Source organism: Glutamicibacter sp. JL.03c, from assembly GCF_025854375.1.
Lineage (GTDB): Bacteria > Actinomycetota > Actinomycetes > Actinomycetales > Micrococcaceae > Glutamicibacter.
The window spans coordinates 3,438,382-3,495,424 of the sequence record NZ_CP107575.1 but is presented as its reverse complement, the minus strand read 5'-3'; the positions used below and the strand labels follow the sequence as shown (position 1 = coordinate 3,495,424).

The 57,043-nt window shown below is 61.4% G+C and carries 51 protein-coding genes (2 of these 51 running past the window's edge); 33 read left to right on the top strand and 18 right to left on the bottom strand.

The features are described from left to right. On the top strand, nt 1-796 hold the 3' portion of the coding sequence (locus tag OF385_RS16160) for a Gfo/Idh/MocA family oxidoreductase (RefSeq protein WP_264276323.1). It extends 296 nt beyond the left edge of the window; 796 of the gene's 1,092 nt are visible here — the last part of the coding sequence; its start codon lies beyond the left edge, outside the window; it ends in the stop codon at nt 794-796. Further along, a complete protein-coding gene (locus OF385_RS16155) occupies nt 793-1,584 on the top strand; it encodes a TIM barrel protein (RefSeq protein ID WP_264276322.1) in 792 nt (263 codons plus the stop codon). The genes OF385_RS16160 and OF385_RS16155 overlap by 4 nt, the downstream gene beginning before the upstream one ends. A gap of 66 nt (nt 1,585-1,650) precedes the next feature. Here the strand turns inward: OF385_RS16155 and iolB are convergent, their stop codons facing one another. Both iolB and OF385_RS16145 read right to left on the bottom strand, forming a co-directional pair. Then, nucleotides 1,651-2,553: a 5-deoxy-glucuronate isomerase gene (iolB, locus tag OF385_RS16150; RefSeq protein ID WP_264276321.1), complete on the bottom strand. Its 903-nt coding sequence runs from the start codon at nt 2,551-2,553 to the stop codon at nt 1,651-1,653. 41 nt (nt 2,554-2,594) lie between these two features. Continuing rightward, nucleotides 2,595-3,335: a GntR family transcriptional regulator gene (locus OF385_RS16145; RefSeq protein ID WP_264276320.1), complete on the bottom strand. Its 741-nt coding sequence runs from the start codon at nt 3,333-3,335 to the stop codon at nt 2,595-2,597. Nucleotides 3,336-3,693: 358 nt separating this feature from the next. Between OF385_RS16145 and OF385_RS16140 the strand changes: the two genes are divergently transcribed. The 6 genes from OF385_RS16140 to OF385_RS16115 all read left to right on the top strand — a co-directional run bounded on the left by OF385_RS16140 (nt 3,694) and on the right by OF385_RS16115 (nt 10,588). Continuing rightward, nucleotides 3,694-4,887: a Gfo/Idh/MocA family protein gene (locus tag OF385_RS16140; protein ID WP_264276319.1), complete on the top strand. Its 1,194-nt coding sequence runs from the start codon at nt 3,694-3,696 to the stop codon at nt 4,885-4,887. A gap of 20 nt (nt 4,888-4,907) precedes the next feature. Next, the gene (locus OF385_RS16135) at nt 4,908-5,963 is read left to right on the top strand and encodes a LacI family DNA-binding transcriptional regulator (RefSeq protein ID WP_264276318.1); all 1,056 of its coding nucleotides are present in this window, start codon (nt 4,908-4,910) and stop codon (nt 5,961-5,963) included. Between the two features lie 167 nt (nt 5,964-6,130). Further along, nucleotides 6,131-7,126, top strand: a complete 996-nt coding sequence (locus tag OF385_RS16130) for a sugar ABC transporter substrate-binding protein (protein ID WP_264276317.1) — start codon at nt 6,131-6,133, stop codon at nt 7,124-7,126. Nucleotides 7,127-7,198: 72 nt separating this feature from the next. Next, nucleotides 7,199-8,263: an ABC transporter permease gene (locus OF385_RS16125; RefSeq protein WP_264276316.1), complete on the top strand. Its 1,065-nt coding sequence runs from the start codon at nt 7,199-7,201 to the stop codon at nt 8,261-8,263. An 18-nt stretch (nt 8,264-8,281) separates the two neighbouring features. Then, nucleotides 8,282-9,166 (top strand): ATP-binding cassette domain-containing protein, encoded by an 885-nt coding sequence (locus tag OF385_RS16120; RefSeq protein ID WP_264276315.1) that lies wholly within the window; start codon nt 8,282-8,284, stop codon nt 9,164-9,166. A gap of 423 nt (nt 9,167-9,589) precedes the next feature. Beyond that, on the top strand, nt 9,590-10,588 hold the full coding sequence (locus OF385_RS16115; protein WP_264277956.1) for a substrate-binding domain-containing protein: 999 nt from the start codon (nt 9,590-9,592) through the stop codon (nt 10,586-10,588). An 83-nt stretch (nt 10,589-10,671) separates the two neighbouring features. Here the strand turns inward: OF385_RS16115 and OF385_RS16110 are convergent, their stop codons facing one another. Together OF385_RS16110 and OF385_RS16105 are read right to left on the bottom strand one after the other, a co-directional pair. Next, a complete protein-coding gene (locus tag OF385_RS16110; protein WP_264276314.1) occupies nt 10,672-11,673 on the bottom strand; it encodes a Gfo/Idh/MocA family oxidoreductase in 1,002 nt (333 codons plus the stop codon). 32 nt (nt 11,674-11,705) lie between these two features. Beyond that, nucleotides 11,706-12,590, bottom strand: a complete 885-nt coding sequence (locus OF385_RS16105; RefSeq protein ID WP_264276313.1) for a sugar phosphate isomerase/epimerase family protein — start codon at nt 12,588-12,590, stop codon at nt 11,706-11,708. Between the two features lie 456 nt (nt 12,591-13,046). Here OF385_RS16105 and OF385_RS16100 point away from each other — a divergent pair, with 456 nt between their 5' ends. From OF385_RS16100 to galK, 11 genes are all read left to right on the top strand, one after another. Then, nucleotides 13,047-14,522 carry a sugar porter family MFS transporter gene (locus tag OF385_RS16100; protein WP_264276312.1) on the top strand — a complete coding sequence of 492 codons (1,476 nt, stop codon included), beginning with the start codon at nt 13,047-13,049 and terminating at the stop codon, nt 14,520-14,522. Between the two features lie 224 nt (nt 14,523-14,746). Then, nucleotides 14,747-15,808: a LacI family DNA-binding transcriptional regulator gene (locus tag OF385_RS16095; RefSeq protein ID WP_264276311.1), complete on the top strand. Its 1,062-nt coding sequence runs from the start codon at nt 14,747-14,749 to the stop codon at nt 15,806-15,808. Between the two features lie 164 nt (nt 15,809-15,972). Then, the gene (locus tag OF385_RS16090; RefSeq protein ID WP_264276310.1) at nt 15,973-17,586 is read left to right on the top strand and encodes an FGGY-family carbohydrate kinase; all 1,614 of its coding nucleotides are present in this window, start codon (nt 15,973-15,975) and stop codon (nt 17,584-17,586) included. Nucleotides 17,587-17,621: 35 nt separating this feature from the next. Further along, a complete protein-coding gene (locus tag OF385_RS16085; RefSeq protein ID WP_264276309.1) occupies nt 17,622-18,338 on the top strand; it encodes an L-ribulose-5-phosphate 4-epimerase in 717 nt (238 codons plus the stop codon). A 7-nt stretch (nt 18,339-18,345) separates the two neighbouring features. Next, entirely contained in the window at nt 18,346-19,857 is a 1,512-nt protein-coding gene (gene araA, locus OF385_RS16080) for an L-arabinose isomerase (RefSeq protein WP_264276308.1), read from the top strand. A gap of 184 nt (nt 19,858-20,041) precedes the next feature. Next, nucleotides 20,042-21,211 carry a multiple monosaccharide ABC transporter substrate-binding protein gene (gene chvE, locus OF385_RS16075; RefSeq protein WP_264276307.1) on the top strand — a complete coding sequence of 390 codons (1,170 nt, stop codon included), beginning with the start codon at nt 20,042-20,044 and terminating at the stop codon, nt 21,209-21,211. Nucleotides 21,212-21,302: 91 nt separating this feature from the next. Then, on the top strand, nt 21,303-22,841 hold the full coding sequence (gene mmsA / locus OF385_RS16070; RefSeq protein ID WP_264276306.1) for a multiple monosaccharide ABC transporter ATP-binding protein: 1,539 nt from the start codon (nt 21,303-21,305) through the stop codon (nt 22,839-22,841). Then, entirely contained in the window at nt 22,838-24,019 is a 1,182-nt protein-coding gene (gene mmsB, locus OF385_RS16065; protein ID WP_264276305.1) for a multiple monosaccharide ABC transporter permease, read from the top strand. The genes mmsA and mmsB overlap by 4 nt, the downstream gene beginning before the upstream one ends. A 104-nt stretch (nt 24,020-24,123) precedes the next feature. Continuing rightward, nucleotides 24,124-25,047 (top strand): aldose 1-epimerase family protein, encoded by a 924-nt coding sequence (locus tag OF385_RS16060; RefSeq protein ID WP_264276304.1) that lies wholly within the window; start codon nt 24,124-24,126, stop codon nt 25,045-25,047. A 54-nt stretch (nt 25,048-25,101) separates the two neighbouring features. Next, the gene (gene galT, locus OF385_RS16055; protein ID WP_264276303.1) at nt 25,102-26,211 is read left to right on the top strand and encodes a galactose-1-phosphate uridylyltransferase; all 1,110 of its coding nucleotides are present in this window, start codon (nt 25,102-25,104) and stop codon (nt 26,209-26,211) included. Then, on the top strand, nt 26,208-27,404 hold the full coding sequence (gene galK / locus OF385_RS16050; RefSeq protein WP_264276302.1) for a galactokinase: 1,197 nt from the start codon (nt 26,208-26,210) through the stop codon (nt 27,402-27,404). The genes galT and galK overlap by 4 nt, the downstream gene beginning before the upstream one ends. A gap of 48 nt (nt 27,405-27,452) precedes the next feature. Here galK and OF385_RS16045 read toward each other — a convergent pair whose 3' ends face one another. The 3 genes from OF385_RS16045 to OF385_RS16035 form a co-directional block, all read right to left on the bottom strand. Next, nucleotides 27,453-27,575 (bottom strand): hypothetical protein, encoded by a 123-nt coding sequence (locus OF385_RS16045; RefSeq protein WP_264276301.1) that lies wholly within the window; start codon nt 27,573-27,575, stop codon nt 27,453-27,455. 63 nt (nt 27,576-27,638) lie between these two features. Next, a complete protein-coding gene (locus tag OF385_RS16040) occupies nt 27,639-28,097 on the bottom strand; it encodes a hypothetical protein (protein WP_264276300.1) in 459 nt (152 codons plus the stop codon). 208 nt (nt 28,098-28,305) lie between these two features. Further along, nucleotides 28,306-29,580, bottom strand: a complete 1,275-nt coding sequence (locus OF385_RS16035; protein ID WP_264276299.1) for a diaminobutyrate--2-oxoglutarate transaminase — start codon at nt 29,578-29,580, stop codon at nt 28,306-28,308. Nucleotides 29,581-30,002: 422 nt separating this feature from the next. Here OF385_RS16035 and OF385_RS16030 point away from each other — a divergent pair, with 422 nt between their 5' ends. Next, entirely contained in the window at nt 30,003-30,536 is a 534-nt protein-coding gene (locus tag OF385_RS16030; RefSeq protein ID WP_264276298.1) for a CGNR zinc finger domain-containing protein, read from the top strand. A gap of 339 nt (nt 30,537-30,875) precedes the next feature. On the opposite strand, the gene OF385_RS16025 is transcribed toward OF385_RS16030, so the two are convergent. Further along, nucleotides 30,876-31,268, bottom strand: coding sequence for a GNAT family N-acetyltransferase (locus OF385_RS16025; RefSeq protein WP_319019159.1), 393 nt, complete (start codon nt 31,266-31,268; stop codon nt 30,876-30,878). After that, nucleotides 31,258-32,643: a peptide synthetase gene (locus OF385_RS16020; protein ID WP_264276297.1), complete on the bottom strand. Its 1,386-nt coding sequence runs from the start codon at nt 32,641-32,643 to the stop codon at nt 31,258-31,260. Before OF385_RS16020 ends, OF385_RS16025 begins: the two co-directional genes overlap by 11 nt. A gap of 50 nt (nt 32,644-32,693) precedes the next feature. On the opposite strand from OF385_RS16020, the gene OF385_RS16015 reads away from it, so the two are divergent. After that, nucleotides 32,694-33,500 carry an alpha/beta fold hydrolase gene (locus OF385_RS16015; RefSeq protein ID WP_264276296.1) on the top strand — a complete coding sequence of 269 codons (807 nt, stop codon included), beginning with the start codon at nt 32,694-32,696 and terminating at the stop codon, nt 33,498-33,500. Here OF385_RS16015 and OF385_RS16010 read toward each other — a convergent pair. After that, complete coding sequence (locus OF385_RS16010; protein ID WP_264276295.1) at nt 33,497-34,525, bottom strand: Gfo/Idh/MocA family protein; 1,029 nt, start codon at nt 34,523-34,525, stop codon at nt 33,497-33,499. The two genes, OF385_RS16015 and OF385_RS16010, sit on opposite strands and share 4 nt — an antisense overlap. A gap of 183 nt (nt 34,526-34,708) precedes the next feature. Here OF385_RS16010 and OF385_RS16005 point away from each other — a divergent pair, with 183 nt between their 5' ends. Then, nucleotides 34,709-35,728: an intradiol ring-cleavage dioxygenase gene (locus OF385_RS16005; protein ID WP_264276294.1), complete on the top strand. Its 1,020-nt coding sequence runs from the start codon at nt 34,709-34,711 to the stop codon at nt 35,726-35,728. A gap of 79 nt (nt 35,729-35,807) precedes the next feature. Here the strand turns inward: OF385_RS16005 and OF385_RS16000 are convergent, their stop codons facing one another. Beyond that, nucleotides 35,808-36,362, bottom strand: a complete 555-nt coding sequence (locus OF385_RS16000; RefSeq protein ID WP_264276293.1) for an XRE family transcriptional regulator — start codon at nt 36,360-36,362, stop codon at nt 35,808-35,810. Nucleotides 36,363-36,394: 32 nt separating this feature from the next. Between OF385_RS16000 and OF385_RS15995 the strand changes: the two genes are divergently transcribed. After that, nucleotides 36,395-37,318, top strand: coding sequence for a DMT family transporter (locus OF385_RS15995; protein ID WP_264276292.1), 924 nt, complete (start codon nt 36,395-36,397; stop codon nt 37,316-37,318). Between the two features lie 44 nt (nt 37,319-37,362). Here OF385_RS15995 and OF385_RS15990 read toward each other — a convergent pair whose 3' ends face one another. After that, complete coding sequence (locus tag OF385_RS15990; protein ID WP_264276291.1) at nt 37,363-38,988, bottom strand: amidohydrolase; 1,626 nt, start codon at nt 38,986-38,988, stop codon at nt 37,363-37,365. Between the two features lie 114 nt (nt 38,989-39,102). On the opposite strand from OF385_RS15990, the gene OF385_RS15985 reads away from it, so the two are divergent. Together OF385_RS15985 and OF385_RS15980 are read left to right on the top strand one after the other, a co-directional pair. Further along, complete coding sequence (locus OF385_RS15985; RefSeq protein WP_264276290.1) at nt 39,103-39,768, top strand: TetR/AcrR family transcriptional regulator C-terminal domain-containing protein; 666 nt, start codon at nt 39,103-39,105, stop codon at nt 39,766-39,768. Nucleotides 39,769-40,108: 340 nt separating this feature from the next. Beyond that, complete coding sequence (locus tag OF385_RS15980) at nt 40,109-41,470, top strand: APC family permease (protein ID WP_264276289.1); 1,362 nt, start codon at nt 40,109-40,111, stop codon at nt 41,468-41,470. Between the two features lie 268 nt (nt 41,471-41,738). Here the strand turns inward: OF385_RS15980 and OF385_RS15975 are convergent, their stop codons facing one another. After that, nucleotides 41,739-42,533 carry a carbon-nitrogen hydrolase family protein gene (locus tag OF385_RS15975; RefSeq protein ID WP_264276288.1) on the bottom strand — a complete coding sequence of 265 codons (795 nt, stop codon included), beginning with the start codon at nt 42,531-42,533 and terminating at the stop codon, nt 41,739-41,741. Continuing rightward, entirely contained in the window at nt 42,530-43,573 is a 1,044-nt protein-coding gene (locus tag OF385_RS15970) for an aldo/keto reductase (protein WP_264276287.1), read from the bottom strand. The genes OF385_RS15975 and OF385_RS15970 overlap by 4 nt, the downstream gene beginning before the upstream one ends. A gap of 193 nt (nt 43,574-43,766) precedes the next feature. Here OF385_RS15970 and OF385_RS15965 point away from each other — a divergent pair, with 193 nt between their 5' ends. After that, on the top strand, nt 43,767-44,366 hold the full coding sequence (locus tag OF385_RS15965; RefSeq protein ID WP_264276286.1) for a TetR family transcriptional regulator: 600 nt from the start codon (nt 43,767-43,769) through the stop codon (nt 44,364-44,366). Nucleotides 44,367-44,377: 11 nt separating this feature from the next. On the opposite strand, the gene OF385_RS15960 is transcribed toward OF385_RS15965, so the two are convergent. Next, complete coding sequence (locus OF385_RS15960) at nt 44,378-44,965, bottom strand: TetR/AcrR family transcriptional regulator (protein ID WP_264276285.1); 588 nt, start codon at nt 44,963-44,965, stop codon at nt 44,378-44,380. A gap of 83 nt (nt 44,966-45,048) precedes the next feature. Here OF385_RS15960 and OF385_RS15955 point away from each other — a divergent pair, with 83 nt between their 5' ends. Beyond that, on the top strand, nt 45,049-45,825 hold the full coding sequence (locus OF385_RS15955; RefSeq protein WP_264276284.1) for an SDR family NAD(P)-dependent oxidoreductase: 777 nt from the start codon (nt 45,049-45,051) through the stop codon (nt 45,823-45,825). A gap of 106 nt (nt 45,826-45,931) precedes the next feature. Here the strand turns inward: OF385_RS15955 and OF385_RS15950 are convergent, their stop codons facing one another. Next, a complete protein-coding gene (locus OF385_RS15950) occupies nt 45,932-47,371 on the bottom strand; it encodes a cation:dicarboxylate symporter family transporter (protein ID WP_264276283.1) in 1,440 nt (479 codons plus the stop codon). Between the two features lie 494 nt (nt 47,372-47,865). Here OF385_RS15950 and OF385_RS15945 point away from each other — a divergent pair, with 494 nt between their 5' ends. From OF385_RS15945 to OF385_RS15935, 3 genes are all read left to right on the top strand, one after another. Beyond that, nucleotides 47,866-49,722: an ABC transporter ATP-binding protein gene (locus OF385_RS15945; RefSeq protein ID WP_264276282.1), complete on the top strand. Its 1,857-nt coding sequence runs from the start codon at nt 47,866-47,868 to the stop codon at nt 49,720-49,722. A 90-nt stretch (nt 49,723-49,812) separates the two neighbouring features. Continuing rightward, complete coding sequence (locus OF385_RS15940; protein ID WP_264276281.1) at nt 49,813-50,448, top strand: GntR family transcriptional regulator; 636 nt, start codon at nt 49,813-49,815, stop codon at nt 50,446-50,448. Nucleotides 50,449-50,604: 156 nt separating this feature from the next. Further along, on the top strand, nt 50,605-51,831 hold the full coding sequence (locus tag OF385_RS15935; protein WP_264276280.1) for an MFS transporter: 1,227 nt from the start codon (nt 50,605-50,607) through the stop codon (nt 51,829-51,831). Here the strand turns inward: OF385_RS15935 and OF385_RS15930 are convergent. Beyond that, complete coding sequence (locus OF385_RS15930) at nt 51,828-52,601, bottom strand: IclR family transcriptional regulator (RefSeq protein ID WP_264276279.1); 774 nt, start codon at nt 52,599-52,601, stop codon at nt 51,828-51,830. The two genes, OF385_RS15935 and OF385_RS15930, sit on opposite strands and share 4 nt — an antisense overlap. A 343-nt stretch (nt 52,602-52,944) precedes the next feature. On the opposite strand from OF385_RS15930, the gene aceB reads away from it, so the two are divergent. The 3 genes from aceB to OF385_RS15915 are packed head-to-tail and all read left to right on the top strand — an operon-like array spanning nt 52,945 to nt 56,673. Beyond that, nucleotides 52,945-54,576 (top strand): malate synthase A, encoded by a 1,632-nt coding sequence (gene aceB, locus OF385_RS15925; RefSeq protein WP_264276278.1) that lies wholly within the window; start codon nt 52,945-52,947, stop codon nt 54,574-54,576. Then, complete coding sequence (locus OF385_RS15920; RefSeq protein WP_264276277.1) at nt 54,573-55,826, top strand: HpcH/HpaI aldolase/citrate lyase family protein; 1,254 nt, start codon at nt 54,573-54,575, stop codon at nt 55,824-55,826. The genes aceB and OF385_RS15920 overlap by 4 nt, the downstream gene beginning before the upstream one ends. A 10-nt stretch (nt 55,827-55,836) precedes the next feature. Next, nucleotides 55,837-56,673: a bifunctional allantoicase/(S)-ureidoglycine aminohydrolase gene (locus tag OF385_RS15915; protein ID WP_264276276.1), complete on the top strand. Its 837-nt coding sequence runs from the start codon at nt 55,837-55,839 to the stop codon at nt 56,671-56,673. An 87-nt stretch (nt 56,674-56,760) separates the two neighbouring features. On the opposite strand, the gene OF385_RS15910 is transcribed toward OF385_RS15915, so the two are convergent. Then, nucleotides 56,761-57,043: the 3' portion of a DeoR/GlpR family DNA-binding transcription regulator gene (locus tag OF385_RS15910; protein ID WP_264276275.1), read on the bottom strand. 422 nt of this gene lie beyond the right edge of the window; only the last 283 of its 705 coding nucleotides appear in the window; the start codon falls outside the window, past its right edge; it ends in the stop codon at nt 56,761-56,763.

Here is a 57,043-nt window from a genome sequence, read left to right as displayed (position 1 = left end):
CGGCAAGCACATCTTCTGCGAAAAGCCCGCGGCCCACGCGCTGGGCGATCTTGACAACGCATTGCAGGCGGTCGAGGACGCAGGCGTACTCTTGCAGATCGGCTTCAACCGGCGTTTTTCCCAGGACTTCGCCGCCGTGGCCGAGCAGGTGAATTCCGGAGCTATCGGCACCCCGCAGCTGCTGCGTTCGCTGACCCGCGACCCGGAAGTTGCCGGTGGCTTGCCCAATGCTGCGAAGATCCGCTCCCACGTGATCTTCACCGAAACGCTGATTCATGACTTCGATACCCTGAACTGGCTGAACCCGGGAGCCGAGGTGCAAGAGGTCCACGTCATGGCAGATGCCCTGGTGGCTCCGGAGCACCGTGAGAACGGGCTGCTGGATACCGCGGTAGTCACCATGCGCTACTCCAATGGGGCCATCGCCGTGGCCGAGGCCAACTTCTCTGCCAGCTACGGCTACGACGTGCGCGGAGAAGTCTTCGGCTCCAAGGGCATGGTCCAGGCGGGCAACCCGGTCCAGGTGGCGGCCGCCAGCTATGACGCGCAAGGGGCCCATGCTCCCACAGAACGCCTGAATATCGAGCTGTTCGCCCAGGCCTACCGCGATCAGCTCGCGGTCTTCACCCGCAAGATCCGCGGCGTGCGCGAAGGCACCGCCGACGCGGCCCTCGCCGTGCCCACCGGCAAGGACGCGCGCGCCGCATTGCGCGTGGCACTGGCCGCGCTGGAGTCCTCCGAAACCGGCCTTCCGGTCAAGCTGGAATCGGCCACCCGGCTCGCGGTGAGCGCATGAGCACGCAGCTGGCGGTCTGCGCGGAAATGGTCTTCCTGGACCTTCCGCTCATCGACCGGGTCAGGAAACTCGACGAAGCGGGCTTCGAAATCGAACTCTGGGATATCCGGGACAAGGACCTGGCGGCCCTCGCGGCCACCGGTGCCCGCTTCGGCTCCATGACAGGCTACAGCCACGGCAGCCTGTGCGATGCGGACAGCGCGCACGAGGTCGTGCGCACCGCACGGGAATTGATCCCGGCCGCCAGGGAACTGGGCATCACCCGCTTGGTGGTGCACCCGGCGCAGCTCATCGACGGCCAGGCCGCCACCCCGCGCTTCCGCGCCACCGGAGACATGTGGCTGACCGCGGCCAAGACCCTCGAAGAACTGGGGCGCCTGGGCGAAGAGCATGGCGTGACCTTCATGCTGGAGAACCTGAATACGATTCTTGATCACCCGGGCATTCCGCTGGGGCGTGCCAAGGATACGTTGTCGCTGGTCAAAGCCGTGGACCACCCGAATATCAAGATGATGCTCGATCTCTACCACGCGCAGATTGGCGAAGGGAACCTCATCGAACTGGTCCGTGCGGCCGGCCCGTGCATCGGCGAGATCCAGGTCGCGGATGTGCCGGGGCGCTGCGAGCCGGGTACCGGGGAAATCAACTATCGTGCGGTCGCCGCAGCCCTGGCCCAGCTGGGATACTCGGGTCCCGTGGGCATGGAAGCCTATGCCAGCGCGGATTCGGATGCGGCTATCGCGGCCTTCGCCCAGGCCTTCGAGCCGCTGCTGCAACCGGCGGGCTAGGAGAAACAACGAAGCGGTGGCCACAGGAGATCCTGTGGCCACCGCTTCGTTGTGGGCCTTGGAGGGCTAAGCGCCGGGGCCGAAAGGCAGGCGCGGATCCATGTCCTGGGCATCCCAGGTCTGGCGAATCCAGCCGTGGTGCGGGTCATCGCTGATCAGCCAGTCGCGCACCCGACCCGGCCCGGCCATCACATTCAGGTAGTAGAGGTCGTAGCCCGGGGCTGCCATGGCCGGCCCGTGCCAGCCGTAGGGGACCAGGACCACGTCGCCGGTGCGGACCTCGGCATTGACGTCGATGGGACGCTCGTCCGAGGCATAAACCCGGGCATAGCCGATCGGATCGGTGTCCTGCGGGGCTGGCATATCGCGGGCCAGCTGGGTCTCGAAGTAGTAGATCTCCTCGAGGCTGGTCTCGCCCTCCTTCTCCTCGTCATGCTTGTGCGGCGGATAGGAGGACCAGTTGCCGGCCGGGGTGATGACTTCGCAGACGATGAAGCGGTCGGCTTCCAGCGCGGCCGGGGTGCCGAAGTTGTGGACTTGGCGGGAGCAGTTGCCCGCTCCGCGCAGCTCTACCGGCGTCTCTTCGGCCTTGATCAGGCGCGTCGGGTACTCCTGCTTGGCTGGAGCCAGGGTGATGGCGACACGGCCACCGTGCTCGGTGCTGACGGAGATGGCCTTGTTGATGCCGGTGTACAGGACATCTGCCGGGCCGTTGAATACCGATGCGCGACCGGCGAGCAGATACTCCTCGCCGTCCACGCTGACCGAGAAGGAGGAACCGGAGAGCGGAACCACAATTCGTTCCTCGGCTGCGGCATCCAGCTGGATCGATTGCCCGGGAGCCAATTCGGCCACCTTGAGCCCGGTATGGGCCCAGCCGTCCACCTCGAGGGCGGAGTCATGGGCACCGAGCGAGATGCTCCAATCTCCGTCGGTGGCGGAACCTGCAGGGTAGATCCAGTCGGTCATGTGTCATTCCTTTCGACGGCGGTGTCCGGTGCTTCGCGAGGCTAGCGCTGCACCAAGGTCATTTCAAAGCTGTACGCGTCAGCGCGGTAGACGTGAGACCCAGTCTCAACGTTGCGACCGGTGTCATCGACAGCGGTGCGCTGCATGGTGACTAGGGCGGATCCAGCCTCGGTATCGAGCACGTCAGCCTGGGCGCTGTCGGCAACGGTGGCGCCGATGCGTTGCTGGGCGAGGCGGAAATTCACGCCCGCCTCGCGGAGCAATTCATACAGGCCGTGGGCCCGCAAGGACTTTTCATCCAGCTCGACGATGTCGTCGCGAACCCAATTCTCCATCAAGGCCAGCGGGCTGCCGCCGGCTGAACGCAGACGGGTGAAGTGGTAGACGGAGACGTCCTTGGGCAGCGACAGCAAATCCTGGACGTGTTCCGGGGCGGGAATATGCTCAAAACTCAGCAGTGTGGTGGTGGGCTTTTTTCCTGCGCGCTCGAGGTCATCGTTCAAGCTCGAGAGCTCCAGATGACGGCGGATCTGGCTGGAGACCACCTGGGTGCCCACGCCGCGCTTGCGCACCAGCAGGCCGGACTGGACCAGGTCGTCCATGGCCTTGCGGATGGTCGGCCGGGAGAGGCGCAAGCGCTGGGCCAGCTCGATCTCGTTTTCCAGCCGGGTGCCGGACGCCAGCGATCCGTCGCGGATGGCGCCTTCGATGCCCTGCACTACCTGGTGGTAGAGGGGGATCGGCGAAGAACGGTCGATCTTGATGCTCAGTGGTGTGCTCACGGTTGCTCCTTGCCAGCGACCTTCAGGTTATATGTCGCTTTGACAGGACAAACTATATCGGAAAATCGGCACTTTGGGCATACCCTGTGGAAATCCGTGCGATCCGTGGCCTTCCCGCTGGCTGCTCGCGCAGATCGCCTCCCGAATCATTCGCTGGACTGTGGTCCAGAATCAGCCTTCGACTAGGAAATTTGGACAAGATTCGCTATTTGTCCAATTGTCCTGACAAAAAACCCTCTCAAATCCGTTGCCGATTGATCATGGTGAAACATAGGGTTTTTTGGAACGGTCCAAGAAAAGGAGCCCATCGAGGCTGCTGGAGATGACGGCGTGCCGCGCCGCAGATGAGGAGAAGGTCATGAACGAACAGCGCACCATCGGTGTTGGGCTGATTTCGGTCGGTTGGATGGGCAAGCTGCATGCTCGGGCGTACAGTTCCGTGCCCTACGTCTACCCGGAACTGGGCCTCAAGCCGCGACTGGTTGTGGCTGCGGACACCGAGCAGTCGCGGGTGGACTATGCAGTGCAGACGCTGGGCTTCGAGCGTGGAACCCTGGATTACCACGAGGTGCTGGCGGACCCTGAGGTGGACGTGGTCTCGATTTGCGCGCCGAACTTCCTGCACGCCGAGATAGCGATCGCTGCGGCGAACGCTGGAAAGCACTTCTGGATCGAAAAGCCAGCTGGACGCAGCTTGGCCGAGACGCAGTCCATTGAACAAGCTGTGGCGCGCAATGGGGTGGAGACGTCCGTGGGCTTCAATTACCGCCACGCCCCAGCCATCGAGCGAGCACGCCAGCTGGTGTGCGAGGGCCGGTTAGGGGACATCACCAACGTCCGCGCCAGCTTCCTTGCCGGGTACGCCGCCGATCCGCGGGCCGCCCTGTCGTGGCGCTTCAATCGGGAGCTGGCGGGCAGCGGCGTGCTTGCGGACCTCCTCAGCCACGCTGCGGATCTGTGCCGCCATGTAGTTGGATCCATCCAGGGAATTTCCGCGTCAACGAATGTCATGATTCCCTCCCGCCCTAAATTGTCGATGGGCCAGGGCACGCACTTCGATCTGATCGAAGGCGGTGAAATGGGGGAGGTTGAAAATGAGGACTATGCCGCGGCGCTGGTGCGTTTCAGCCCCGAGGGCCTGGCCCGCCGGGCGATCGGGACGATCGAGGCCTCCCGCGTTGCCGTCGGGCCGCAGTGCGGCTACCGATTGGAGATCTTCGGCACCGAAGGATCGGTCAAGTGGGATTTCGAGCGCATGAATGAGCTGGAGGTGGTTCTGGGCCGCAACAACGAGGAGCAGGGGTTCACTACCGTCATCGGCTCGCCAAGGCATGGCGAATATTCCCGCTTCCAGCCCGGACCTGGCAACGCCATGGGCTTTGACGACTTGAAAACCATTGAAGCGAAGAAGTTCCTGGTGGCCGTGTGCGGCGGGGAGAAGTCCAACTCCACCATTGCCGACGCCGTGGCTGCCGCCGCCCTGGTTGAGGCGGCGGAGATATCGGCGGCCACCGGCGGCTGGCAGTCTGTGGGCCAGCCCGTCCAGAGCTGAAAAGTGCGATACTGGCAGCCATGTCGCAGATGCCAAGCCGCCGCCCCACGATCCGTGATGTCGCCAAGCATGCGGGGGTCTCCAAGTCCCTGGTGTCCCTGGTCCTCTCGGACCCGAGCAAGGTCAGCTCACTGAGGCGTTCACGGGTTGAGGACTCGATCCGTGAACTCGGCTACCAGCCCAATTTGGCGGCGCGATCCCTGGTCGCCGAGAATCGCCACGCCATTGGCGTGGTTTTGGGGGAACTGCACAATCCCTGGGTGCTCGAGGTTGCCGAGGTGGCGCGTGAGGCGCTGCAGGCGGCCGGTTTTGATGTGCTGTTCAGCGCCGCCGCCATTCACGATGGCCGGGGCATCGGACCGGCCGAGCCGCAGGCACTGCGGGACCTGCGGGTGAGCGGGTTGCTGGTGCTGGGTTCGGCCGACGATACCGCCAGCTTCGAAACCGCATTCGGCGAGACCCCGGCCGTGTTCGTGGGCAGCGGGCGCGAGCTCCAGGCGAACACGGCTGTGGTATCCGTAGACGATGAGCAGGGCTTTGGCTTGGTCATGGACCATCTGGTTGCTGGCGGGAACCAGCGGATAGCCCACGTTTCAGGGGGCCCGGGGCCGGTATCCGCCCAGCGTGAAGCTGCCTATCACCGGGCCATGCAGCGGCACGGGCTGCGCCAGCACGTGCGGGTCGTGGAGGCCGGTCCGAGCCTTAACGCTGGCTACGACGCCGTGGCGCAACTGCTGGCATCCGGTGCGCGCCCCGACGCGCTGGCCTGTTTCAACGACTTGTGCGCCTTTGGCGCAATCCAGGCACTGGATGAGGCTGGGGCGAGCGCCGCGGTGACAGGCTACGACAATATTTCCTTGTCATCTTTAAAACGGATTTCCCTCACCAGCGTTGATTCCGATTTCCAGGATCTCGGCCGCAGCAGTGCGCGCCTGCTGCTTCAGCTGATGCGCAACCCGGAGGGTAAATATGCACGTCAACTAACAATTTCGCCGCGACTGGTAGTGCGCTCTTCATCCGCGGGGAATGCGCACTTTCCAGACGAGCCAGCCATTGGTGCCCCTCTAGTGGAATGACATTCTTTTGGTCTTCACATCCTTATGTCTTTACAAACTGTTGACGGATCGCCATTCGTGTCGCACACTTTAGACAACTTGTGATTCACATCACGGGATTTTGATTAGACGGCCCGCTCCCGGGGATTATTGGGGTGAGCCGGCGGATTCCTGAAGGGGAAACAACAATGGGAAAGCCATCTTGGCGCAAACTCGCAGTAACACTCGCTATCGTTCCCGCTTTGGGGTTGGCAGCCTGTTCCTCCGGCGGAGGGCGTGCCCCGGAACCCGAGGGCAACGCGGGAGGCGGGGCAGTGGCGAGCACGGACCGAATCAATATCGCCGTCATCACCCACGCCGCACCGGGCGATACTTTCTGGGACATTCTCCGCAAGGGGGCCGAGGAAGCTGCGGCCAAGGATAATGTGGAGCTTCAGTACCTCAGCGACCCGGATGGCGGACGTCAATCCCAGCTGATCGAGCAGGCGATCGACCAAGGAGTCGATGGCATCGCCGTGACCCTGGCCAAGCCCGATGCCATGAAAGGCGCACTGAAAAAAGCCACCGATGCGGGGATTCCCATCGTGAGCCTGAATGCCGGCGAAGAGCGCTTCAAGGATCTCGGGGTGTTTGCACACTTTGGTTCCAATGAGCAGCTGGCGGGAGAAGCCGCAGGCGAAAAGCTGAAGGAAGCCGGGCTCAAGAAGCCGATCTGCGTCATCCAGGAACAAGGGCATGTGGGCCTTGAAGCACGCTGCGCCGGTGTCAAGAAAGTGATCCCGGGAACCGAAGTGCTCTACGTTCAGGGCACCGACATGACGCAGGTGGAATCCACCGCTACCGCTAAGCTCCAGGCTGACAAGCAGGCCGATGCCATTATCGGCCTGGGTGCACCATTCACCATGACCCTGCTCAAAGCGAAGGAAACCGCCAATTCGAAGGTCGAAGTTGCTTCCTTCGACATGAACTCGCAGCTGGTCCAGGAAATCACCGATGGCAACGTGCTGTTCACCGTCGACCAGCAGCCCTGGTTGCAGGGATATATGGCAGTGGATGCGTTGTGGCAGAACCATCGTGGCGGCTTCACCATCGGTGGCGGACAGGCAACCTTGACCGGTCCTGCTATCGTCGACAAAGCCGTAGCAGAGAAAATCACCAGTTTCGCAGAAGAAGGCGTCCGCTAGCCACGTCCCTCGGCGCGCGCCCTGCAGGCATTGACGGGCTGCGGGGCGCAGCCAGGACACGGAGGAAAACTCATGTCATCATTAACAGCTTCACCCTCGCATAAGAAAACCGCCACAGTGCACGATGAGCGCGTCGGGAAGAAAAGCACGCTGTCCGTTCTGCTCGGACGACCGGAAATCGGTGCCCTTGTTGGCGCAGTGGCACTGTTCATTTTCTTTGCCATCGTCGCTCCGGTCTTCTTGGCTCCGGCTTCGCTGGCCACCGTCCTCTACGGCGCTTCGACCATCGGGATCATGGCGGTCGGCGTCTCACTGCTCATGATCGGCGGGGAATTCGACCTGTCCACCGGCGTCGCGGTGATCTCCTCGGCGCTGAGCGCATCGTTGATCTCCTGGTACTTCGGACTGAACGTCTGGGTCGGCGTCGTGCTGGCGCTCGTCGTTTCCCTGCTCATCGGCTTCATCAACGGCATCATCCTGATCAAGACCAAGCTGCCCTCCTTCATCGTGACGCTGGCCAGCTTCCTGATGCTCACCGGCCTGAACCTGGGCTTGACCCGTGCCATCGGCGGTTCGGTGTCTTCGCCGTCCATCGCCAACATGGACGGATTCCAAAGCGCCAAAGCGGTGTTCGCATCGTCGGTGAACATCGGGGGCATCGATGTGAAGGTCACCGTCTTCATCTGGCTCGCCATGGTGGTCATCGCCTCGTGGGTCCTGCTGCGCACCAAGATCGGCAACTGGATCTTCGCCATCGGCGGCGATGAAAAAGCAGCCCGTGCGGTGGGCGTTCCGGTGGTCCGCACGAAGATCGGCCTGTTCATGGCAGTCGGATTGTGCGGGTGGGTGCTGGGAATGCACAACCTGTTCGCCTTTGATTCGGTGCAGTCCGGCGAAGGCATCGGCAATGAGTTCCTCTACATCATCGCTGCCGTGATCGGTGGCTGCCTGCTCACCGGCGGCTACGGTTCCGCCATTGGCGGTGCCATCGGCGCCTTCATCTTCGGCATGGCCAACAAGGGCATTGTGTACGCCGAATGGAACCCGGACTGGTTCAAGTTCTTCCTGGGCCTGATGCTGCTCTTGGCGACGGTGGTCAACATCGTGGTGAAAAAGCGCGCGGAATCCAGCAAATAGGAAGCCAAGGACAAGATCATGAATACTCGTAAGAACAAGAAGGCCGCAGAGCTGCTGGACCAGCTCGAGCCGAAGACCAGCGATAACCTGCTCACCCTCAAGGGCGTTGGCAAGCACTACGGAAGCATCATCGCGCTGCGCGGAGTGGATATGGTGGTCGATCCGGGCAAGGTGACCTGCGTGCTCGGAGACAATGGTGCCGGCAAGTCCACGCTCATCAAGATCATCGCCGGCCTGCACCAGCATGATGAAGGGGAATTCACGCTGCATGGCTCCGCGATCAAGCTCAAGAGCCCCCGCGTCGCCCTGGATGCCGGCATCGCCGCCGTCTACCAGGACTTGGCGGTTGTGCCGCTGATGCCGATCTGGCGCAACTTCTTCCTCGGCTCGGAACTGACCACCGGTGTGGGGCCGTTCAAGAAGCTCGACGTGCAGAAGATGAAGGACATCACCAAGCAGGAGCTCTCCGACATGGGGATCGACCTTCGCGACGTGGAGCAGCCCATCGGCCAGCTCTCCGGTGGCGAACGCCAGTGCGTGGCCATCGCCCGTGCCGTGTACTTCGGCGCCAAGGTCCTGATCCTCGATGAGCCCACGGCGGCCTTGGGCGTCAAGCAGTCCGGCGTGGTGCTGCGCTACATCCTGCAGGCGCGCGACCGCGGGCTGGGCGTCATCTTCATTACGCACAACCCGCACCATGCCTATCCGGTGGGCGACTCGTTCCTGCTGCTCAAACGGGGCCGTTCCATCGGGTATTACTCCAAGGCGGAAATCACCGTAGAAGAGCTGACCGCGCAGATGGCCGGTGGTGCCGAATTGGCCGAGCTGGCCCACGAGCTGGAGCAGCTCGGCGGCCACGCCGAGGAACTGGCAGAAGCCGAGGCGGGCGCGGCAGCGAAGTAGCCTGCGCACCGGCTTGCCGGCTTGATCCCCCGGGACACGATGCATCACTGCCGTGTCCCGGGGGACTCTTGCGTAGCGGCCAGCCCTTCGGGCCACTTGCGCCATGAACGGGCCCAGCTCCCGACGGCAGCCAAGGGTGATGCGGCCCGGCCGGGCCGCCCATGTGGTATCGAAGCCATAGGGTGTGGCGTTGCCCGGTGATTCTGGCGGCATCACTGTCGATTCAATTCGGGCGGGCTACATATCGTTGGTGATAACCCTGCTGGCATCTTCAATCGACGACGCACTTTCCACCCGAACGGCACTGCCGCTGAGCGGACGATGAACGTGATGGATGCCGTAGGGCAATGGCATCGGTGCCAGGCTCGGCAGGTGCACAGGACTTGGTAGCGTTAGATGGCTGGTACTGAATTGATGGAGGACATGTTGCGTTGGATTGAATCGAAAGGTTCGCATATTGCTGGATTGGTGCTCGCCGGGGCGCTGCTCCTGGCCGGATGCTCAGCACACGGCGGCCGCCAGGTGGCAGAAGACGATGCGCCAATGGGACAAGTTGCCACCACGGATCGCATCAAGCTAGCCATGATCACCCATGGGGCGCCGGGGAACACATTCTGGGATACCATCCGGCGAGGTGCCCAAGAAGCCGCAACCAAGGACAACGTCGAGTTGATCTACAGTTCGGATCCGGAGGGCGGGAGGCAGGCCCAGCTTATTGAGCAGTACGTGGTTCAGGGCGTTGACGGGATTATTGTGACCCTGGCGAAACCCGGCGCGCTGAAGGATGTCCTGGCGAAGGCCGAGGAAGCTGGCATCCCTATTGTGTCGATCAATTCGGGAGGCGAAGTATCTGCGGCGATGGGAGCCTTTGCCCATTTCGGCAGTGACGAGAAACTGGCGGGAGAGGCCGTCGGTGAGCGGCTCAAGGCGGAAGGCAAAGCCTCGCCGATCTGCGTGATCCACGAGCAAGGAAACGTGGGCCTGGAAGCCAGATGTGAAGGCGTGAAAAAGGTGATTCCCGCGACGGAGAACCTCTATGTCCAGGGCTCGGACATGACCCAAGTCGCCTCCACCATCACGGCCAAGCTGCAAACTTCGCAGCAAGCCGACGCAGTGGTGGCACTCGACGCACCCATAGCGCTGACCGCTGCCGCATCGACGTCGGAGACGGGCAGCGGCGCCGTTATCGCGTCCTTCGATCTGAATGCCGAACTTGCCCAGGCGATCGTGGATCGCAAGATCCTGTTCAGCGTGGACCAGCAGCCGTGGCTGCAAGGCTACATGGCTGTGGACGCCCTCTGGCAGAACCACCGTGGCGGATTCGAGATCGGCGGTGGAAAGGACATCCTGACCGGCCCGGCCATTGTCGACTCGGCAAATGGCGAGGCCGTCCTGGAATTCGCTCAAGAAGGGATCCGCTAAGCCGCGCAGGGCGCAACCTGGAAAGGGCCCCGCCGGGGTCAAGCTCGCGATCGAGCTCGACCCGGCGGGACCGGCTCCTGGGGCTACAGGGAGTAGTCGATAGCCTCGCTGTGGCCCGAGGAGAGCGAGCGCACCGCGGCCTGGGCAATGGCCTGGGACTTCAGGCCCTCGCGCAGCGTGATGGGGGAGTCCAGGTCCTCCTCCAGGGCCTTGACGAAGGCGCTGAGGCTCGCGGCGTAGGTCGGCTTGACCCGGTCGAACCAGTTTCCGTGCAGGCCGTGGGACCGGGCATGCTCCTTGCGCACGAGCGTGACATGGCCCGAGCGCTGGCGCTCTGATTCCGCCAGTCCCTCCGAGCCCAAGGCTTCGATGCGTTCGTCATAGCCGTAGCCGGTGTGCCGCACGCAGTCGATCTGCGCCAGGGCCCCATCGGGAAAGAGCAAGGAGCTGATCGAGGTATCGACATCGCCGAATTCTGCGATTTCCGGGGCCGCGAGGGCTGAGCCGAAGGCATGGATCTGGACCGGATCCACTCCGGCGATCCAGGTTGCCAAATCGTAGAAATGCACGGCCTGGTCGCGGAACTGGCCGCCGGAGCTCTTGAGGTAGTCCACCGGGGGCAGGGCGGGCCCGCGGGAGGTCAATTGCAGCAGCGCCAGGGAACCGATCGAGCCTTGGCGAACCAGGTCCCTGAGCTCGGCGTGGGCCGAATCGAACCGGCGATTGAAATTCACCATGGCCTTGATGCCGGAGCGTTCCACGTAGGCCACCGTCGATTTGGCGGTCTCGAGGTCGAGGTCGATGGGTTTTTCAACCAGGGCCGCCAACCCGGCGTCGGCCGCGAGCCGAAGGTTCTGGGCGTGTGAATCTGTGGATGAGGCGATGAAGACCGCGTCGAGCTGATCGTTGTTGAAGATGTCGTCGAGCGAAGCTGCGGCCTTGGCGCCGTGCTGGGCAGCCAGGGCCGAAGCCCGCTGGACATCGATGTCGTAGACCAGGCGGAAATCCACATCGGGGTGGGATGCCAGGTTCTGCGCGTGGACGGAGCCGATGAAGCCTGCGCCAATCAGGGCGAATCGTTGCATGGTATGTGGTCCTTATGAGAAGTAGGTGCCGATTAGGAGATCATGATGTCGAGCAGGTTGCGCATGGTGCTCGCGACCTTGTGGAAGTCGTGTTCATTGGCCCGGTCGGAGAACATCTCGGAAACCCACCAGCCGTCGTAGCCGGTGGACTTGATGGCATCCACCCACTGCTGCAATGGAATGGCGCCACCCCCAATCACGACATTGCGATGCTCGTCCTGGGCCGGAACATCCCGGTCGCGGTCCAGGTCGAGGCCGTCCGAGATGTGCGCGGCCTTGATGAGCTCCTTGGGCAAGGCGGCAACTTCTTCCAGCGTGTCGCCCACCGTCCAGAAATGCCAGGTGTCCAGCGCGATGCCGACATTCTCCCGCCCGCTGCGCTCGATGATTTCCAACGCGTGGCGGCAGCGATTGATGTTGGACCAGGCCAGTGGCTCCAGATAGATTTCCAGGCCGTGGTCCGCGGCGATGTCGGCCGCGGCCGCGACATTGCTGGCCGCAATCGCCAATGCCTCCGGCTCAGGCAGGCCGAGCGTGCCGCGATAGCGGGGGTCGGAATCGGGCAGCTGGCCGCTCTTGAAATCCTTGACGACATTCCAGTCCACCGGACCGGTGCACATTTGCAGAATCGGAGCCCCGACCACGGTAGCGATTTCGGCCATGCGCCTGACTTCTTGGAGCATGTCATCGCGCGCGGCGCCCTGGCGTTCAAGATCAAGGACCGCGCCGATGCCCGTTACTTCCAGGCCTGCGAGCATGTCAGGAAGCGTGTTGACCGAGTACCCGGCATCGAGGTACCGATACAGCTTTGGGCTCTGCAATTCGATGCCGCCGAATCCGGCCGACTTGGCGGTGGCGATATCGGTGGCGACGTTTCCATAAAAACTGGTCGTGACATTCATGGAGAGTTTTGCCATGGGTCCTCCTTGACTACGGCGGTGGATATGTAAGTTTCATATGTACAGTTGTCAGTACAAATGCTTATTAGATTCTAGAGCAGGATCCCAATAGAAGGAAAGACTCCGACGGCCAATCTTTTGCGCAAATTGAGTTGATGCATGGAATGCCAGATGGATCCCTCGAATGAGGATCTGCTGGGCCGGGGTGTGCCCGGTGCCCAGCACGGCTAGATCCCCACTCCGGTGCCCCTGAAGCGCAAACCGCATAACAGCACCCTCCAGCAATCATCGACAGAGCGCTGGGTTTGGACGGGCCTGCGTTCGATGAAACTATTAGGGTTGGGCGAGGCCGGGAAAGCCGGCCGTCGATCAAGGTCAAGGCCAATCCTTCTCGCCCTTGTTGCACCGAGTGAAAATGACTGGACCGCTGAGGATCCGGCCAACACCTTCGCCCGGGCCATCCGAAGGAGTTGTATGTCCAGCGCGCAAAATCTTGCGTCCGCATCGAGTTTGCCCTCACTGACTTCAGGTCCGCATTCCAAACGCCTGGGTTTGATCTCGATTGTCGCCTGCTTCGGCGGACTGCTCTTTGGATATGACACCGGGGTTGCCAATGGCGCCGAAGGACCGATGGCCGCGGAGCTTGGCCTGGACCTCCTGCAGGTGGGCGTGGTGATCAGCTCGCTGGTCTTCGCCGCCGCGGTCGGGGCGCTCGTGTCCGGGAAGATCGCCGATTCATGGGGCCGGCGCAAAACCATCGTCGCCCTGGCGGTCCTGTTCTTCGGGGGAACGCTATTCGTGGTTTTCTCGCCCGATGGTCCAGAGCCGGGAACCTTCTCCCCGATGGGGTTCGGCGTACTGGTTGCCGGCCGCATCATGCTTGGTGTGGCGGTGGGAGGGGCCTCCACCGTCGTGCCGGTGTACCTCGCCGAACTGGCTCCCCATGAGATTCGCGGTTCCATTACCGGCCGCAACGAAATGGCCATCGTGGCCGGCCAGTTGGCGGCCTTCGTCCTGAACGCGATCCTGGGCGCCTGGCTTGGCGGAAGCATGGACGGCGTCTGGCGCATCATGTTCTCCATCTGCGCCTTGCCAGCCCTGGTTCTGTTCTTCGGGATGCTTCGCATGCCCGAATCTCCGCGTTGGCTGGTGGAGAAGGGGCATTACCAGAAGGCGCTTGGAGTTCTCGAAACCGTTCGTTCTGCTGATCGTGCGCTCGCCGAAGTGCGCGAAATCCAAGCCATGGCCGAAAAAGAACAGCTGAAGAACAAGCCCGTCGGCGTCAAGGCGGTACTGAAGAACAAATGGCTCTTGCGCATTGTTTTCGTGGGCATCGGTGTGGCGACCATGCAGCAGCTGACCGGGATCAACTCGATCATGTACTACGGAACGCGGGTGCTGGAAGAGGCAGGCATGACCGCGCAGCAGGCGGTCCTGGCCAATATCGCTTTCGGCGTTGTTGCCGTCATTGGCGGCATCATCGGCCTGCGCAATATGGCCCGCCTTGATCGCCGGACGACCTTCATGATCGGGCTGTCGCTGACCACTATTTGCCATTTGCTGGTGGCTTTTGCCAGCATGCTGGTGCCGGCAGGAAGTGCGCTGCGCCCGGTCATCATCCTGATCCTCGTGGTGGCCTTCGTTGCCTCGATGCAGACTTTCCTGAGCGTGGCGGTCTGGGTTTGGCTTGCTGAGATCTTCCCTCTGCATATGCGTGGCCTGTGCATCGGCATCTCGGTCTTCTTCGGCTGGGGGACCAATGGCGTGCTGACGCTCATCTTCCCGACGTTGGTCACAGGCGTGGGAATCACCGGTTCCTTCTTCATCTTTGCCGGCGTTGGCGCGGTGGCGCTGTATTTCGTCGCTACCCAGGTTCCAGAAACCAGCGGGCGGACCCTTGAGGCATTGGAAGAGGATGTCACGAGCGGATCGATTTACCGTGCGCGATGAGCAGTGGGCGTGTCCGAGCCTGCCAATATCGTCTTTTGGCCACGATTTGAGAGCCAAGATTTTCTGAAGCCCTGGCGTTCGGCAAGCTCGGGGGAAACCCCGCCATCTGGCGGGGAATCTCGCCTAAATAAACATATGCATTAAATTGCATATGCGATCACTGCGGGCGTTTGGACGCCGCTGCATCCTACCTGACAGTAGTCAAAACGCGGGTCTTTGCAATAATGACCGTTGTGAACATTGCTCAGCCCGGAGAAGGGCGCCCAGGAAACCGACCCCCGTCGATGGCGGATGTGGCGGCCATGGCAGGGGTGTCTCATCAGACGGTCTCCCGTGTGCTGAATGATCATCCGAATGTCCGGGCCGGAACCCGCGACCAGGTGATGGAAGCGATCCGTCAGCTTGGCTACCGCCGCAATCGAGCAGCCCGTACGCTGGCCACCTCGCACTCCAGCACCATCGGCATCTTGACCGTCGGCAGCGAATTCTTCGGACCGCAATCCACCGTGCTCGCCATCGAGGCTGCGGCCCGCGCTCAAGGATATTTCGTGACTGTCACCGCCCTGGATCGCTACGACGCGCACAGCGCGAGCGAGGCGCTGAGCCACCTCGTGGATCAGGGGGTCGACGGATTGGTGATGGTGGCCCCTTTCGAGAAGGTCATCGATGCCCTGGATGACGCGGCGCTCGCGATTCCGGTGGTCGTGGTGGCCGCGCGCACCGAGGTTCCATCCGCGGATCCGGCTCACTACGTCTATGTCGATCAGCGCGAAGGTGCACGCTTGGCTACCGGTCATCTTCTAGCCCTGGGGCATCGCGCCATCGCGCATGTTTCCGGGCCGACCGGTTGGTTCGATGCCACCGAGCGCCAAATCGGCTGGCAGGAAAGAATGTCCGAGGCGAACGCCCCGATCATTGAGGTGCCGGCTGAATCCTGGCAAGCCCAGAGCGGCTACGAGGCGGGCCAGCGCTTGGTGGCCTCGGTGCGTGCGGGCGAGGTCACGGCGGTATTCGCGGCGAATGACTACCTGGCCACCGGCGTCTTGCGCGCCTTCTGGGAAGCCGGATTGAACGTGCCCAACGACGTTTCGGTCATTGGCTTTGATGACCTGCAGATCTCGAATTTCCTGATCCCTTCGCTGACCACAGTGCGCCAACCGTTCCGCGATGTTGGCCATGCGGCGCTCACCGAATTGCTGGATGGGGCAGCGACGGACAAGGCGCCGAAGGTGATTGCTCCAACGCTGGTCATCCGGGCAAGCACCGCGCCGCCAAAGTCCCGCTAAAGACCGCCTCGAAGCCAGCTCAGTGAAATGCGGTGTTGCCAATCACAAAATGTTAGCGCTAACATTGCATCGAGGTTTTGTTCCGCTCAGCGTATTTTTCCCAGACGCTTGGTGGATAACGATGGCAATGGCGCTGCTCACCGAGCTGTGCGAACGGAGAATTCATGGCAACACAGCTCAACGGGCCAACAGCCCGCGAGATCATCACCAGCGGTCATGCCGTGCTGGGCATCGAATTCGGTTCAACGAATATCAAAGCCAGCCTGATTGGCCCGGACCATCAACAGCTGGCCAGCGGCAGCCATGCCTGGGAAAACCAGTACGAGGACAAGAACTGGACCTACTCCCGTGAAGCGATCATCGCCGGCCTGCAGGACTGCATGGCCCAGGTGCTTGCCGATGCCCAAGAACGCCACGGTGCCCGCCCAACACGGCTAGGCTCCATCGGCATCTCCGCAATGATGCACGGCTATCTGGCCTTCGATGCCGCCGGCGAGCTGCTGGTGCCCTTCCGCACCTGGCGCAACACCTCCACCGCGCAGGCTGCCGCCGAGCTCAGCGAAGCATTGGACTTCAACATCCCCCAGCGCTGGTCCGTAGCGCACTACTTCCAAGCTCTGCTCAATGGCGAAGAGCACGTCTCGCAAGTGTCTAAGCTGAACACCCTGGCCGGCTTTGTCCATGAACTTCTCACCGGCAATTTCGTGCTCGGTGTCGGCGATGCCGCCGGTATGTTCCCCATCGATTCGGCCACCGGCAGCTACGATGCCCGGATGCTCTCGGCTTTCGACGCAGTGGCTGCCAAGCATGGAGCCACCACCGGACTTTCCGCGTTGCTGCCAGCGGCACTGCCTGCCGGCGCCGATGCCGGAACGCTGAGCGAAGCCGGATCCTTGCTGCTGGATCCCACCGGCCAGCTTCAGCACGGCAGCCCGATGTGCCCGCCTGAAGGCGACGCCGGAACCGGCATGGTAGCCACCAATTCGGTAGCCCAGCGCACCGGCAACATCTCCGCCGGCACCTCCATTTTCGCCATGGTGGTCCTCGATGCCCCGCTGAGGGAAGTGCACCACGAAATCGATGTGGTCACCACGCCCGATGGCCACCCGGTAGCCATGGTCCACTGCAATAACGGGGCCAGCGAATTCGCCGCCTGGGCCCAGGTTTTCGGGCAGTTCGCCCAAGCGCTGGGCAGCGAGGCCGATGGCAATGCGGTCTTCGAAACCCTGCTGCGAGCGGCGCTGGACGGTGCCGCCGACGGCGCCGGGCTTCTGGCCTACAACAACCTCTCAGGCGAGCCAGTCGCGGATCTGGCCGAAGGCCGCCCCGCGATCCTGCGCACCCCGGACTCCACGCTGAACCTGGCCAACCTCATGCGCGTCCAGGTATACGCAATGTTCGCCACCCTGAGCCTCGGGCTGCGGGTATTGGCTGCTGAAGGTGTCGAGGTCAAGCAGATGTTTGCCCATGGCGGCATCTTCCGCACCGCCGGGGTGGCCCAGCGCTTGCTGGCAGCCGCGATCAACACCCCGGTCCTGGTCGGCGACAGCGCCGGGCACGGGGGAGCCTGGGGCATTGCAGTCCTCGCGGCCTACCGCCGCCGGGTCCTCGACGGGCTGGCGCAGTCCCTGCCCGAATTCCTTGACTCCGAGGTGTTCGCTGGCGCCGCGTTGAATCTCGCCGAGCCGCTGGACGATGATCGCGCCGGCTTCGAAGCCTACCTGGAAACCTACGAGGCCGGCCTGGCCATCCAGCGCACGGCCATCACCGCCATCTAGGCATTGCACACAGTTCTGGACGAAAAGAGAAACCGATGAATCAACAACGAGCCTTGGAGAGCTATCCGCAATCCATGCGCGATGAAGTCCAACGGGCCCGCCAAGCAGTTGCCGACCTGCACGCCGAGCTTCCGCGCTACGAACTGGTGGTCTGGACCGCAGGCAACGTCTCCCAGCGGGTGCGCCACCCCGAGGTGGCCGATGGCAGCCAGGACCTCTTCGTGATCAAGCCATCGGGGGTCTCCTATGATGACTTGACCCCGGAATCCATGGTGGTGTGCACCCTTGATGGCCAGCTGCTGGACGGCGACCATGCGCCCTCCTCGGATACCGCGGCGCATGCGTACACCTACGAGCACATGCCGGACGTCGGCGGCGTGGTGCATACCCACTCCACCTATGCCACCGCGTGGGCGGCCCGTGGCGAGGACATCCCCTGCGTGCTGACCATGATGGCCGATGAGTTCGGCGGACCGATCCCCATCGGCCCTTTTGCAATCATCGGCGATGACTCCATCGGCCGCGGCATCGTCGCCACGCTGCGCGAATCCCGCAGCCCGGCGGTGCTCATGGCCAACCATGGCCCCTTCACCATCGGCAAGGATGCCCGCGCCGCCGTCAAGGCCGCGGTGATGTGCGAGGAAGTGGCCCGCACGGTGCATATCGCGCAGCAGCTCGGGGATCCGCAGCCCATCGACCCCGCGAAGATCGACTCGCTCTACGAGCGCTACCAGAACGTTTACGGACAGTAAGGACATCATGGCCAAGGCATATCACGACAAAGAAATCTGGTTCTTCACCGGAAGCCAGGACCTCTACGGCGACCAGACCCTGCGCCAGGTGGCCGAGCAGTCCACCGAGGTAGCCCAGACCCTGGACGCCTCCGCCGACGTCCCAGCCAAGATCGTCTGGAAGCCGGTGCTCAAGGATTCGGACTCCATCCGCCGCGCCATGCTGGAAGCGAATTCGGATGACAAGGTGCTCGGTGTCATCACCTGGATGCACACCTTCAGCCCGGCCAAGATGTGGATCAACGGCCTCAAGGCCCTGCGGAAGCCGCTGCTGCACCTGCACACCCAGGCCAACGTCGAACTGCCCTGGGATTCCATCGACTTCGACTTCATGAACCTGAACCAGGCCGCCCATGGCGACCGCGAATACGCCTACCTGGCCACCCGGCTCGGCGCGGCCCGCACCACCGTGGTGGGCCACGTCTCCAACCCTGCGGTGGCCCGCCGCGTGGGCACCTGGATCCGTGGCGCCGCCGGCTTCAACGCCGTGCAGGACCTGAACCTGGTCCGCTTCGGGGACAACATGCGCAACGTCGCAGTCACCGAGGGAGACAAGACCGAGGCGGAGATCCGCTTTGGCGTTTCGGTGAACACCTGGGCCGTCAATGACCTGGTCGAGGCCGTGGAAGCGGTCGCGGAGGCCGACATCGACGCCCTCGTTGCCGAGTACGAGCGCGACTACGATGTGGTGGATGAATTGCGCGCCGGCGGTGCTCGCCATGAGTCGCTGCGCTATGCGGCCCGCCAGGAAATCGCCTTGGAAGCTTTCCTGGGCCAGGCGAACGCCATGGCCTTCACCACCAACTTCGAGGATCTCGGCGGACTCAGGCAGCTTCCGGGCCTGGCCGTGCAGCGGCTGATGGGCAAGGGGTACGGCTTTGGCGCCGAAGGCGACTGGAAGACCGCGGTGCTGGTGCGCGCGGCCAAGGTCATGGGCGAGGGGCTGCCGGGCGGCGCCTCGCTGATGGAGGACTATACCTACGATCTGACCGAGGGCCAGGAGCTGATCCTCGGCGCCCACATGCTGGAGGTCTGCCCGTCGCTGACCACCACCAAGCCACGGGTGGAGATCCACCCGCTGGGCATCGGCGGCCGCGAGGATCCGGTGCGCATGGTCTTCAACGCCGATGCCACCGAAGGCGCCGTCGTGGTCTCCATGGCCGATATGCGCGAGCGTTTCCGCCTGACCGCCAACGTGGTCGACGTCGTCACCCCGCCTGCTGATCTGCCGCACCTGCCGGTAGCCCGCGCGGTGTGGAGCCCCCGGCCGAACTTCAACGTGTCGGCCGAATCCTGGCTGGCCGCAGGCGGCGCGCACCATACGGTGATGTCCACCGCGGCAGGCATCGAGGCTTTTGAAATCTTCGCCGAGATCGCCGGGACCGAATTGCTGGTGATTGATGAGGAAACCACGCGCCGGAACTTCGCCCAGCAGATCCGCGTGAACCAGAGCTACTACCGGCTGGCTCAGGGTTTCTAGTTCCTAGCCGTTGTCCCGCGGTTTTTCGCGCTGGCGCAGGCCAATCCCGGCCCTTCGCCGGCGTGACGAGTAAGGAATCTTAATTTATTGACTGCCCAGGGGTAGCGCAACCGGTATGTTAGCGCTAACATGGTGTGAGCCCAGTCTCACTCGCAGAGTGTGGCACATTTTCAAGGAGGAAAAGATGGCATGGAATAACTGGACCCGCAAGGCCGCGGCAACTGTAGGTTCCCTCGCATTGGTTACCGCGCTGGCAGCCTGCGGTGGCAGCGGCGCAGGTGGCGGCGCAGGCGCTGGCGACGGCGAATCAAAGGCGCCGGAAGACATCCAGGTCGGCGTGGCAATGCCGACCGAAACCTCGGAACGCTGGATCGCCGACGGCGATGCCGTCAAGTCCCAGCTGGAAGAGGCCGGCTACAGCGTCGACCTGCAGTTCGCCAACGACGACATCCCCACCCAGCAGCAGCAGATCGACCAGATGATTACCAAGGGCGACGACATCCTGGTGGTGGCATCCATCGACGGCACCGCGCTGTCCACCCAGCTGCAGGCCGCTGCGGATGCCGGCATCCCGATCATCTCCTACGACCGCCTGATCAACGGCACCGAGAACGTCGACTTCTACGTCACCTTCGACAACTACAACGTCGGCGTGCAGCAGGCCACCTCGCTGCTGACCGGCCTGGGCCTGCTGGATGCCCAGGGCAACAAGACCGACAAGAAGGGCCCGCTGAATATCGAGCTCTTCGCCGGATCCATCGATGACAACAACGCGCACTTCTTCTGGAAGGGCGCCATGGACACGCTCAAGCCATTCCTCGATGACAAGACCCTCGTGGTCAAGTCCGGGCAGACCGACATCGAGCAGGCGGCAACCCTGCGCTGGAGCCAGGAAGAAGCCCAGTCGCGCATGGAGGACCTGATCACCGCCAACTACGCCGGCGGCAAGACCAAGATCGATGGCATCCTCTCGCCGTTTGACGGCATCTCCCGCGGCGTGATCACCGCGCTGTCCAACGCCGGCTACGGCAAGTCGATGAAGGCCGGCCTGCCGGTAGTCACCGGCCAGGACGCCGAAATCGCCTCGGTCAAGCTGATCGATGACGGAGTCCAGTACTCCACCATCTTCAAGGACACCCGCAAGCTGGCAACCCAGGCCGTGGAAGCGGTCAAGGCCTACGCCGGCGGCGGCGAACCAGAAGCCAACGACACCGAGACCTACGACAACGGCAAGAAGGTCGTCCCATCCTTCCTGCTGGATTCGGACATCGTCATCAAGGACAACATCCAGTCCCTGCTCGTTGACTCCGAGTACTACACGGCAGAAGAAGTAAAGGCCGGCCAGAGCAAGTAGCCTCTTGTGCCCCACGCTGGCCGCAGCATCACGATGGTGCGGCCAGCGGCGGGCAGGGGTGCTCACCGCACACACCAAGGACGTCTGCACTATGGACACCACCATCCTGCAAATGCAGGAGATCACCAAGACTTTCCCCGGGGTCAAGGCGCTGGACGGCGTCAACCTTTCGGTCCGCAAGGGCGAAATCCACGCCATCTGCGGCGAAAACGGCGCCGGCAAATCCACCCTCATGAAGGTGCTGTCCGGGGTCTACCCGCACGGCAGCTACGAAGGCAAGATCATCTTCGAGGGCGAAGAACTCAAGGCCTCGAACATCAAGGATTCCGAGGCCCAGGGCATCGTGATCATCCACCAGGAGCTCGCCTTGGTGCCCTATCTGTCGGTGGCCGAGAACATCTTCCTCGGCAACGAAACCGCGCGCAGCGGCTTCATCGACTGGAACGAAACCAACCACCGCGCCGCGCAGCTGCTGGCCCGTGTCGGCTTGAGCGAACTGCCGGTCACCCCGGTGGGCCAGTTGGGCGTCGGCAAGCAGCAGCTGGTCGAGATCGCCAAGGCGCTGAGCAAGAACGTGAAGCTGCTGATCCTGGACGAACCCACCGCGGCGCTGAACGACGATGACTCCGAGCACCTGCTGAACCTGCTGCGCGAACTGCGCGATCAGGGCATCACCTCGATCATCATCTCGCACAAGCTCGGCGAGATCGAGGATATCGCCAACACCACCACCATCATCCGCGATGGCCAGTCCATTGAAGCCCTGGATATGGCCGATCCGGCCTCCAACCAGAACCGCATCATCCGCGGCATGGTCGGCCGCGAACTCTCCTCCCGCTACCCGCAGCGCGAACCGGAGATCGGCGACGTGGTCTTCGAGATCCGCGACTGGTCCGTGCAGCACCCCATCCAGCAGGAGCGCACCGTGGTGGACAAGGCATCCTTGACCGTGCGCGCCGGCGAAATCGTCGGCATCGCAGGGCTGATGGGTGCCGGCCGCACCGAGCTGGCCATGAGCGTGTTCGGGCACAGCTACGGCCGGAACATCACCGGCAGCGTGCTGATGGACGGCAAGGAGGTCGATACCTCCACCGTGGGCAAGGCCATCAAGGCCGGGATCGCCTACGTCTCCGAGGACCGCAAGAAGTTCGGGCTGAATTTGATCGAGGATATCCGGGTGAACACCACCGCGGCCGGGCTGGGGAAGATCTCCTCCAACGGCTTCGTGAACTCGCACCGCGAAATCCAGATCGCCGAGCACTACCGCAAGTCCATGCGCATCAAGACCCCCAACGTGATGGCGAAGGTCGGCAACCTCTCCGGCGGCAATCAGCAGAAAGTCGTGCTGGGCAAGTGGCTGCACACGGCCCCCGAGCTGCTGATCCTCGACGAACCGACCCGCGGCATCGACGTGGGCGCCAAATACGAGATCTACACGATCATCAACGAGCTGGCCGCGGCCGGCAAGGCGGTCCTGGTGATCTCCTCCGAACTGCCCGAGCTGCTGGGCATCTGCGACCGCATCTACACCCTGGCCTATGGCCGGATGACCGGCGAACTGCCGGTGGCCGAAGCCAACCAGGAACGCCTCATGGAACTCATGACCATCGAGAAGGAAAGCACCCGATGACCATCACCACAGAGTTGAAGGATATCTTCACCAAGAACTTGCGCACCTCGGGCATCTACATTGCCTTCGTGCTCATCGTGGTGCTCTTCAGCATCCTGACCAACGGGCTGCTGCTGAGCCCCACGAACATCACCAACATCGTCCTGCAGTACTCCTACGTGCTGATCCTGGCCCTGGGCATGATCATCGTGATTGTCGCCGGGCACATCGACCTCTCGGTCGGCTCGCTGGTGGCACTGACCGGCGCGGTCTCCGCGGTGCTGGTGATCAAACACGACATGCCGTGGTGGGCTGGCATGCTGGCCGGCATTGCGGTGGGCGCGATCTGCGGATTGTGGCAGGGCTTCTGGGTGGCCTACGTGGGCATTCCGGCCTTCATCGTGACCCTGGCCGGCATGCTGCTCTTCCGCGGGCTGACCTATGAAGTGCTCAACAACGTATCGCTCTCGCCCTTCCCGGGCGAATACGGGCAGATCGCCGGCGGCTTCCTCAACGGCCTGCTGGGCGGCTACGGTTTCGACACCTTCACCCTGGTGATCGGCGTGATCGCGGTGGCTGGCCTGGTCTACTCGCAGTGGCGCAACCGTTCCGGCCGTGCCAAGTACGGCCAGAGCGTTGAATCCCTGGCCATGTTCCTGGTCAAGAACCTCATCTCGGCCATCATCATCCTCTGGTTCTTTTGGCAGATCGCCACCAGCCGAGGCATGCCGATCGTGCTGATCATCCTTGCCGTGCTGATCCTGGGCTACCACGTGCTGACCACCCGCACCGTCTTCGGCCGCCACGTCTATGCCATCGGCGGGAACCTCTCGGCGGCCAAGCTCTCGGGCGTGAACGTCAAGAAGATCAACCTGTGGATCTTCATCAACATGGGCCTGCTCTCGGGCATCGCCGGCGTGGTCTTCTCCTCGCGTTCCAATGGCGCCCAGCCGGGCGCTGGCAACATGTTCGAGCTCGATGCCATCGCCGCCTGCTTCATCGGCGGCGCCTCGACCACCGGCGGCGTGGGCCGGGTCACCGGCGCCATCGTCGGCGGCCTGGTGATGGCGGTGCTCTCCAACGGCATGCAGCTGATGGGCGCGGGCGCTTCCACCCAGCAGATCGTCAAGGGCATCGTGCTGCTGCTGGCCGTGGCCTTCGACATCTACAACAAGCGCCGCGCAGGCGCCGGCAGCTAGGCCGCACCCGCGTCATGCCTGGCTGGGCCCTTCCGCACCGGTGCGAGGAGGGGCCCAGCCTGTGCCCCCATCCCCGGCACCGCACCAGCACAGAAAGAGGAACCATGCGCAGCGCCGCCAACGGCCAGATCGTCACCCTCACCGCCCACGGTTTCCGTGCCGAACTAGCCACCGTCGGCGCCACCCTGGTCAGCCTCGAATACCAGGGACGGCCGCTGGTGCGGGCCTTCGACCCGCACAAGGCCCGCCCGGTCTACTCCGGAGCGATCCTCGCGCCCTGGCCCAACCGGGTCACCGACGGCAGCTACACCTGGGACTCGGTGCGGCAGCAGCTGCCGATCACCGAACCCGATCGGGGCCACGCCCTGCACGGGCTGGTGGTCGACACCGATTTCGACCTCGCCGGGCACGGTGATGACTCCGCGCAGCTGCGCACCACCATCACCCCGAGCCGGGGCTACCCCTTCGAAGTGGAGCTGGTGATCAGCTACCAGCTGGAAGCCGAGGGGCTGCGCACTACCGCCACCGCCACCAACCTCGGAACCGAAGCGGCGCCCTTCGGCTGGGGCTCGCACGCCTACCTGGTGGCCCCCGGCGACAAGGTGGACCACTGGATACTGCGCCTGCCCGCCGCGCAGGTCCAGCTCACCGAAGGCCAGCGGCTGCTGCCCAGGGACGTGGTGGCCGTGGCCGGCACCGAACTGGACTTCCGCGAGCCGAGGCAGCTGGGCACCACCTTCATCGACCACGCCTACACCGCGCTGGACTTCGACGGCGGGAAGCTGGCCCGGGCGATCCTCACCGATGGGCAGGGCATTGGTGCGCAGATGATCTGGGACCAGGCCTGCGGCTGGGTGCAGGTGCATACCGCGGACCAGCAGGATCCGGCGCTGGACCGCACCGGCCTGGCCATCGAGCCGATGACCTGCCCGCCGGGAGCCTTCAACTCCGGCGACGACGTGATCCGGCTGGAGCCAGCCGGCACGCACCAAGCCAGCTGGCTGATCGGCCCGGTCCAGGGCAGCTGAGCCAGCGAGACTGATCCACCCCACTGAACCAACGACGTATCTGGAGACATTGCCATGCCGCAGGGCAACGCAGCACATGAAGCAACCCACCGGGTGCACCACCTCGCCGATGGCCGCGAAGCGATCTTCTTCGCCGATGCCTCCGGCAGCGTCCCCGAAGAAGTGCACGACACCCGGGCCCTGGATCCGCGCGGCGAGCCCGGGGAACTGCGCTATGACCGGCTGACCGGCGACTGGGTCGCGGTGGCGGCCCACCGCCAGTCGCGCACCTACCTCCCGCCCAAGGACCAGTGCCCGCTGTGCCCCAGCACGGGCGGGCGGCACAGCGAAATCCCCGCCGAGGACTTCAACGTGGTGGTCTTCGAAAACCGCTTCCCCTCCCTCGGCCCGGCGCTGGGACACACCCCGGCGGCCGCAACCGGCCAGGTGCCCGTCCCGGCCTACGGCCGCTGCGAAGTCGTGGTCTTCACCCCGGATCATGCAGGATCCTTCGCGTCGCTGGATGATGAGCGCGCCCGCACCGTCGTCCAGGCCTGGGCCCAGCGCACCGAAGAGCTCTCCGCCATGGAAGGCATCGCCCAGGTCTTCCCCTTCGAAAACCGCGGGCAGGATATCGGCGTCACCTTGCACCACCCCCACGGCCAGATCTACGCCTACCCGTACCTGACACCCACCGCGCGCAAGATGGCCGACCAAGCCGTCAAGCACCTGGAGGCCACCGGCCGGACCCTGATGGGCGACATCCTCGAAGACGAGCAGGCCGAAGGCACGCGCCTGGTGGCCCAAAGCGAGCATTTCTCCGTCTTCGTTCCCTATGCAGCACGCTGGCCGCTGGAGGCTCATCTGGTTCCGCACCGCCACGTGCCGGATTTCGTGGCGCTCCAGGACGAGGAAAAAGACGAACTGGCGGTCATGTACCGGGACCTTCTGCGGCGTTTCGACGCGCTGTACCAGACCCCGACCCCGTACATCGCCGCCTGGCATCAGGCTCCGATCGCCACCAGGGAACGCGCGGCCTCACGCCTGCACCTGCAGCTGACCAGCCCGCGCCGCGCCGCCGACAAGCTCAAGTTCCTGGCCGGCTCCGAAGCGGCCATGGGGGCTTTCATCAATGACATTCCCGCCGAAACCACGGCAGCAAGATTGCGTGAGGTCACCCTGTGAGCATCAGCGACAGCAAGGCCCACGCGGCCCGCGTCAGCGCGCTGCGTGAAAGATTCACCAGGACCTACGGGCACCACCCCGAAGGCATCTGGCGCGCGCCGGGGCGGGTGAACCTGATCGGCGAGCACACCGACTACAACATGGGCTATGTCCTGCCCTTTGCCATCGACAAGAATGCGCTGGTCGCCATCCGGCGCAAGTCGCAGCTGGAGCCGGATAGCACCACCCTGGACTTCGCTTCCACCTATGGGGGCGCGGACTCGAACCCGGTCACCTCGATTGCCATCGACGAACTGGTGCCGAAGGCCGTTCCCGGCTGGGCCGCCTATCCGGCCGCGGTGGTGTGGGCGCTGAACGAGCTGGACGGCGTGCAGCTCTCGGGCTTCGAGCTGCTGGTGGATTCGGATGTTCCGGTGGGCTCTGGCCTGTCCTCCTCCCATGCGCTGGAAGTCGGAACCATCGTTGCCCTCAACGACCTGAATAGCCTGGGGCTGACGCGCACCCGGATGGCACAGCTGACCCAGCGGGCGGAAAACGAGTTTGTCGGCGCTCCGACCGGAATCATGGACCAGAGCGCCTCGTTGATGTCCCACGCGCAGCATGCGCTGTTCCTGGATTGCCGTTCCATGGAGGCGCAGACGGTGCCCTTGCCGCTGGCCGAAAATGATGCTGTCGTGCTGGTGATTGACACACGGGTGGAACATTCGCATGTGGATGGCGGCTACGCCGCGCGCCGGCGCAGCTGCGAACAGGCCTGCGAAATCCTGGGGGTGGATGCGCTGCGCGATGTGGACAGCGTTGATGCCCTTGAAGCGATCGACGATCCGGTGATCAAGCGCCGGGCGAAGCATATTGTCACCGAAAACCAGCGCGTATTGCAGACCGTGAAGGTCCTGGGCGAGGGGGACCTCGACGCGGTCGGCGAGCTTTTGTGCCAGTCCCACGTCTCCATGCGCGATGACTACGAGATCTCCAGCGAAGAACTCGATGCCGCGGTGGAAGCGGCACTGGGTGCCGGGGCGATAGGCGCGAGGATGACCGGAGGAGGCTTTGGCGGCAGCGCCATTGCCTTGATCCATCGCGAACAGGTGGAGCAGGTCAGCAAGGCGGTGCTTCAGGCATTCGAGCAGGCCGGCTATGTGCAGCCGAATATCTTCACCGTGGTTGCCGACGAGGGCGCAGGGAAAGCCTAGCTTGTCGATCCACTGGTGGTGAGAGGCAGGGAAGCCCGGCAAGTGAAACTATCTAATTGACAGAGCGTGCAGTTGCGCGGCGATTTCGTCTGCCAACCCGCCAAGGACTCGTTGTGCGGTGAAGAACAGCGCGTTGAATACCACCAGATGACGGGAACTTGCCTGTCCCATTGCCCCGAGAGCCTCCGTTGTTCACTGGATATGGAAAGTCGCCGGATCAAACCTATACGATGATCAGGAGCCTAGCCTCGGTTCTGAATTACTAGAGAATTCAAGAAAGCGTAGGTAGGTTGCATCGCCGACACCATGAACTCGTTTGAAGGCGTATTTGAGCGATTCGTCATAGGTGTTCGTCGCGGCAACTTCGTATTGCGGATGAGGAATGTTGAGCAGGTTCTCGGTGATCTTCAGTGCGATTCTTGCTTTTGAAGTCCTGTTGGTTCTGCTGAATCCGAATATTCGCCTTATCTCGAACTCCGGAATCTGGCTAAGATGTCGAAGATCGCGAGCGGCTTCCGGGTACTGTGTCCTAAACGCCTGAAGTCGAGACAAGACGTCGAATTTGCCCGCTAATCCAGATGAAGAGTGGGTGGAGAATACGGCGTACAAGATTGCCAGCGAAATGCTCTGCGGAAGTTCGTGTGCGTCAGCTGCCTGGGCCGAGTTGGTCAGAGCGCGGTCAGTGTATGGCATGAGGGGACCTTCCTGCCGGCTGGGTCATGCAACGCCCAATGGTCACGGCGAAAATAGAATCTGGAAAAGGCCAATGATGTGAGCCGCTCATTGGATGGGTGCTTTTGGATGCGACGGGTTCGAAAATCCTTGTACATTCGAGATTTCGAACCCGTCGCTTTCCTCTCTGCCGAGGAGGGATCCTGCTGATCTGAACCGGCATCGACGGTTAGCCAATGAGGCGTGACAACTTCTCTAGCCCTTGTATTAGCACGTCATTCGGAGTGTTGATTGGTGGCATCAACTTGACGACTTCACCTTCTCGCCCGCACCGTTCGACAATAATGTGTTCCTCTTGGGCTCTCCTCTGGAACTCCTGGGCCTTCGCAGTCTCGCCGACACCAAAATCAATGCCACCGATCAGTCCCTTGTAACGAGTTTCCAGAATCTGGGTGCTACTGGACATGCTCTCCATCGCTGAAGCGAAAGTTTCAGCATTGTCATTGACCAGCTGGAGGAACGCTTCGTCCCTCCAGAACTGCAAGGCAACCCGGCCGGCGACAAATGCAAGCTGATTGCCTCTAAAAGTTCCGGTGTGTTCCCCCGGCTTCCAAGCATCAATGCCTCTGCGCAGAAATACCATTGCCATCGGTAGACCGAGTCCGCCTATGGACTTGGCCACGGTGATAATGTCAGGGACGATGCCGGAGTTCTCAAAGGAGAAGAACTCGCCTGTTCTGCCACAGCCAGTTTGGACTTCGTCTACGATCAATAGGACGCCGTTCGCCTTAGTCCACTTTTGTAGCTGTCGAAGCCATTCGCTAGAAGCCGCATACACGCCTGCTTGTATTTGGACGCCCTCAACGATCACTGCCGCAGGCAATTCGTTCCCACCACTAGAGTCTCCAAAGTGCTGGTTCAAATACTCGATGGAATCGAATTTTCCATTCGGCCCAAATTCGTACGGTACAAAAGTTACCTCATTGAGCAGAGGTTCTCCCGCTTGGCGCAGTTTTCTGCTGCCACTGACCGAGAGCGATCCAATTGACATTCCATGATAGGAACCACGAAAAGCGACAATTTCACGTCGTGAAGTGACGAGACGGGCCAGTTTCAAGGCCGCTTCATTTGCATCGGTGCCGGTGGGCCCGGTGAATTGGATCTTGTAGTCCCAATTTTTGGGAGTCAGCAGTGTACGCTCGATTTCTTCAAGCAGCTCGCGTTTAGCGGTGGTGAACATATCCAGTCCATGCAGGATGTTCCCCTCCGCAATGTAGTTCATTGCAGCTTCGATCATTTTTGGATGATTGTGACCATAGTTCAGCGCTCCCGCACCGGAGAAAAAATCCAAGTAACGGGTACCATCCGTGGAGATGGCGTAGGAACCACTGCCTTTTTCGAAGACTACGGGAAGGTCCCTGCAGTATGCCCGACATTCCGTTTCAATTCTTTCGAATATCCGGACGTCGGAAGATTTGAGGGTATCTGTTGTTTGCGTGTTCATGGAATGCTCCTTAAGATGCGCGCTGCCCATAAACTCAGTGGACTTTGCTTATTGATTTCTCCAATTTAGATGGTGGATATCCGTGGAGTGTTTAGGGGGTGATGTCTGCAACTCGAACTAATTATTTTCGCAATCAACCACCTTTCATTTTGGATATTATTACCTGCCCGATGGCAGAAAATACGTGGAGTGCCAGTTGGCTGAACCGCTGAGCGAACCGGGTCCAGGGCCGGATGGACGCATCGTGGGAAGTTGGGAACTTGGGCAGCCCACTAAGTGCCGTTGTGGGCCTTGTTGATACTTTGCCTGAACCCTTGGTCTCAGCTCCCCATGATGCGTTCGATTCAAAAATATGCCACCCCTCGGTAATGTTCTAAAGACTGTATGAGACATTACACACATACATCATGTAACATGTCAACATGCCTTTAGATAATGACACTGGGGAATCACTCACCGCGGCTGCATGGCTATCGAATACCGCCGGTGAAAAAGAGGGCTTAGCGGACATTGGGCAGCTGGTGGATTTCTATGACCGGTATGATTTCACGGGGAGGTTCGAAAGAACGGAACATGAGTTGCAGTCGGTCAGGGAAATTAGGCCGGTTATTCGGAGAATGCTGCTGTCAGATCGTGACGAAGCTCCAGGAGTTATCAACGAGATCCTGCTCAGCCGCCACGCAATACCGCAGCTGAACAAGCATGGCCAGCGGGATTGGCACATTCATGCGGTAGGTCCGCAAGCTTCCTTCGAGGACCGAATTCTGGTTGAGATCGCGCTGGCGATGTCCATCGCGGTTATCGCAGATGAAACGTCGCGCATTAGCACATGCCAGGCGACTCAATGCGAGAACATCGTTGTCGATCTGACACGGAATCGGTCACGTCGCTTTTGTAGTGTTCAATGCGGAAACCGAATGGCTGTTTCGGCATTTCGCAAACGGCAGACCCAGTAACAGCACGTAAATCATCTCGGTGCCGTCAAGCTACCGGAAGTTGTCGATCCATTCAATCGCGACTTCTATGGGCGACGATACATTCTGTGTAAGCGTGGACCGTTGACAGAATGCCTATGCGGTTCCATCCAATAACGAATTCGCCTTGATTCTTCGGCATCAACCACGGGGCTGCTTCCGAGCAGTCCAGATCGTGTTCGACGGACGGGCAACAACTTTCTTTCAGCTCACCAGCATGTTCACGAGACTCTTCTTTGCGTTGGGAACGCGAATGACGCCTGGCATCACTGCGGTATGCCGAATTGCTCAAGCAGGCAGCAGCAATGACTTTTATGTTGCCTAGAGCTGCAGCTTGAGCCCCACATGGCTCTTCTCGTAGCCCAGCCGCGCATAGAACTCGTGGGCCTTGAGCCTCGACGAATCGGTGGTCAGCTGTGCAAGCCGTGCGCCGCGGGCCCGGCCATGCGCGTGAGCCCATTCGAGCATCGCCCGGCCAACCCCATGGGACCTTTCGCTGGCGGCTACCCGCACTCCCTCGATCTGCAAGCGCGTGGTGCCCTTGCGGGACAGCCCCGGAATGATCGACAGCTGCATGGTTCCGACGACCGCGTCTTCCTCGTCGCGCACTACCGCAAGATAGTTGGACCAGTCGCGGCTGAGCTTGTCGAAGGCCCGCTCGTAGGCCACCAGCTCGTCGCCTTCGCGCGATGCCCCCAACTCGTCATCCGACAATAGTGCGACAATGGCTGGTACGTCGGAGCGTTCGGCGCGTTGCACCCGGTATCGGCGCTCGCCAAGGCGAAGCAGCCCGCCCACCGAAGCGCGGGCCTGGGCGCGAAGCTTGAGGATCAACGCATCCAGCCAGCCGCCCACATGTTCGCGGCCCTGGGGGGGTATCGGGGTAGCGGCAGCGCAGGTGCAGCCCGGCATCGTCGAGGATGAACCAGAGCATGACCCCGTCGGTGCGGATGGTCGCGCCAATGTACTGGGCTTGCAGCCCGATGGAATCAACGCGGACCGGAAGCCTGCGCAAATCCAGCCAGGAGATGGCGAACATGCCCGGTGCCTCTGGCATTCCGCCCCAGGGGTCGAGGATTTCTTCCAGCGGCCACGAACCGAGCCGCACCGCTTCCTTGACCGCTGCCGCGCAGGCCACGGGAGCAGGGTCCGCGGACTCGATGACGGAGTTGGTGATGAACCAGCCGACCGAGTCATCCCACTGGTGGTCGTAGCGGCTGTGTACCGGGAAGACAGCCCGCAGCGGGGCCCGCGCCAGGTCCAAGGTCACCGAGGTCATTGCGGAGATGACAGCCGTCAGCGTGGACACCGCATCCTCTTTGGCCTGGGCAGCGAAGGCGGCGCTGTCATCAACATCCAGGACATCGCGCACCTCGACCCGTTCGGCGTGAGGCACCGGTTCACCCAGCGGCAGCGGGAAGCGGGGCATCACCGAACCGCTGGCGTCGAGCACTTCAGCCCATCGCTGGCGCACCTGGCGCGGGGCTCGCTCCCGCTCGGCCAAAGCCCGAGTGTGCTCGGTGAAACTGGCGGCGGTCAGCGGCCGCGGGACGACTTCATCATCGGAGAGTCCCAGCGATCGCAAGAGGTCCCGCACGATGACCAGCATGGACCACATGTCCACGTGCGAATGGTCCGAAGCGATAACCACGGTTGATTCCAAGGCGGTCTCAAGCAGGCACAACCGGTGGGAGGGTGCGTTGAAGGGGGAGCAGGCCTGATCAAAAACATCGCGCAATGCCTCGTTCATGGACTGTCCGCTGGCTACCGGGTGCCGGACCCAAGCTCCAGGTCCCACGGTGATCTCTTCAAGGAGCAGCTCGCCGTGTTCATCCTGGCTGAAGGCGGAACACAGGGTTCCGTGGCAGTTGATGACTTCCAGCCATGCGCTGGCTAGGACATCGAGCTGAACCTTGGCGGGCAATCTGAAACTGATGGCCATCCAGGACCCGGGGCGATGGCCCAGTGAGACGTGGCGTCGCTGGTCGAAGGAAATGGGCAGTTCAACTCCGGTGCGCTGAACAGCGACGTCATATCCGTGCAATTTCCCAAAGGGCAGCCGTAACTGTGCAACGTTCGTCAGTCTCATGGCGTTATCCTATTACCCAAGATCGTCTATGACAGAAGCGGACTTGGATTATGGCGAAATTTAGTGTTCAAGGCGCTGAACTTGACGTGGAATTCAGTGATGAAGGCGGACATCCGGTAGTCCAGCTCCATGGCTTGACCTCCAGCCGGGCGCGGGACCGCGTGCTGAATATGGATTTGGGCCGGGGGCTAAGCGGCACGCGGCTGCTGCGCTACGATGCCCGCGGGCACGGCGAATCCACCGGGCAAACCGTCGTTGAAGACTACGAGTGGCAGAATTTGGCGGATGATCTGCTGGCTCTGCTGCACGAGTACTTCCCGGGCGAAAAGGTCTATGGCGTAGGACCATCCATGGGTTGTGCCACCTTGCTCTACGCTGCGATCAAGGAACCAGGACGCTTTTGCGGGCTGACCCTGCTGCTTCCGCCAACTGCCTGGGAGTCCCGCAAGGCGAAGTCGCAAGCGTACTTGAACCATGCCAGGGTGCTGGAAACCGAGGGCTGGGATGCCTTTGTCCAAGCCGATATCAATCAGCCGGTCCCTCCGGCGACCGTCGGGAACCCGATGACCCTGCCGGATAATTCTCCGGAGCTATTGCCGACCATTTTCCGGGGCGCGGCCGCCAGCGATCTGCCACAGCTTGCGGATCTGGCGCGCGTCACCGTGCCCGCGCATATCCTGGCGTGGACCGAGGACCCCTCCCACCCGGTGACTACCGCGCAGGCGTTGCTATACGCGCTGCCCCAAGCGAGGTTGCAGGTGGCCAGCACCCGCGATGAGGTGAATGCCTGGCCGCAGATCCTGATGGATGACGTGGCGAAGCATGGCGCACTGCACGCGGCGCAGCCGATTCACTAGCTTTTGAGCAGCTGCGCTGCGATCCGGTCCAGGGTGTGCGCGATCGCCAGGGACTCATCCAGCGGCATGATGGGCGACTCAAGCAGTCCTTCGCTGATGCATCGGGCGACGTGCGCGGCTTCCCAGCCCAAACCGGTGGCAGGGGAGTGCTCCGTGAAGTCTTGGCTGTCGGCGATACCGCCATCTGAGTTGCGCAGCACGAGCCGTGAGCTGGCAAAAATGGGGCGCTCCACTTCCAAGGTCGCCTCGGTCCCGGCGATCCAGGCGGCCTGCGGCGAATCGGTCTCGATGCTGCTGAAGATGCTGGAGGTGGACCCGTCGTTGTTGGCAAGCAGTGCCGTGAAAGATGCGTCGACTCCTGTCTGGGTCATCCGGCCTGATGCGTGCAGCAGCTGTTTGGCAGGGGAGAGCATGGCGCTGAATGCGACAGGGTAGATCCCGACATCGAGCAGGGCACCGCCGCCGAGGGCAGGATCGTAAATCCGGGAGGCGGGATCGACCGGGAATTTGGCTCCGAAGTCCGCGCTGATGGAGAGGATCTCGCCGAGCAGCCGTGATTCCAGGATTTGCGCTATCACGTTGCCGACGGGCAAGAGGCGTGACCACATGGCTTCCATGGCGAAAACGCCGGCAGTTCTGGCAGCAGTGATTACCTGCTGGGTTTGGTCCGCGTTGAGGGTCATCGGCTTCTCGACCAGGACATGCTTGCCGGCGTTGATGGCCTTGATGGCTAGTTGCGCATGTCCGCTGTGCGGGACGGCGATATAGACCACGTCCACTGACGGGTCGCTAAGCACCTGGTCATAGGAATCGTAAGCTCGGGTGTCGCTATCGCCATGGGTCCGGGCGAACTGCGTGGAGCGTTCTTGGCTGCGTGAACCCACGGCGGCGATGCGGCTCTGGGTCAAAGAATTCAGCGAGGTCGCGAATTGCCCGGCAATCCACCCCGGTCCCAGGATTCCCCAATTCAACGCCGGAGCCGTGGATGGATGTGGCGCAGTTGGCTGGGGCAAGGCTAAGGACACGGAAGCTCCATCGGCAGGTGTTCGGGTGGCTGATCATCACCTTAGTGGTTCACGGATGCCAGTGGAAGAGAGCGCGTTCATCGGCATAGGAACCCCACAGGGCAAGCTGGGCCCGCCCTCTGCCATCCTTCCTAGGCTGTAGATGCGTACTTATTTCAGACTCTTTGCGTCAGGAGAACAGCCATGAAGATCCCGCCACGTAGATACGGCAATCGCGACTTGCCTCGGCCGGAGGAAGACCTCGAAGATCAGGGTTTAGCCTTCGATGTCGGAACGCTGATCGAGCGGCGCAAGGTTCTAGCCGGAGTAGGGCTAGGCGCCGTGGGCCTGGCCCTTGCAGCGTGCTCGCCAGCTTCCAGCTCAAGCTCCTCTGGCGTTGCCGAGATCCCCGATGAAACCGCTGGCCCCTATCCGGGAGATGGTTCCAATGGCCCGGATGTCTTGGAACAAAGTGGCATTGTTCGAAGCGACATTCGTTCGAGCTTCGGTGAAAGCACCGCCACCGCCGAAGGCATTCCGATGACCCTGGAACTGAACATCGTGGATATGGCCAACGGCAACAAGCCGTTCAAGGACGTGTCAGTTTATGTCTGGCATTGCGACCGCGATGGCGGATACTCCATGTACTCCACGGGTCTGGAAAACGAGAACTATCTGCGCGGAGTCCAGGTGGCAGACGGCAACGGCCTGGTGCGGTACACCAGTATCTTCCCGGCTTGCTATGTGGGACGCTGGCCCCACATCCACTTTGAAATCTACCCGGATGCGCAGTCCATTACCGACTCCACCAAGGCGATTGCCACCTCCCAGGTGGCGTTGCCGGAAGACATCTGTGATGTCGTATTCGCTACCAAGGGATATGAGCAGTCCGTGGCAAATCTGGAAGATCTGACCTTGGAGAGCGACAATGTCTTCGGCGACGACGGAGGGGCTTCGCAGCTGGCTACCGTGACCGGCGATGCCACGTCCGGGTACATGGTGAAACTCACGGTCAACGTTGATACCGCTACCGAACCGGCAGGCGGTTCTGCGCCGGATGGCGGCGGCATGGGAGGCGGTACGCCACCGTCCGGTGGTCCAGGCGGGCAAGGAGGAACTCCTCCCTCGGGCGGCCCCGGTGGCACTCCACCGTCAGGAGCTCCGTCCATGCCGCCTAACGACAATGGAGCAATGAGCTCATCTTCGGAGCAGTCGGACAGCTGATGCGCATGGCCAGCGGGTATCGCGAGATATCTGCTGGCCCTCGCGTCCTGCAAGGAAGAATCAAACGCCAGCTTGCTGATCAGCTCACGACAATCCGGGCAAAGCGCGTGAGCTGCTGGCTCTGATTGATGTAGGAGAAGTCTTGATTCGTAGCGAATGCGTAATGCTCGCCAGCGGCGCGCAGCACTGTTTCTCCTGTGGTCTGAATGCGGAGCTCGCCTTCGACAACAAGAATCATTTCTGACCAACCCGCAGGATCAGGTTCGCCGACATAGCTTTCTCCCGGATCAAGCGACCAGCTCAGAAGCTGCGCTTCCTTGTTGGCAGGAACCGAGGCCATCAGCGTCCCAACGCTCTGCGGATGCTGCCCTCTCCAAACGGCTTCGTTGACCGAGGATCTTGGAGCCGTGGGCTCCGCAACCAAATCGACGAATGTCACGCCCAGCGATTCGGCAAGCCGGTCGAGTCCGGTGAGGCTGATGTTCGCTTCGCCGGCTTCCAGCTTGATGACCGTGCGCCGGCTGACTCCTGATTGGTCGGCCAGTGCCGCCTGGCTCAGGCCCGTGGCCAGGCGTAGCCGGCGAACATTTCTGCTGACGTGGGTCAGGACATCTGTGCTGTCGCTCGTTTGCATGTGCACTATTATTCACCATAAGATTGTGCATTATGTTGCACAATGAGTTCCGGTGGCGTGCGTTCTCCCGCCAAGAAGTGGTCTTGGTCCTTGCCACGGTTGTCTGGGGCGCAACCTTTCTGATCATCCACATTGCCGTGCAACACAGCGGCCCGTGGTTCTTCGTTGGGATGCGGTTTATCACTGCAGGCCTGATCAGCGCCCTGCTCTTCGCGCGGGCACTCAAGGGCCTGACTTTCAAGGAAATAGGTGCCGGCACGGCCATTGGAGTCATGATCTTCTTCGGTTACGGCCTGCAAACCGCCGGATTGCAGACGCTCAACAGCAGCACCTCGGCCTTCATCTCCGCCCTCTATGTTCCGCTGGTGCCGTTGCTGCAATGGGTTGTCTTCCGCAAGAAGCCGGGGCTGCTCACTTGGATCGGCGTGTCACTGGCCTTCATCGGGCTTGTTCTCTTGGCCGACCCCGGAAGCGTTGGGCTCACCTTCGGCACGGGCGAGCTCGTCACGATTATCAGCACATTGCCAATTGCCCTGGAGATCATTCTCATTGGCTGGTTCGCCGGCAAGGTGCATCTTGGGCGCGTCACCGTGGTGCAGTTATTGGTAGCAGGGGTGCTCGGGTTTCTGGCGGTTCCTGCCGTCGGCGAGCAGGTCCCGGAGTTCTCGTGGGTGTGGGTCATTGCTTCAGTGGCCCTCGGCGTGGCTAGCTGCATGATCCAGCTTGCGATGAACTGGGCGCAGAAGTCGGTCTCGCCGACGAAGGCCACAATTATCTATGCCGGAGAACCTGTCTGGGCCGCGATCATCGGTCGTATCGCCGGAGACCGGCTGCCGCCGGTGGCCATTGCCGGCGCGCTGCTCATCGTGGCTGGATCGCTGGCCAGCGAGCTGCGTCCGCGTCGTCGGGGCAAGGCGGCGAGGCTGGCAGATTCGCTGGAAGGCATCAGCCAATAATCAACCGGCAGGGGGTGCCGCGGGGCTTTGCCGGGATGCCGAGCTCAAACAACGGCGGCGTCCACCAGCTTGGCGCCAAGGTCGACTAATTGGCCGTCCACGTATGTGCCGAGCACTTCCAGGGAACAAAGTTCCTCAGGTGAAACGCCCAACGGATCCGCGGCAAAAATACTCAGATCGGCAGGCAGCCCAACCTCTATCCGTCCGCCCCTAGCGCCCGAGCTTTCGTGCACGTTCACGGTGTAGCCTTCCAAAGCCTCAAGCGCAGAAAGCTTGTGGCGGGGGTACGCGCTATCGCTTCCAGGCACTTCCGTGCGGCGCCTGGTCTGCGCATCAGCCATGATCAAGCGCGGGTCGAAGGGCGCAATAGGCCAATCCGATCCAAGCGCCAGGACAAGCCCCGCATCCTTCACATCGCGCAGGCGGAAAGCAAAGCCCGAGCGGTGCTCGCCCAAGCGGCGGGACCAGGTATCGGTGCCATCGGCACGGACAAAATGGGTGCAGTGCGTGGGCTGCATGCTGATGGTCGCACCGGAATCCTTCAAGCGGGCAAAGTCTTGGTCGTTGATCTCCTCCAGGTGTTCGATTCGGTGGCGTAAGCCGTTCTTGGGAAGATCCGCGATGGCTGAAATAACGTAACCGATTCCTTGATCGCCGATGGCGTGCGTCGTGGTTGTCACCCCGGCTTCGTCGAGGGATCGCAGGTTCTGGACGTATTGCCCTGGATTCAAATACAGGGAGGCGGTGGATTCGCCCTCGGTGTCTGGTTCATAGAGCCACGCGGTGCCGTTATCGATCGTCCCGTCGATCATGAGCTTGACTCCCCGAACATGCCAGCGCCGTCCGTGAGTGCCTTGGAGATCGATCATCTGGTCCAGGGTTCCGGTATCGTCGCTGGCCATGATCCATGGGGCGATGCGTAGCTTGATCGGCAAGTCGCCGCGTGCTTCCAACCGGCGGAAGATTTCTAATGAATCAGGGTCTGCCAGGTCAAGCATTTCTCCGCCGGTGAGCCCGCTGGCAGCCATGTTGATGAAAAGCCGATAAACCGCGTCAACCTTGTCATCGATGCTCAAGGGCGGCAATGCGGATTCAACCAGGGCCATCGCCGCGAACTCGCGGAGAAAGCCTGTAGGTACGCCGTTTTCATCGACAACCACGCTGGAGCCGTCCGTGAACGTCTCGGTTCCTCTTACTCCGGCGAGCTGAAGCATCGACTTCGATGCCAGTGCCGAATGGGCATCGAAGCACGAGATGTAGGCAGGCCGGCCCGCCAACGCACTGTCGATAAAACCGCTGCTTGGTTCAGACGCGCCAAAAATAGAGACGTTCAATCCGTGGCCGAGGACGATCTCCTTCGGGCCGAGCTTGCTTGCGTACTCGGCGAGCCGCAGGCTTGCTTCCTCCACGGTTCTAGCGTCTCCGAGGAATACCCCGCGAGCGACTGATTGGCCGAACACCGGGTGAATATGGGCGTCGACCAGCCCGGGCGTGATGGCGGCTTCGCCGTAATCGATGACCTCGGTATCCGCTGTGATCCACCCGGCGGCCTCGCTGGCGGTGCCCAGGTGGGAAATCAGGCCGTCGGTGATGCCTATGGCTGATACGTCTTCCGCTGTCCCGAGCGTGTGGATTGTTCGTGCGTAGAGCACGGTCTGAGGACCAGGCATCGACTTACTCCAAAATATTAATGCTGTTAATTATTTTTGAGTCTAACGTCGACGCAATTTGCTGTCCATGATTTGATGGAGATTGATTGGCCCCCACCAAGCAGGAAGAATCGCATGTCGCAACGAGTCGCAGGACGTCCCGCAACGCCGATACTTACCCAGCAGGTCATTGTCGAGGCGGCATTCGCCTTGCTCGATGAGGTGGGGTCAGAGGAATTCTCCATGGGCCGGCTGGCGCGCTCGCTCGACGTTCGCACGCCAGCGCTGTACAACCATGTTGATAATCGCCAACATCTGGTCAACCTCATGAGGCGCGACATCGTGCGTTCCATTGACCGAAGCATGCTGGCGGATCTGCCGTGGACCGAGGCCTTGTTCCATTTCTCGGTTCTTTTCCGGGAAGCGCTGTTGAAAGTGCCTGCTGCTGCGGAGTTGATTGTCGCAACTCCGATTTCGGAGGAATCGGAATCAGGGGTCATTTACGAGGAGATGGGACGAATCCTGCGGCGTGCAGGCGTCGCCGTCCCGCGAATTCTGATGATGATGGTAGCAATCGAGTCGCTAGTCGTAGGCGCGGTGTTGGATATCGTCGCGCCTGGTGCGCACGTGACCACAGTGCCAGTAGCTGGCGAGGGCGCTGTCCAGAGCAGCCATGGCGAGGTGATGGAACTAGGCGAAAAATACGCCCATCAAGCCAGGACAACCGTTAGTGACCAGTCGTTCGAGTTTGGGCTGCGGGCCATCATTGCCGCCATTGAGCGTGAAGTGGCGCAGTCCTAGGGGAAGGAAATATTCCTTGCTCAATGTTTCCTTCAAATTAATCTTATAAATTTATTCACGAAGGATCCATGCTCTGGCTTGCGCTGCACCCATCCTGCGTGAACGAGGCGAATTCCCTAGTCAGTCTCGTTCGCTGAGCAGAATAATAGTGATCTCCGGGGTTGCCCAAGCCCATTCATACGCCCGAAATGCGGGTGATGAATCCTTCCTGCCTCTTGTCATTGGTGAGGGGTGTCACTACATTAAGTGAACGGTCTTCATTATTTTTTAGCCTCGGGTGCGACTCGCAAACGCGTCATACGCGACGATCCATGGCTATCCGCTGGCAGAGAGGGTTGCCATGAATCAGCTGGAACGGACGTCCGAGACTAGCCCCGGTGGGTCTGCGCAGATGCATCGAGTGCTGGGACTGCCCAATCTCGTGCTCTTTGGCATGGTTTACATGGTGCCGCTGACGATCTTCAGCACCTATGGGATCGTTACCGAAATTACCGGCGGGCGCCTGCCGGTTGCCTACGCGATTACGTTGCTGGCGATGCTTTTCACCGCGCGGTCCTATGGCCTGATGTCCCGGGCATTTCCTGTAGGCGGTTCCGCTTACGTTTACACCCAGAGGTCTTTCGGGGCGAACGTCGGCTTCATGGCAGGCTGGGCCTTGCTGCTGGACTATCTTTTCCTGCCGATGATCAATTATTTGCTCTTGGGGATCTACCTCAACGAGTTCTTCCCTGCAGTTCCGCCCTGGGTGTTCATGCTTGCCGGGATGCTGCTGGTTACGGTTCTGAATGTCATAGGCATTGTCTCGGTAGCGCGAACAAATATCGTGATCATTGGCTTCCAATTCCTGTTCATCATCCTGTTCATCGGATTCTCTATCGCCTACTTGCGAGGCCAGGGTGGTGTTGATCTGATGGCCCCGCTGCGGGGAACCGGCGAGGCCACCGGATTCGCTCCGCTTGCTGCGGGAGCGGCGATTCTCTGTCTCTCGTTTCTGGGCTTCGACTCGATCACGACATTCGCCGAAGAAGCTCGCAATCCGAAGCGGGATCTGCCGCGCGCGATTATCCTGACAACATTGATCTGCGGGCTGCTGTTCATCGCGCTGGCCTACGTCTCGCATTTGGTCTTCCCTTCGCACCAGTTCGAGAACGCTGATTCTGCGTCCATCCAAGTGGTGTTTACCGCTGGTGGCCAGTTCTTATCGATTTTCTTCACTGCCGGGTTCATCTGCGGAGCGATGGGTTCAGCGCTGGTTTCGCAGGCTTCGGTTTCGCGAATCCTCTTCAGCATGGGCCGTGACGGCGTGTTGCCGAAAAAGATCTTCGGCTATTTGCACCCCCGATTCAAAACGCCTACCTTCGCGATCATCATCGTCTCTGTCATTTCCCTGACATCGCTCTTCGCAAGCCTTGAAATGGTCTCGGCGATGATCAGCTTCGGCGCACTGGTCGCTTTCTCGGCCGTCAACCTTGCGGTGATCAAGTATTTCTTCCTGGCCCATCGTCACCGTGGGGTCGCCGCGACATTCAATTACGTGGTTCTTCCCTTGATCGGGCTGGTCCTGACGATCTGGTTGTGGACGAGCCTGAGTGCGCTGTCGCTGGTTATCGGAATTGCCTGGATTGTTATTGGCTTGGCATATCTTGCCTACGTTACCGGCGGATTCAAGCGAAGCGCTCCAATGCTCGACCTTGCTGAATAGCTGGACGCGTACCGGAAAAGACTTGATGGCCCTGAACGTCACCAGCGAAACTGCCAGTGTTTTAGCGACAGGACGAGATGCCGTATTCGCTGCAGTCCTCGAGCCGAATGGCGACATCACTGGCTCCGCGGTGGTTCATTCAGCCTCCGCGACACCGCAGGGTTTCTACCGCGCTTTCGTCCAGTACGCCGCGTACCGTTGAGTGCTGGCGATCACCTACGACTACCTGCGAACTGGTGTGGATCCACTTTGTGCGCTGGCTGAACCGCTATAGATCCACAGAATTAGCCAGCACCGGCAATTGCTGCCGAGCTTTTTCAACCACAGCCAGGTCGAGATCCACGACGAGCAACTCTGGCTCGGCCCCAGCTTGGGCGATAACTCGACCCAACGGGTCAACAACGAGCGAATGGCCCACGCCGAGTGGCACCGTGCCTGTTGCCTTCTGTCCGACGCTTTGAGGATCGGCTTGGCCCACGGCCGCGACAAAAGTGGTCGAATCCAGGGCACGAGCCTTGGCCAGGGTTGTCCACTGTTCAACTTTGCCTTCGCCCGCGCCCCAAGAGGCGCACACGATGTTCACTGTTGCGCCGGAATTGGCATGGCGGATAAAAAGTTGCGGGAATCGAAGGTCATAGCAGGTGGCCACGCCGAGTATCTGTCCCTCATGCGAAAACTGGACTGGTGCATCTCCAGGGGTCACCGAATCGGATTCAGCGTAGCCGAAGGCATCATACAGGTGGATCTTGTCATAGTGGGCATCTGCCTCGGGCCCCGCGATCAACAGGGTATTGCGAACCCGCCCGTCCTCGCCGGGAGTGAACATTCCGGCGACAATCGTGATGCCAATGTCGTGAGCCTGCTGGCGGATCAGCGCAGCCCATGGCCCATCCAATGGCTGCGCCGCCTGTGCGAGATCATGCCCGAAGGCGATTTGCATCGCCTCCGGGAAAACCACCAATGAGGCACCTGCCTGCTTAGCCTGCTTGGCATGGTCACGCACGATGGCAAGATTGCGTTGAGGATCCGAGGTGCTCAATACCTGGGCGAGTGCAAGTTTCATGAGAAGCTACCTTCTTCGGCCATCTGGTGCTGTTCACGTCCCTTGGACACGGACATGATGTCGGCTTGGCGCTCGCCGTCGACCCGTTCAGCCAGCGCGTTCAACGCTGCCATGGATTCTCCCGAGAGTCGGATATCCAATGCTTCAAGGTTCTCGTCAAAGTGGTGGGCAAAGCGGGTCCCTGGAATGGGCGATACCTGCACATTGTGGATCCGAGCCTGCTCATAAACCCACGCCAGTGAAAGTTGCGCGGGGGTGATTCCTTCACGCTGCGCGGTTTCTTCGATGATCGTTCGCAATGGCTGGTTGTGCTGCATCCTGGAGTCCTCGAAGCGCGGGAAGTTCCGGCGGACATCGTTCGCGTCCAGCTGATCGAGAGAATCCACTTCGCCCGTGAAGTAGCCGCGGCCCAAGGATGCGTAGCTGACCAACCCCACGCCGAGCTCGCTGGCTGCGGGCAGCAACCAGCGTTCGATGTCCCGGCTGAAAATGGAATACTCCATCTGGATCGCGGCAATAGGGTGGACCGAGTGCGCTCGGCGAAGTTCCTTGGCGGTCACTTCGGATAAGCCAATGTGGCCCACTTTGCCGGCTTCGACCAGTTCCTTGTAGGCGCCGACCGTATCTTCAATCGGGACTCGGCTATCAACCCGGTGGTAGTAGTAGAGGTCAACGTAGTCTACGCCCAGGCGCTGGAGGCTCTCGTCGAGGCATTTCTTGATGAAGGCAGGGTCGCCGTTGACTCGTGGGTCACCCGGGTTCTTGGGGCGAATGATGCCGGCTTTGGTGGCCAGGGTGACCTCGTCGCGGCGCGTTCTGAGGATCTGGGCGAGCAAGGATTCGTTGTGTCCCGCGCCGTAAATGTTCGCTGTGTCCAGAAAGGTGACTCCGGAATCAATCACGTGATTCACAGTGCGCAACGATTCCACGTCCTCGGCGGCACCGTAAGCGCTGCTCAAGGACATGCATCCAAAGCCTTGGCCAGTGACCTTCAGGCCTTGCCCGAGTTCGATGCTGTTGATGCTGTTCTGTTGCCCCATGCCTGTCCTTCAACTGGAATCCAATGCCACTCTTGAGCCTACCGAAGTGGCAAGATGCGGGCACTATCATTGGGGAATTATTGAGTATCGTGAATTGGAACAGATTCGACACGCCTAGTATTTTCGTACGCTGAGCTGGCAAAAGAGACAGAGTCTCATTAACGATGAGTGATCTCAGAGTAAAATTTTTGCCATGGGCAGCGTGGTGCGTGATCGGGTGCGCGAGAAGATGAAAACCGAGTTGGCTCAGCAGGTGTATGCCGTTTTTGCTGAGCGCGGTTTGGAGAACGTCACGGCCCAGCAAGCAGCGCAAGCTGTAGGAATTTCACGCGCGACGTTCTTCAGATATTTCTCATCCAAAGAAGACGCCGTGGTGACCGCACTGCGGTCCATGAATATGCATTTCTCCCAGATGCTTGAGTCCATGGCATCGAATCCCAGTGAGAGTTTGCTCGAACTTCTGCGCCGGAGCTTTGAACCGACGGTTGTTGCCGCTGAGGAGGATCCTGAAGCGATGCGCTCTCGGGTTCAATTGGTGTGGAGCACCCCGGCGCTACGAGCCAGTTGGCAAGAGTCACGTCGCGAACAGCAAGCCGAGCTTGCCCAAGCGCTGCAGCCGTTCTGTGCCAATCACCGGTTGGCCGACACCTCGGCTCTTCTGGCGCTGACCCTGTATGATCACGCTTTGGTCCGGTGGGTGGACTCGCGCGATGAATCCCTGCGTGGAATCCTTGACGAAGCGTTCGATTTTGCGGCCATGATTGACGACAAGTGGGGCGCCGCCAGGTCTTGATGGCCAGGCCTTTACGGGGCCTGAAGGACTGCAGTTGCGCGCCGTAAGAAAGGCTCGGGATCTGGGCTCTCTGATTGCGCCCAGCGGATGCATGCGGTGAAAACAACTGCGCCGAAAGCGATGGTCAGGTACTCTGCCTGCTCCTCGCTCACTCCATGCTTTCTGAAGAAATGCGCAGTTCGCTCACGATCAGGAGCCATCCGTAGTGAGGCCTGCGATAGCAATTCGGGCTGGCCGGCAATTAAACGCAGTCTCCCGCGGGCAACGTCCAAGTCTGGTATGGATCGAAGGCCGGCCAGCGTGGCATTGCGCAGGGAATCAATGGGTCCGTGCCCTTTTTCCTGCTCTAGCTCCAAGGCTGCTTCCGTAATTGAAATCGCATCAAGTGCTCCGCCCCAAACGAGATCCGTCTTGGATGGGAAATATCGGTACAGGCTCTTGCGTCCAATGCAGCAGGCCTCGGCAATCTGCGCCATGGAGACCTGGGTATATCCGTGCTGGTCAAAGAGTTCTAAGGCGATGCGCGCTACGGAGTCCGGGTGGATGGATTGCGGTCGTCCGGAGGGGCGACCGGGCGTGGATACGTGGCTGTCCGGCATATCTCAAGTATGAGCCATTGAATTATGGCACAGTGAGTCATAAGCTAAATTCGACACGGTAACTATCGAAATGGGGATGTGCAATGAATACCGAAAATACTTGGCAGGAACGACTCGTGGCAGAACGGTTCAGTGGCAAAACCATCGTTGTTACCGGTGCGGGTTCGGGAATCGGCAGAGCCACAGCGTTACGCGTAGCCAAGGAGGGTGGCAAAGTGATTGCCTCGGACATCAGCGCGGACAGGCTTGAGGAACTCTTGGCGGAAAATCCCGAGCTGGATCTGATTTCAGTGGCCGGTGACATCACCCAGCAAGAGGTCGCGGATCGTGTCGTGGGCGCAAGCGGCGGAAAAATAGACGGTCTGGCAAATGTCGCAGGCATTATGGACAAGTTCGAACCCATCCATGAAGTCGAGGACTCGACCTGGGAGCGCGTATTCAATGTGAACGTCAACTCCATCTTGAAGCTAACGCGCAGTGTTCTGCCGTCGATGCTCGAGTCCGGTCAAGGGGCGGTCGTGAATGTGGCTTCGGAAGCAGGCCTGCGCGGTTCTGCCGCTGGCGTTGCCTACACCGCATCGAAGCATGCGGTGGTAGGGATGACGAAGAACTCGGCGGTCATGTATGGAAAGCGCGGGATCCGCTTCAATGCAGTTGCCCCGGGTGCTGTGCAGACAAATATCGAGGCGCCGATGACTTCAGAATTTGCCCAGCAGGCCATCGCTCCGCTGATGAGCATCATTCCGGGCGTGGCCGCGGCAAACCAGCTCGCTGCTTCCATCGCATTCCTGCTGAGCGACGACAGCACCAATATCAACGGCGTAGTGCTGGCATCAGATGGCGGGTGGAGCGCAATCTAGCCAATGTTCTCGGCGCGATGCCGTCAGAGACGATACTGGCCAGACTGCGCCGGGGAAATCCGGTGCAGTCTGGCCAGTATCGTCTGTGGCGAGTGTCCTATGTGCGCTAGTGCTGCGGGGCCGCTGCAGGGGAGCCAAGCAAGGCGCCGGCCCTCTGCGCGGCCTTGGCTGCACCACAGTGCGAACAGGTAGCCTCAGCGGGTTCTTCGCCGCTTGCCTTGATTGGCCCCGATGGCTCCTCCTCAAGGGTGTTTTCTCCGGCGAATGCCCGTTTCATCGCTTTGCGGTCGAACTGTCCTTCCCACTTGGCGACCACGAAGGTTGCCACGCAATTGCCCAGCAGGTTGACCGCAACACGCATGGAGTCCATGAGGCGATCCGCACCGAGCAGCAGGGCCACGCCGGCCACGGGGAAGATTCCCAGCGCGGCAGCGGTGGCGGACAATGCCAGGAATGATGAACCGGGCACTCCGGCCATGCCCTTTGATGTCAGCAGCAGGACGCCTAGTGCTGCCAGCTGCTGACCAAAGCTCAAGTCGTGTCCGAATGCCTGGGCGAGGAAGAGCAGCGAGATGGACAGGTAGATGGCGGCGCCATCGAGATTGAACGAATAGCCGGTAGGCACGACCAGCCCAGTCGTGGCTCGGGAACAGCCTGCATTGTTCAGCTTTGTCATGATGCGAGGCATTACTGATTCGGTGGATGCAGTGCCCAACGCCAGCAGGAATTCTTCGCGGGTGTACTTGATGAACTGCCACAGGGGAACCCGGGCGAATGCCCAAGCCACAATGAACAAGATGCCGATGAACAACAGCGCCGCCGCGTAGCAGGCCAAGATCAGTTTCGCATAGGTCCCCAGAGTTTCAATTCCGTATTGGCCGATGATGAAACCCATGGCTCCGAAAGCGCCCAATGGGGCGACGCGCATAACCCAACTCATGATCTTGAAGATCAATTCCAAGACATTGTCGAAAATGCCGAGCAATGGCGCGCAACGATCTTTCCCGATGACGACGACTGCCGCTCCGAAGAACACGGAGAAGAACAGCACCTGGAGGAGGTTGTTGTCTGAGAATGCTCCGAAGACGCTGACTGGAATGATCCCCAGAATGAATTCAGATGCGCTCTTGGCCTCGCCGGTCTTCTCTTGAACCGCGGTGCCATCCAGAGTGGAAGGGTCGATGCTCAGCCCTGCGCCAGGCTGAATGAGGTTTCCGATGATGAGGCCGAAGACCAAAGCGAAGAGGCTTGCGCAAGTGAAGTAGAGCAATGCCTTGACGCCCAGGCGGCCGACGGCTTTGACATCTCCTACTGCGGAAATTCCTGTCACGATCACGAGGAAGATCAGTGGAGCGATGATCATCTTGATCAGCATGATGAATCCATCGCCCAGCGGGCGAAGCTGGGAGCCGATGCTCGGCAGGAAATGCCCGATCAAGACTCCGGCGACGATGGCTACTCCAAGTTGGAAGAACAAGGAGGTATAGAAGGGTTTCTTGCGTGGTACTTCGGCAACGACCAATTGGTCGGCGGAATTGATTTTCATGGCTGCTCCTGAGGAATTCTCGCTCCGAGATATGTGCCTGTGGCTTGATTGGTGTCAACTGTAGGCCAGCTCACATCTTTCCGCAATAGAAAAACAGTATTCCGCAATTCGGAATAGATTCATTCTGGATCGTGGAATGGAAATGCACTCCCACAAGTACTTTCAAGATTCCGGGGTGCGCGAAAAGCCGTGGCATGCCAGGGTGCGATGGTTCGGTGGAAACTGCGCCATACCCATGGCGATCAGCGGCAACCCGGGTGCCGGCGGGAACGAGCTGTGGCCTACTTCCGGGAAGCAGTCCTGCGAGCTTGCGGCAAAAAAGCGGTATTGCCGGCTTTGTCATTTTCGCGCTGGGCCGCGTCATTTTCGGTCCGGCCCGTGTCTCCAGCTGATCCGAATAAGCTGACCCTAGCTAGAACCTGCAGAAGGGTTGCTGGGAAACTAGGCACGGTGGAACTCACCGAATCCCCGAGCAGGATTGCGAGCAAATATTCATGAGCATGGAAAGTGCCGCCTGGCATTCGCTGTGGAAGCTGTCTGGCGACAAGGGGAAGGCCTATGCCTCGACCACGCCAAAACGGGTACTGAAGTTTGCCGCTGGGTACAAGACCCGCCTGCTGATCTTCGTCTTCTTCTCGGTGATCGCCGCTGTGCTCGCGGTGGTGACTCCGGTGCTCGCGGGCCGGGTGGTTGACGAGATCGTCGCGCAGTCAGGAGTGCGCGCCATTGCCAATTTGGCGATCATCATGGCGTTCATCGCGGTGTCGGATGCCATAACTTCTGTCATCGTGCGCTGGTTCTCCTCGCGACTGGGCGAAGGAATTATCTACGACTTGCGCACCGCGGTCTTCGACCACGTGCAGAAAATGCCTGTCGCGTTCTTCGCCCGCACTCGAACCGGTGCATTGGTCAGCCGGCTGAACAACGATGTCATCGGCGCGCAGTCGGCATTCGCCGGGACGCTCTCTGGACTGGTGTCCAATACCGTGGCTTTGATCCTCACCGCCGCCGTCATGTTCACCACCTCATGGCAGGTGACCCTCATTGCCCTGGTGCTCCTGCCGATCTTCCTTCTACCGGCCCGCCACTTTGGCAAATCCGTCGCCTTGCTTCGCCGTGAATCCGCCGAGCTGAACGCCAGCATGGGCAACCAGATGACCGAACGCTTCTCGGCGCCGGGCGCCACGCTGATCAAGCTCTTCGGCAGCCCCAAGGACGAGTCCAAGGTCTTCGCCCTGCACGCCGGCAGGGTCCGTGACATCGGCGTGAAGATGACCATGCGCCAGTTCTACTTCGTGACCGCGTTGACCCTGGTGGCCGCCTTGGCGCTCGCCTTGGTCTACGGCTTGGGCGGCATGTACGCGGTGCGCGGCGAACTGGCCGCCGGCGATGTCGTCACCCTCGGCATGCTGCTGACCAGGCTCTACACTCCGTTGACCGCACTGGCCAATGCCCGCGTGGAAATCACCAGCGCCCTGGTCAGCTTTGACCGGGTGTTCGAGGTCCTGGACTTGGAGCCGCTGATTTCTGATGCTCCCGATGCCCGCCGTCTTGAAGCTGGCGCGGCGGTCCCAGTGAAGTTCGAGCACGTGAATTTCTCCTATCCGAGCGCGGACAAGGTTTCGCTGGCCTCGCTGGAGGAGGTGGCGATTCTTGATACCCGTGGGGGCGAGCAGGTCCTGCACGATATCAATTTCGAGATCCCGGCAGGGCAGACTTTTGCCCTCGTAGGATCCTCGGGCGCCGGAAAGTCCACGGTAGCTTCACTGCTGGCCAGGCTTTATGACGTGGACTCGGGAAGCGTTCAATTGGCGGGGCAGGATATCCGCCAGCTCAAACTGGATTCGCTGCGCACCACAGTTTCGATGGTGACCCAGGACGGCCACCTCTTCCACGAAACCATCCGCTCCAACCTGAGCTTGGCCCGGCCTGAAGCCACGGACGAGCAAATCTGGGAAGCGCTGGAACGCGCCCGGCTCAAGCCGGTCATCCAGGCGCTGCCCGATGGACTGGAAACCGTGGTGGGTGAGCGCGGCTACCGCCTGTCCGGTGGTGAACGCCAGCGCATGACCATTGCTCGACTGCTGCTGGCCGCCCCGCAGGTGGTTATTCTCGATGAAGCGACCGCTGCCCTGGATTCAGCCAACGAAGCCGCCGTGCAGGCCGCCTTGGCAGAAGCACTGGAAAACCGCACCGCGCTGATCATTGCCCACCGGCTCTCCACTATCCGCTCGGCTGACCAAATTCTCGTAGTGGAAGCCGGCCAGATCATTGAACGCGGAACGCACGCAGAACTTCTTGCCCTTGGCGGACGCTACACCCAGCTCTATGAAACCCAGTTCGCCCAGTAGCAGGGGCTAGCACGCCGACCATTCGCGTAGTCTGGAAACACCGCGGGATCTATCGCGCGGCTGCCGAAGTAAATAAGGAGAATCGCATCCGTGGCGCCCACCGAAGAACCCAGCGCATCGCAACGAGCGTATCGGCTGATCCGTGACGGAGTGCTTCAGGGTACCTATGTGCCGGGATCGATGATTGGCGAGGCATCGCTAGCCAAGGAATTCGAGCTCAGCCGCACACCGGTGCGCCTGGCCCTGGGCAGGCTCCAGCAAGAAGGCTGGATTGAGATCTTCCCCAAGCGCGGTGCGGTGGTACGCGGACTGAGTGACAAGCAGGTCGCTGAACTGGCAGATACGCGTTTGCTGCTCGAATCGGCCTCGGTGGCCGACGCCTCGCAGGCCCAACGGGAGCAGCTGACCCAGAGGCAGATCGCCTCCATCGACCAGCAGGATGCCGCCTTGGCTGCCGGCGACCTGAAAGAGTTTGTCGAACTGACCATCGCCTTCCATCGAGGCTTTGTCGAGGCCGCTGGCAACAGCGTCCGCGTTGAGCTTTATGATCATTTAGCTGACCGTCATCGGTTTGCGCTTTTTGCTACCTCGGAAGACCTGGTCACGCGCCGCGAGGAAATCATTGCCGAGCATCAGGATCTAGCCCGGTTGATGCGCGACGGTGATTCAGCTGGCTTCAAAGAGTGCTTGAGAAAGCACGTTTCGGACAATGGCAGCGGACACTAAAGGCCGTCCGGGCCTGCTGTTCGGCCGTGACTTTGCCACAAAAGCAAACTGGGATACATCTTGTATCCCAGTTTGCTTTACACTGATTCTGGATGGTTAGCGAACCATCTGAGGCGAATGGAGGGCAAGGCTTTGAACGAGTTGACGCGTAGCAGGGTGCAACAGCGTACCCTCTGGGTCCTTGCCATCTCCCAGATCTTCGGAACCATCGGCGTGGGCGTGGCCCCGTCGATCGGCATCCTGCTGGCCGAGGAAGCCACCTCGAGTGAAGCCTGGGCAGGCCTTGCCCGCACCGCGAGCACCCTGGGTGCGGCCCTGCTCGGACTGCCCCTGGGCAATCTGGCCGCGCGCTTCGGACGACGCGTCGCCTTGGCTGGCGGCTGGTGGCTGGCAGCGCTCGGCGCGCTGCTCTTGGTTCCCGCCGCCCAGTTCCAGATGGTGATCCCGCTCTTCGCTGGCTTGCTGCTGATCGGCTCGGGATCGGCCATCAGCCTGCAGGCCCGATTCGCCGCTACCGATCTGGCTGCCGACGACCACAAGGGGCGCAGCCTGGCACTGGTCGTCTGGGTGGGAACCATCGGCACGGTCCTTGGCCCGAACCTCGGGGTGCCTGGCCAGGCGATCAGCAACGCGACCGGGCTGCATGTCTATGCCGGGGCCTTCCTCATTGCCGGTATCGCCATGCTGCTGGCGGGCTTGCTGGTCTTCTTGCTGATGCGCCCTGATCCGCTATTGCTGAACAGGGAAAGCGACCGACTAGCCGACGCGGCTCTGCCGGTGCGCCAGCGCGGCGGCCTCAAGCGCTTTGTCTTGGAACTGCGCAAGAATCTCCGGGCTCGCTACGCAGTGGTGGCAATCCTCAGCGCGCAGGTAGTCATGGTGGCCATCATGACGATGACTCCGATCCACGTCACCCATCACGGCGGCTCGGTGTCCCTGGTCGGCATCACCATCTCGCTGCATATTCTCGGCATGTACGCTTTGGCGCCAGTGGTGGGCTACGTGGCAGACCGCTGGGGGTACCGCTTCTCCATTGGCGCGGGCTTGGTGGTCTTTGCCGCTTCCCTGCTGGCCGGGGGATTGCACCCCGAGAGCATGGGCTGGATCATGGCCAGCCTGATCCTGCTCGGGGTGGGCTGGTCGTTCATCAATGTGTCCGGTTCTGCCTTGTTCGCGACGGTCATCAGCAAGCAAGAGCGCGCGTCGGTCCAGGGCGGAGTTGATGCCCTGTCCAACCTTTGCGGTGCCACGGCCGCTTTTGCCGCCGGCCCGCTGATGGCGATCAGCTCCTTCTCGGCGCTGACGATCATCGCCGCCATCGTCTTGCTTCCGCTGGCCGTGATGACGCTCTTGGCGCCGGCACGCGCTGGCGCGGAAAACTAGTCGGCCGCTGCCACCAGCTGCACACCCAGTTCGCTGGCTGCAGCCTGCAGTACCGGCACGGCGGTTTTCATGAACGCCTCGTCCACGCGGGTAACCGGACCGGAGACCGAGATCGCCATCGGGGTTGGCGCCCCGGGGACCGGAACGGCGATGCAGCGCACGCCCAATTCCTGTTCTTCCTCGTCAATGGCGAAGCCGCGTTCGCGGGTGGCTTCTACATCGGTGAACAGCTTGCCTAGCGTGGTGATGGTATTCGCCGTTTTTGGCGGCATGCCGGCCTGGGAAACCAGGCGCTGCACCCGTTCGTCATCGAGGACCGAGAGAACGGCCTTGCCGACGCCGGAGTTGTGCAGCATGGCGCGGCGCCCGACTTCGGTGATCATGCGCATCGAATGCGCCGACTGCACCTGGGCAATGTAGGTGACCATGTCGCCATCGAGCACAGCGATATTGGCTGATTCGCCCAACTTGGTGACCAGGTCCTTGAGCACCGGGGATGCCAGTGCGCCCAGCTGCCGGTTGGCTACTTCACCCAAGCGAATCAGGCGAGGACCCAAGGAATAGCGGCGGTTGGGCAACTGGCGCACGTAGCCAACCCCGACCAGGGTGCGCAGCAGGCGGTGGATGGTCGGCAGCGGCAGGGGAGTGTCGGCGGCTAATTCGCTCAGTGCCGCTTCGCCGCCGGCGCGGGCGATGACTTCCAGAAGCTCAAATGCGCGTTCGACGGACTGCACACCGCCGGTGGTGGACTTGCTGGTAGTCTGCGTCATCTTTGCTCCTCTAGTTAAGGCACTCATTTTGGAAGTAGCTTACGCGTAAGTTCTACGATGCGAAATCCTCGTCCCAACAATAGCCTAAAATCAGGCATTTCTTCCACGATCCGATATTTAGCCGACAAAAATCCGTGCCCGGGGCCACAAATACCCCTTGCGTTTTCATTTTGAGGATAATAGTATCCACTATACGGAAATCTTTTGGATCGCCGAGATCACGAACTCGCAGCCATCGTCGTGAAGATAGTGCTGGTTGCAGCAAGAGAACTGGGTGCACGTCAAAGCATCCAGTAACGGAACAGAGCAGTACAGAAGAGCACAAGAGGTTAAGGAACAACTCATGAGTATTTCAATTACCAGCATCCCCGATGTCGCAGATGCCCAGCAGATCCTCTCTGACGAAGCCCTTGCTTTCATCCAGAAGCTGCACGAGAAATTCGCTGGAACCCGCGATGAACTGCTGGCCGCACGTTCGGTGCGCCGCAAGGAATTCTCCGATGCCAAGTCCATCGACTTCGACCCAGCCACCGCATCGGTACGCACCGGCGACTGGAAGGTCGCCGAAGCACCCGAAGCATTGCGCGATCGCCGCGTAGAAATCACCGGCCCGGCCTCCCCGGCCAAGATGGCCATCAATGCGCTGAACTCCGGCGCCAAGGTCTGGCTGGCCGATCTGGAAGATGCTTCCACCCCGAGCTGGTTCAACGTCATCGACGCGATCTCCAACCTGTCGGCCGCCGCCCGCGGCACCCTGGCCTTCACCGACGCCACGACCGGCAAGTCCTACGCGCTGCGCACTGACGCTCCTCGCGCGGTTGTCGTGGTGCGCCCCCGCGGCTGGCACCTGCCAGAAAACAACGTGCTGGTCAACGGCGAGCCTGCAGTTGGCGCACTGGTGGACTTCGGCCTGCACTTCTTCCACAACGCCAAGGTGCTCGCCGAATCCGGCCAGGGACCGTTCTACTACCTGCCGAAGATGGAGCACTACCTCGAAGCCCGCCTGTGGAACGAGATCTTCACCTTCGCCCAAGCGGAACTGGGCATCGAGCACGGCACCGTGCGAGCCACGATGCTCATCGAAACCATCCCGGCTGCCTTCCAAATGGAGGAGTTCCTCTACGAACTGCGCGAGCACGCTTCGGGCCTGAACGCCGGCCGCTGGGACTACCTGTTCTCCATCATCAAGACCTTCCGCGAAGCCGGCGACGCATTCATCATGCCGGACCGCTCGGCCGTGTCGATGACCGCACCGATGATGCGCGCCTACACCGAACTGCTGGTGAAGACCTGCCACAAGCGCGGCGCCTTCGCCATGGGCGGCATGGCCGCGTTCATCCCGAACCGCCGCGAACCGGAAGTCACCGCAGCCGCCTTCGAGAAGGTCCGCGATGACAAGTCCCGCGAAGCCAACGACGGATTCGACGGCTCCTGGGTAGCCCACCCGGACCTGGTGAACATCTGCAAGGAGATCTTCGACGCCAAGCTGGGCGAGAAGCCGAACCAGATCGACCGCCAGCGCCCAGAGGTCGAAGTCACCGCGGCCCAGCTGCTCGATGTGGCCAGCGCCCCGGGTGATGTCACCGAGGCCGGCGTACGCGCCAACCTCTACGTGGCAGTGGCCTACACCGCGGTGTGGCTTTCGGGCAACGGCGCGGTCGCCATCCACAATCTGATGGAAGACGCCGCCACCGCCGAGATCTCCCGTTCGCAGATCTGGCAGCAGATCCGCAACGAAGTCGTGGCTGCCGACACCGGCAACACCATCACCGCGGAATTGGTCTCAACCATTTTGGCCGAAGAGGTGGAGCGCCTGCGCGGCGAGGTCAATAATGAAGAGCACTTCAAGGCCTACTACGAGCCGGCCGCACAGCTGATCGCCACCCTGACCAGCGGCAAGGACGAGGACTTCGCGGACTTCCTCACCACCGGCGCATATGAACTGTTGGAAAAGGAGTACGTGAGCAAGCCATGATCAACCCCTTCGATGAGTCCACGCTGGACAGCGTAGAAACGCTGCTAGCCGGCACAGACCAGCTGCTGGAACAGTCCTACCCGGGCGATTCCGGGGCCCGCCAGCCTATCCATACCGTGTATGTTCCGGGCGACAAGTACACCCCCGACCTGCCTGCGGCCTGGGGCCGGAACGCCATTGCGGCTGCCGGCGGCCTCATGGGCCTGTCCGCCCTGGCGGCCAAGCTGAACCTGGCCGAGCCGCAGCGCCTGGCCGAATTGGTGGCCGACAAGCTGGCCAGCGAACCCATCGAAGACTTGCGCATCGACTTTGAAGACGGCTTCGGCAATCGCAGCGATGCCGAGGAGGATGCGGCCGTGCTGGCCGCGGCCGACTCGCTCGCTGCGGCCGTGGCCGCCAACAAGGCTCCCGCCTTCATCGGCATCCGGTTCAAATGCTTCGAAGCCCCGACCCGGGCCCGCGGCATCCGCACCCTGGGGCTGTTCATTTCACAGCTGCTTTCACATGGGGAACTGCCCGCTGGCTTGCGCTTGACCCTGCCCAAGGTCACCACAGTGGACCAGGTCAAGGCCATGGTGCTTCTGGTGCAGAAGCTGGAGCAGGACCACGGCCTGGAAGCCGGACGGCTGCGTTTTGAAGTCCAGGTCGAAACCCCGCAGGTGATCATCGCCGCCGATGGCACGCATCCGGTGGCGCAGCTGATCCACGCAGGCCAAGGCCGCGTTTCCTCCCTGCACTACGGCACCTATGACTACTCGGCCTCCATGGGCGTGGCCGCCGGCTACCAGTCCATGGAACACCCGGTGGCCGACTACGCCAAGGATGTCATGCAGGTGGCCGTGGCCGGCACCGGCGTTGAGCTCTCCGATGGCTCCACCAATATCATCCCCGCCGGCGACCCGGAGAACATGGCCGAAGCCTGGGCCCTGCACGCCCGATTGGTCTCCCGCCACCTGTCCCGCGGCATCTACCAGGGCTGGGACCTGCACGAAAACCAGCTGCCCACCCGCTACCTGGCCACCTTCGCGTTCTTCCGCGAAGGCCTGCAAGCGGCCGGCACCCGCCTGCGCAACTACGTCCACCAGATCAGCTCCACGATCATGGATGAGCCCGCCACCGCACGGGCCCTCGCCCGCTACATCCACCGCGGGGTCACCTGCGGTGCAGTGAGCGCCGAGGAAGTCGCCGAACTAGCCCAGATCACCCTGTCCGAACTCGAAGCGATCGCGCTGAATCGCTCCCACGCCTAAGGATCCTGCCATGACTGTTCCAGCAATCCAGAACTCCTCATCCTATTTCGCGAACTTCGGCGGGCACCCGCCGCAGAGCGATCTGCTCACCGACCGCGCCATCGTCACCGAGGCCTACACAGTCATCCCCAAGGGCGTGCTGCGCGACATCGTCACCAGCGTCTTCCCCGAGTGGACCAATACCCGCGCCTGGGTCTTGAACCGTCCGGTCGCCGGCGGCGCCACCACCTTCGCCCAGTCCATCGTGGAAGTTGCCCCAGGCGGCGGATCCACCAAGCCGGAGCCGCAGGCAGAAGTCCAGGGCTTCATCTTCGTGCTCACCGGCCAGCTGACCGTGGTCATCGAAGGCACCGAGCATGTGCTCGAAGACGGCGGCTACGCCTACCTGCCGGCAGGCAGCACCTGGTCGGCACGCAACGATGGCACTGAACTGACCAGCTTCCACTGGCTGCGCAAGCGCTACGAGCCACTGGCCGGCGTGGACGCTCCGGGCCCGGTGGTTGGCAACGAGCGCGACGTGGAGCCTGGCCCGATGCCGGGCACCGATGGCAAGTGGCGCACCACCCGCATGCTCGACCCCAACGATGTGGCCTTCGATTTCGGCGTGAACATCGTGACCTTCGAGCCAGGTGCCTCCATCCCATTCGCCGAAACCCACGTGATGGAGCACGGCTTGTACGTGCTGGAGGGCAAGGGCGTCTACCGCCTGAACGGCGACTGGGTCGAGGTGGAAGCCGGAGACTACATGTCACTGCGCGCCTTCTGCCCGCAGGCTTGCTACGCCGGCGGCCCGGATAACTTCCGCTACCTGCTCTACAAGGACCAGAACCGCCAGATCGCTTTGTAAGCCAATTGGCTTCAATAATATGTTGGCCAGCACCTGCCCATTTCAGGCAGGTGCTGGTGGCTTTAACGCCTGGTGGGCTTTGCCTGCCTATACGGTAATTACTTCGACGCCACTCTGGCTTGCTTCATAGATGGTCGTAACTGATAGATCACCAGTTGTGATGATGGTGTCGAGATCGGTCACGTCGCCAAACTTGTGGGCCGCTGTGCGATTGAACTTGTCGGCGGTAGCTACCAGTATTGATCGCTGGGCCGACTTGAGCACAGCACGTTTGACGTAGGCATCGTCCCATTGCGAGACTGTCAGGCCGGTGTCGATATTTGCCGCGCAGGCGCCGATGATTGCCACGTCGAATCGCATTGATGCCACG

What these genes read in the sequence shown, in the direction of transcription:
- OF385_RS15985 (WP_264276290.1), top strand. Translation starts at nt 39,103, where the DNA reads ATGTCGCAACGAGTCGCAGGACGTCCCGCAACGCCGATACTTACCCAG.
- OF385_RS15975 (WP_264276288.1), bottom strand. Translation starts at nt 42,533, where the DNA reads ATGAAACTTGCACTCGCCCAGGTATTGAGCACCTCGGATCCTCAACGC.
- OF385_RS15980 (WP_264276289.1), top strand. Translation starts at nt 40,109, where the DNA reads ATGAATCAGCTGGAACGGACGTCCGAGACTAGCCCCGGTGGGTCTGCG.
- OF385_RS15920 (WP_264276277.1), top strand. Translation starts at nt 54,573, where the DNA reads ATGATCAACCCCTTCGATGAGTCCACGCTGGACAGCGTAGAAACGCTG.
- OF385_RS15945 (WP_264276282.1), top strand. Translation starts at nt 47,866, where the DNA reads ATGAGCATGGAAAGTGCCGCCTGGCATTCGCTGTGGAAGCTGTCTGGC.
- OF385_RS16020 (WP_264276297.1), bottom strand. Translation starts at nt 32,643, where the DNA reads ATGAGACTGACGAACGTTGCACAGTTACGGCTGCCCTTTGGGAAATTG.
- OF385_RS16110 (WP_264276314.1), bottom strand. Translation starts at nt 11,673, where the DNA reads ATGCAACGATTCGCCCTGATTGGCGCAGGCTTCATCGGCTCCGTCCAC.
- OF385_RS16100 (WP_264276312.1), top strand. Translation starts at nt 13,047, where the DNA reads ATGTCCAGCGCGCAAAATCTTGCGTCCGCATCGAGTTTGCCCTCACTG.
- OF385_RS16135 (WP_264276318.1), top strand. Translation starts at nt 4,908, where the DNA reads ATGTCGCAGATGCCAAGCCGCCGCCCCACGATCCGTGATGTCGCCAAG.
- OF385_RS16120 (WP_264276315.1), top strand. Translation starts at nt 8,282, where the DNA reads ATGAATACTCGTAAGAACAAGAAGGCCGCAGAGCTGCTGGACCAGCTC.
- OF385_RS15970 (WP_264276287.1), bottom strand. Translation starts at nt 43,573, where the DNA reads ATGGGGCAACAGAACAGCATCAACAGCATCGAACTCGGGCAAGGCCTG.
- OF385_RS15930 (WP_264276279.1), bottom strand. Translation starts at nt 52,601, where the DNA reads ATGACGCAGACTACCAGCAAGTCCACCACCGGCGGTGTGCAGTCCGTC.
- OF385_RS16015 (WP_264276296.1), top strand. Translation starts at nt 32,694, where the DNA reads ATGGCGAAATTTAGTGTTCAAGGCGCTGAACTTGACGTGGAATTCAGT.
- OF385_RS15995 (WP_264276292.1), top strand. Translation starts at nt 36,395, where the DNA reads ATGTTGCACAATGAGTTCCGGTGGCGTGCGTTCTCCCGCCAAGAAGTG.
- OF385_RS16155 (WP_264276322.1), top strand. Translation starts at nt 793, where the DNA reads ATGAGCACGCAGCTGGCGGTCTGCGCGGAAATGGTCTTCCTGGACCTT.
- OF385_RS15915 (WP_264276276.1), top strand. Translation starts at nt 55,837, where the DNA reads ATGACTGTTCCAGCAATCCAGAACTCCTCATCCTATTTCGCGAACTTC.
- OF385_RS15950 (WP_264276283.1), bottom strand. Translation starts at nt 47,371, where the DNA reads ATGAAAATCAATTCCGCCGACCAATTGGTCGTTGCCGAAGTACCACGC.
- OF385_RS16130 (WP_264276317.1), top strand. Translation starts at nt 6,131, where the DNA reads ATGGGAAAGCCATCTTGGCGCAAACTCGCAGTAACACTCGCTATCGTT.
- OF385_RS15955 (WP_264276284.1), top strand. Translation starts at nt 45,049, where the DNA reads ATGAATACCGAAAATACTTGGCAGGAACGACTCGTGGCAGAACGGTTC.
- chvE (WP_264276307.1), top strand. Translation starts at nt 20,042, where the DNA reads ATGGCATGGAATAACTGGACCCGCAAGGCCGCGGCAACTGTAGGTTCC.
- OF385_RS16095 (WP_264276311.1), top strand. Translation starts at nt 14,747, where the DNA reads ATGACCGTTGTGAACATTGCTCAGCCCGGAGAAGGGCGCCCAGGAAAC.
- galT (WP_264276303.1), top strand. Translation starts at nt 25,102, where the DNA reads ATGCCGCAGGGCAACGCAGCACATGAAGCAACCCACCGGGTGCACCAC.
- OF385_RS16030 (WP_264276298.1), top strand. Translation starts at nt 30,003, where the DNA reads ATGCCTTTAGATAATGACACTGGGGAATCACTCACCGCGGCTGCATGG.
- OF385_RS15965 (WP_264276286.1), top strand. Translation starts at nt 43,767, where the DNA reads ATGGGCAGCGTGGTGCGTGATCGGGTGCGCGAGAAGATGAAAACCGAG.
- iolB (WP_264276321.1), bottom strand. Translation starts at nt 2,553, where the DNA reads ATGACCGACTGGATCTACCCTGCAGGTTCCGCCACCGACGGAGATTGG.
- OF385_RS16125 (WP_264276316.1), top strand. Translation starts at nt 7,199, where the DNA reads ATGTCATCATTAACAGCTTCACCCTCGCATAAGAAAACCGCCACAGTG.
- OF385_RS16005 (WP_264276294.1), top strand. Translation starts at nt 34,709, where the DNA reads ATGAAGATCCCGCCACGTAGATACGGCAATCGCGACTTGCCTCGGCCG.
- OF385_RS16115 (WP_264277956.1), top strand. Translation starts at nt 9,590, where the DNA reads ATGTTGCGTTGGATTGAATCGAAAGGTTCGCATATTGCTGGATTGGTG.
- OF385_RS16035 (WP_264276299.1), bottom strand. Translation starts at nt 29,580, where the DNA reads ATGAACACGCAAACAACAGATACCCTCAAATCTTCCGACGTCCGGATA.
- OF385_RS15990 (WP_264276291.1), bottom strand. Translation starts at nt 38,988, where the DNA reads ATGCCTGGTCCTCAGACCGTGCTCTACGCACGAACAATCCACACGCTC.
- OF385_RS16060 (WP_264276304.1), top strand. Translation starts at nt 24,124, where the DNA reads ATGCGCAGCGCCGCCAACGGCCAGATCGTCACCCTCACCGCCCACGGT.
- OF385_RS16090 (WP_264276310.1), top strand. Translation starts at nt 15,973, where the DNA reads ATGGCAACACAGCTCAACGGGCCAACAGCCCGCGAGATCATCACCAGC.
- OF385_RS15960 (WP_264276285.1), bottom strand. Translation starts at nt 44,965, where the DNA reads ATGCCGGACAGCCACGTATCCACGCCCGGTCGCCCCTCCGGACGACCG.
- OF385_RS16040 (WP_264276300.1), bottom strand. Translation starts at nt 28,097, where the DNA reads ATGCCATACACTGACCGCGCTCTGACCAACTCGGCCCAGGCAGCTGAC.
- OF385_RS16045 (WP_264276301.1), bottom strand. Translation starts at nt 27,575, where the DNA reads ATGGGACAGGCAAGTTCCCGTCATCTGGTGGTATTCAACGCGCTGTTC.
- araA (WP_264276308.1), top strand. Translation starts at nt 18,346, where the DNA reads ATGGCCAAGGCATATCACGACAAAGAAATCTGGTTCTTCACCGGAAGC.
- aceB (WP_264276278.1), top strand. Translation starts at nt 52,945, where the DNA reads ATGAGTATTTCAATTACCAGCATCCCCGATGTCGCAGATGCCCAGCAG.
- mmsB (WP_264276305.1), top strand. Translation starts at nt 22,838, where the DNA reads ATGACCATCACCACAGAGTTGAAGGATATCTTCACCAAGAACTTGCGC.
- OF385_RS16140 (WP_264276319.1), top strand. Translation starts at nt 3,694, where the DNA reads ATGAACGAACAGCGCACCATCGGTGTTGGGCTGATTTCGGTCGGTTGG.
- OF385_RS16000 (WP_264276293.1), bottom strand. Translation starts at nt 36,362, where the DNA reads ATGCAAACGAGCGACAGCACAGATGTCCTGACCCACGTCAGCAGAAAT.
- OF385_RS16105 (WP_264276313.1), bottom strand. Translation starts at nt 12,590, where the DNA reads ATGGCAAAACTCTCCATGAATGTCACGACCAGTTTTTATGGAAACGTC.
- OF385_RS16085 (WP_264276309.1), top strand. Translation starts at nt 17,622, where the DNA reads ATGAATCAACAACGAGCCTTGGAGAGCTATCCGCAATCCATGCGCGAT.
- mmsA (WP_264276306.1), top strand. Translation starts at nt 21,303, where the DNA reads ATGGACACCACCATCCTGCAAATGCAGGAGATCACCAAGACTTTCCCC.